This is a genomic window from Streptomyces sp. NPDC048507, from assembly GCF_043199995.1.
Lineage (GTDB): Bacteria > Actinomycetota > Actinomycetes > Streptomycetales > Streptomycetaceae > Streptomyces.
Genome location: NZ_JBICWZ010000001.1, coordinates 920,521 through 974,731 on the forward strand (window position 1 = coordinate 920,521; position 54,211 = coordinate 974,731).

57 protein-coding genes (2 of these 57 running past the window's edge) are annotated in these 54,211 nt (G+C 74.5%); 36 read left to right on the top strand and 21 right to left on the bottom strand.

What is annotated here, in order from left to right:
* Window positions 1-52, bottom strand: the start of a protein-coding gene (locus ACGFXC_RS04200) for a class I SAM-dependent methyltransferase (RefSeq protein ID WP_393709251.1). 737 nt of this gene lie to the left of the window's left edge; the window shows 52 of its 789 coding nt (coding positions 1-52); its start codon is at window positions 50-52; its stop codon lies beyond the left edge, outside the window.
* A 165-nt stretch (window positions 53-217) separates the two neighbouring features.
* Here ACGFXC_RS04200 and ACGFXC_RS04205 point away from each other — a divergent pair, with 165 nt between their 5' ends.
* Window positions 218-829: a nucleoside/nucleotide kinase family protein gene (locus tag ACGFXC_RS04205; protein WP_393709252.1), complete on the top strand. Its 612-nt coding sequence runs from the start codon at window positions 218-220 to the stop codon at window positions 827-829.
* 65 nt (window positions 830-894) lie between these two features.
* On the opposite strand, the gene ACGFXC_RS04210 is transcribed toward ACGFXC_RS04205, so the two are convergent.
* Entirely contained in the window at window positions 895-1,416 is a 522-nt protein-coding gene (locus tag ACGFXC_RS04210) for a DUF4232 domain-containing protein (RefSeq protein ID WP_393709253.1), read from the bottom strand.
* Window positions 1,417-1,569: 153 nt separating this feature from the next.
* Here ACGFXC_RS04210 and ACGFXC_RS04215 point away from each other — a divergent pair, with 153 nt between their 5' ends.
* The gene (locus tag ACGFXC_RS04215; RefSeq protein WP_393709255.1) at window positions 1,570-1,932 is read left to right on the top strand and encodes an STAS domain-containing protein; all 363 of its coding nucleotides are present in this window, start codon (window positions 1,570-1,572) and stop codon (window positions 1,930-1,932) included.
* 25 nt (window positions 1,933-1,957) lie between these two features.
* On the opposite strand, the gene ACGFXC_RS04220 is transcribed toward ACGFXC_RS04215, so the two are convergent.
* Window positions 1,958-2,548, bottom strand: coding sequence for a TetR family transcriptional regulator (locus tag ACGFXC_RS04220; protein WP_393709256.1), 591 nt, complete (start codon window positions 2,546-2,548; stop codon window positions 1,958-1,960).
* Window positions 2,549-2,661: 113 nt separating this feature from the next.
* On the opposite strand from ACGFXC_RS04220, the gene ACGFXC_RS04225 reads away from it, so the two are divergent.
* Window positions 2,662-3,645, top strand: coding sequence for an aldo/keto reductase (locus ACGFXC_RS04225; RefSeq protein ID WP_393709257.1), 984 nt, complete (start codon window positions 2,662-2,664; stop codon window positions 3,643-3,645).
* A 27-nt stretch (window positions 3,646-3,672) separates the two neighbouring features.
* On the opposite strand, the gene ACGFXC_RS04230 is transcribed toward ACGFXC_RS04225, so the two are convergent.
* Window positions 3,673-4,401: a ribonuclease H gene (locus ACGFXC_RS04230; protein WP_393709259.1), complete on the bottom strand. Its 729-nt coding sequence runs from the start codon at window positions 4,399-4,401 to the stop codon at window positions 3,673-3,675.
* Window positions 4,402-4,527: 126 nt separating this feature from the next.
* Between ACGFXC_RS04230 and ACGFXC_RS04235 the strand changes: the two genes are divergently transcribed.
* Entirely contained in the window at window positions 4,528-4,734 is a 207-nt protein-coding gene (locus ACGFXC_RS04235) for a hypothetical protein (protein WP_393709260.1), read from the top strand.
* Between the two features lie 70 nt (window positions 4,735-4,804).
* Window positions 4,805-5,194, top strand: coding sequence for a VOC family protein (locus tag ACGFXC_RS04240; protein WP_393709262.1), 390 nt, complete (start codon window positions 4,805-4,807; stop codon window positions 5,192-5,194).
* A gap of 46 nt (window positions 5,195-5,240) precedes the next feature.
* Here ACGFXC_RS04240 and ACGFXC_RS04245 read toward each other — a convergent pair whose 3' ends face one another.
* A complete protein-coding gene (locus ACGFXC_RS04245) occupies window positions 5,241-5,495 on the bottom strand; it encodes a hypothetical protein (RefSeq protein WP_393709264.1) in 255 nt (84 codons plus the stop codon).
* A gap of 174 nt (window positions 5,496-5,669) precedes the next feature.
* On the opposite strand from ACGFXC_RS04245, the gene ACGFXC_RS04250 reads away from it, so the two are divergent.
* Entirely contained in the window at window positions 5,670-6,086 is a 417-nt protein-coding gene (locus ACGFXC_RS04250; protein WP_393709266.1) for a ribonuclease domain-containing protein, read from the top strand.
* A gap of 25 nt (window positions 6,087-6,111) precedes the next feature.
* On the opposite strand, the gene ACGFXC_RS04255 is transcribed toward ACGFXC_RS04250, so the two are convergent.
* A complete protein-coding gene (locus ACGFXC_RS04255; RefSeq protein WP_393709267.1) occupies window positions 6,112-6,483 on the bottom strand; it encodes a VOC family protein in 372 nt (123 codons plus the stop codon).
* Window positions 6,484-6,850: 367 nt separating this feature from the next.
* Between ACGFXC_RS04255 and ACGFXC_RS04260 the strand changes: the two genes are divergently transcribed.
* The 6 genes from ACGFXC_RS04260 (at window position 6,851) to ACGFXC_RS04285 (ending at window position 13,666) form a co-directional block, all read left to right on the top strand.
* A complete protein-coding gene (locus ACGFXC_RS04260; RefSeq protein ID WP_393709269.1) occupies window positions 6,851-7,897 on the top strand; it encodes a LacI family DNA-binding transcriptional regulator in 1,047 nt (348 codons plus the stop codon).
* Between the two features lie 204 nt (window positions 7,898-8,101).
* On the top strand, window positions 8,102-9,412 hold the full coding sequence (locus ACGFXC_RS04265) for an extracellular solute-binding protein (RefSeq protein WP_393709271.1): 1,311 nt from the start codon (window positions 8,102-8,104) through the stop codon (window positions 9,410-9,412).
* A 99-nt stretch (window positions 9,413-9,511) separates the two neighbouring features.
* A complete protein-coding gene (locus tag ACGFXC_RS04270; RefSeq protein ID WP_393709272.1) occupies window positions 9,512-10,474 on the top strand; it encodes a carbohydrate ABC transporter permease in 963 nt (320 codons plus the stop codon).
* On the top strand, window positions 10,471-11,388 hold the full coding sequence (locus ACGFXC_RS04275; protein ID WP_393709274.1) for a carbohydrate ABC transporter permease: 918 nt from the start codon (window positions 10,471-10,473) through the stop codon (window positions 11,386-11,388). Before ACGFXC_RS04270 ends, ACGFXC_RS04275 begins: the two co-directional genes overlap by 4 nt.
* Before the next feature lie 78 nt (window positions 11,389-11,466).
* Window positions 11,467-12,891: a GH1 family beta-glucosidase gene (locus ACGFXC_RS04280; protein WP_393709276.1), complete on the top strand. Its 1,425-nt coding sequence runs from the start codon at window positions 11,467-11,469 to the stop codon at window positions 12,889-12,891.
* 109 nt (window positions 12,892-13,000) lie between these two features.
* Window positions 13,001-13,666, top strand: coding sequence for a peptidoglycan recognition family protein (locus ACGFXC_RS04285; RefSeq protein ID WP_393709278.1), 666 nt, complete (start codon window positions 13,001-13,003; stop codon window positions 13,664-13,666).
* Window positions 13,667-13,674: 8 nt separating this feature from the next.
* Here ACGFXC_RS04285 and ACGFXC_RS04290 read toward each other — a convergent pair whose 3' ends face one another.
* On the bottom strand, window positions 13,675-14,388 hold the full coding sequence (locus tag ACGFXC_RS04290; RefSeq protein WP_393709280.1) for a hypothetical protein: 714 nt from the start codon (window positions 14,386-14,388) through the stop codon (window positions 13,675-13,677).
* A 125-nt stretch (window positions 14,389-14,513) separates the two neighbouring features.
* Entirely contained in the window at window positions 14,514-16,376 is a 1,863-nt protein-coding gene (locus tag ACGFXC_RS04295; RefSeq protein WP_393709281.1) for a M1 family aminopeptidase, read from the bottom strand.
* A gap of 357 nt (window positions 16,377-16,733) precedes the next feature.
* On the opposite strand from ACGFXC_RS04295, the gene ACGFXC_RS04300 reads away from it, so the two are divergent.
* Complete coding sequence (locus ACGFXC_RS04300) at window positions 16,734-17,210, top strand: hypothetical protein (protein WP_393709282.1); 477 nt, start codon at window positions 16,734-16,736, stop codon at window positions 17,208-17,210.
* Between the two features lie 420 nt (window positions 17,211-17,630).
* Here the strand turns inward: ACGFXC_RS04300 and ACGFXC_RS04305 are convergent, their stop codons facing one another.
* Window positions 17,631-18,386, bottom strand: coding sequence for a MerR family transcriptional regulator (locus tag ACGFXC_RS04305; RefSeq protein ID WP_393709283.1), 756 nt, complete (start codon window positions 18,384-18,386; stop codon window positions 17,631-17,633).
* A 61-nt stretch (window positions 18,387-18,447) separates the two neighbouring features.
* Between ACGFXC_RS04305 and ACGFXC_RS04310 the strand changes: the two genes are divergently transcribed.
* The 3 genes from ACGFXC_RS04310 (at window position 18,448) to bla (ending at window position 20,972) form a co-directional block, all read left to right on the top strand.
* Window positions 18,448-18,909, top strand: a complete 462-nt coding sequence (locus ACGFXC_RS04310; protein ID WP_393709611.1) for a DUF6194 family protein — start codon at window positions 18,448-18,450, stop codon at window positions 18,907-18,909.
* Window positions 18,910-19,020: 111 nt separating this feature from the next.
* Window positions 19,021-19,884 carry a S1 family peptidase gene (locus tag ACGFXC_RS04315; protein ID WP_393709284.1) on the top strand — a complete coding sequence of 288 codons (864 nt, stop codon included), beginning with the start codon at window positions 19,021-19,023 and terminating at the stop codon, window positions 19,882-19,884.
* Window positions 19,885-20,045: 161 nt separating this feature from the next.
* Window positions 20,046-20,972, top strand: coding sequence for a class A beta-lactamase (gene bla, locus ACGFXC_RS04320; protein ID WP_393709286.1), 927 nt, complete (start codon window positions 20,046-20,048; stop codon window positions 20,970-20,972).
* A 149-nt stretch (window positions 20,973-21,121) separates the two neighbouring features.
* On the opposite strand, the gene ACGFXC_RS04325 is transcribed toward bla, so the two are convergent.
* The 3 genes from ACGFXC_RS04325 to ACGFXC_RS04335 all read right to left on the bottom strand — a co-directional run bounded on the left by ACGFXC_RS04325 (window position 21,122) and on the right by ACGFXC_RS04335 (window position 22,398).
* On the bottom strand, window positions 21,122-21,490 hold the full coding sequence (locus ACGFXC_RS04325) for a DUF4180 domain-containing protein (RefSeq protein WP_393709288.1): 369 nt from the start codon (window positions 21,488-21,490) through the stop codon (window positions 21,122-21,124).
* 41 nt (window positions 21,491-21,531) lie between these two features.
* On the bottom strand, window positions 21,532-21,975 hold the full coding sequence (locus tag ACGFXC_RS04330; protein WP_393709290.1) for a helix-turn-helix domain-containing protein: 444 nt from the start codon (window positions 21,973-21,975) through the stop codon (window positions 21,532-21,534).
* Window positions 21,976-22,065: 90 nt separating this feature from the next.
* Window positions 22,066-22,398 carry a MazG-like family protein gene (locus ACGFXC_RS04335; RefSeq protein WP_393709292.1) on the bottom strand — a complete coding sequence of 111 codons (333 nt, stop codon included), beginning with the start codon at window positions 22,396-22,398 and terminating at the stop codon, window positions 22,066-22,068.
* 467 nt (window positions 22,399-22,865) lie between these two features.
* On the opposite strand from ACGFXC_RS04335, the gene ACGFXC_RS04340 reads away from it, so the two are divergent.
* Window positions 22,866-23,339 (top strand): hypothetical protein, encoded by a 474-nt coding sequence (locus ACGFXC_RS04340; RefSeq protein WP_393709294.1) that lies wholly within the window; start codon window positions 22,866-22,868, stop codon window positions 23,337-23,339.
* A gap of 29 nt (window positions 23,340-23,368) precedes the next feature.
* On the opposite strand, the gene ACGFXC_RS04345 is transcribed toward ACGFXC_RS04340, so the two are convergent.
* Window positions 23,369-24,202 carry a class I SAM-dependent methyltransferase gene (locus ACGFXC_RS04345; RefSeq protein WP_393709295.1) on the bottom strand — a complete coding sequence of 278 codons (834 nt, stop codon included), beginning with the start codon at window positions 24,200-24,202 and terminating at the stop codon, window positions 23,369-23,371.
* 200 nt (window positions 24,203-24,402) lie between these two features.
* Here ACGFXC_RS04345 and ACGFXC_RS04350 point away from each other — a divergent pair, with 200 nt between their 5' ends.
* Genes ACGFXC_RS04350 through ACGFXC_RS04365 form a run of 4 tightly spaced genes read left to right on the top strand, consistent with a single transcriptional unit; the run spans window position 24,403 to window position 27,303 of the window.
* Window positions 24,403-24,909 (top strand): hypothetical protein, encoded by a 507-nt coding sequence (locus tag ACGFXC_RS04350; RefSeq protein WP_393709297.1) that lies wholly within the window; start codon window positions 24,403-24,405, stop codon window positions 24,907-24,909.
* An 8-nt stretch (window positions 24,910-24,917) separates the two neighbouring features.
* On the top strand, window positions 24,918-26,249 hold the full coding sequence (locus ACGFXC_RS04355; protein ID WP_393709299.1) for a hypothetical protein: 1,332 nt from the start codon (window positions 24,918-24,920) through the stop codon (window positions 26,247-26,249).
* Window positions 26,250-26,296: 47 nt separating this feature from the next.
* Window positions 26,297-26,788, top strand: coding sequence for a hypothetical protein (locus ACGFXC_RS04360; RefSeq protein ID WP_393709301.1), 492 nt, complete (start codon window positions 26,297-26,299; stop codon window positions 26,786-26,788).
* A gap of 2 nt (window positions 26,789-26,790) precedes the next feature.
* Window positions 26,791-27,303 (top strand): hypothetical protein, encoded by a 513-nt coding sequence (locus ACGFXC_RS04365; RefSeq protein WP_393709303.1) that lies wholly within the window; start codon window positions 26,791-26,793, stop codon window positions 27,301-27,303.
* 16 nt (window positions 27,304-27,319) lie between these two features.
* On the opposite strand, the gene thpR is transcribed toward ACGFXC_RS04365, so the two are convergent.
* A complete protein-coding gene (gene thpR / locus ACGFXC_RS04370) occupies window positions 27,320-27,940 on the bottom strand; it encodes an RNA 2',3'-cyclic phosphodiesterase (RefSeq protein WP_393709305.1) in 621 nt (206 codons plus the stop codon).
* Window positions 27,941-28,168: 228 nt separating this feature from the next.
* On the opposite strand from thpR, the gene ACGFXC_RS04375 reads away from it, so the two are divergent.
* Both ACGFXC_RS04375 and ACGFXC_RS04380 read left to right on the top strand, forming a co-directional pair.
* The gene (locus tag ACGFXC_RS04375) at window positions 28,169-31,708 is read left to right on the top strand and encodes a molybdopterin-dependent oxidoreductase (RefSeq protein ID WP_393709307.1); all 3,540 of its coding nucleotides are present in this window, start codon (window positions 28,169-28,171) and stop codon (window positions 31,706-31,708) included.
* Between the two features lie 135 nt (window positions 31,709-31,843).
* Window positions 31,844-32,446, top strand: coding sequence for a DUF4352 domain-containing protein (locus tag ACGFXC_RS04380; protein WP_393709309.1), 603 nt, complete (start codon window positions 31,844-31,846; stop codon window positions 32,444-32,446).
* Between the two features lie 103 nt (window positions 32,447-32,549).
* Here the strand turns inward: ACGFXC_RS04380 and ACGFXC_RS04385 are convergent, their stop codons facing one another.
* Entirely contained in the window at window positions 32,550-32,765 is a 216-nt protein-coding gene (locus ACGFXC_RS04385) for a hypothetical protein (RefSeq protein WP_393709310.1), read from the bottom strand.
* 226 nt (window positions 32,766-32,991) lie between these two features.
* On the opposite strand from ACGFXC_RS04385, the gene ACGFXC_RS04390 reads away from it, so the two are divergent.
* From ACGFXC_RS04390 to ACGFXC_RS04410, 5 genes are all read left to right on the top strand, one after another.
* On the top strand, window positions 32,992-33,630 hold the full coding sequence (locus tag ACGFXC_RS04390) for a helix-turn-helix domain-containing protein (protein ID WP_393709312.1): 639 nt from the start codon (window positions 32,992-32,994) through the stop codon (window positions 33,628-33,630).
* 107 nt (window positions 33,631-33,737) lie between these two features.
* Window positions 33,738-34,331 carry a toxin-antitoxin system, toxin component gene (locus tag ACGFXC_RS04395; RefSeq protein WP_393709314.1) on the top strand — a complete coding sequence of 198 codons (594 nt, stop codon included), beginning with the start codon at window positions 33,738-33,740 and terminating at the stop codon, window positions 34,329-34,331.
* Between the two features lie 11 nt (window positions 34,332-34,342).
* Window positions 34,343-35,596: an MAB_1171c family putative transporter gene (locus ACGFXC_RS04400; protein WP_393709316.1), complete on the top strand. Its 1,254-nt coding sequence runs from the start codon at window positions 34,343-34,345 to the stop codon at window positions 35,594-35,596.
* Window positions 35,597-35,612: 16 nt separating this feature from the next.
* A complete protein-coding gene (locus ACGFXC_RS04405; RefSeq protein WP_393709318.1) occupies window positions 35,613-36,920 on the top strand; it encodes an MAB_1171c family putative transporter in 1,308 nt (435 codons plus the stop codon).
* A gap of 87 nt (window positions 36,921-37,007) precedes the next feature.
* Complete coding sequence (locus tag ACGFXC_RS04410; protein ID WP_393709319.1) at window positions 37,008-38,450, top strand: NAD(P)/FAD-dependent oxidoreductase; 1,443 nt, start codon at window positions 37,008-37,010, stop codon at window positions 38,448-38,450.
* 6 nt (window positions 38,451-38,456) lie between these two features.
* On the opposite strand, the gene ACGFXC_RS04415 is transcribed toward ACGFXC_RS04410, so the two are convergent.
* On the bottom strand, window positions 38,457-38,999 hold the full coding sequence (locus tag ACGFXC_RS04415) for a hypothetical protein (protein WP_393709321.1): 543 nt from the start codon (window positions 38,997-38,999) through the stop codon (window positions 38,457-38,459).
* A 167-nt stretch (window positions 39,000-39,166) separates the two neighbouring features.
* On the opposite strand from ACGFXC_RS04415, the gene ACGFXC_RS04420 reads away from it, so the two are divergent.
* A complete protein-coding gene (locus ACGFXC_RS04420; protein WP_393709323.1) occupies window positions 39,167-41,197 on the top strand; it encodes a PE-PGRS family protein in 2,031 nt (676 codons plus the stop codon).
* Window positions 41,198-41,258: 61 nt separating this feature from the next.
* Complete coding sequence (locus ACGFXC_RS04425) at window positions 41,259-42,263, top strand: aldo/keto reductase (RefSeq protein WP_393709325.1); 1,005 nt, start codon at window positions 41,259-41,261, stop codon at window positions 42,261-42,263.
* Between the two features lie 49 nt (window positions 42,264-42,312).
* On the opposite strand, the gene ACGFXC_RS04430 is transcribed toward ACGFXC_RS04425, so the two are convergent.
* Complete coding sequence (locus ACGFXC_RS04430) at window positions 42,313-43,038, bottom strand: intradiol ring-cleavage dioxygenase (protein WP_393709327.1); 726 nt, start codon at window positions 43,036-43,038, stop codon at window positions 42,313-42,315.
* 287 nt (window positions 43,039-43,325) lie between these two features.
* Here ACGFXC_RS04430 and ACGFXC_RS04435 point away from each other — a divergent pair, with 287 nt between their 5' ends.
* Together ACGFXC_RS04435 and ACGFXC_RS04440 are read left to right on the top strand one after the other, a co-directional pair.
* Window positions 43,326-44,360 carry an MsnO8 family LLM class oxidoreductase gene (locus tag ACGFXC_RS04435; protein WP_393709329.1) on the top strand — a complete coding sequence of 345 codons (1,035 nt, stop codon included), beginning with the start codon at window positions 43,326-43,328 and terminating at the stop codon, window positions 44,358-44,360.
* A gap of 9 nt (window positions 44,361-44,369) precedes the next feature.
* Window positions 44,370-45,026, top strand: a complete 657-nt coding sequence (locus ACGFXC_RS04440) for a maleylpyruvate isomerase N-terminal domain-containing protein (protein ID WP_393709331.1) — start codon at window positions 44,370-44,372, stop codon at window positions 45,024-45,026.
* On the opposite strand, the gene ACGFXC_RS04445 is transcribed toward ACGFXC_RS04440, so the two are convergent.
* Window positions 45,016-45,465, bottom strand: coding sequence for a carboxymuconolactone decarboxylase family protein (locus tag ACGFXC_RS04445; RefSeq protein ID WP_393709333.1), 450 nt, complete (start codon window positions 45,463-45,465; stop codon window positions 45,016-45,018). The genes ACGFXC_RS04440 and ACGFXC_RS04445 overlap by 11 nt on opposite strands.
* Window positions 45,462-46,133, bottom strand: coding sequence for a class II aldolase/adducin family protein (locus ACGFXC_RS04450; protein ID WP_393709335.1), 672 nt, complete (start codon window positions 46,131-46,133; stop codon window positions 45,462-45,464). Before ACGFXC_RS04450 ends, ACGFXC_RS04445 begins: the two co-directional genes overlap by 4 nt.
* 151 nt (window positions 46,134-46,284) lie before the next feature.
* Between ACGFXC_RS04450 and ACGFXC_RS04455 the strand changes: the two genes are divergently transcribed.
* The 3 genes from ACGFXC_RS04455 (at window position 46,285) to ACGFXC_RS04465 (ending at window position 49,058) form a co-directional block, all read left to right on the top strand.
* The gene (locus tag ACGFXC_RS04455; protein WP_393709613.1) at window positions 46,285-46,680 is read left to right on the top strand and encodes a MerR family transcriptional regulator; all 396 of its coding nucleotides are present in this window, start codon (window positions 46,285-46,287) and stop codon (window positions 46,678-46,680) included.
* A 116-nt stretch (window positions 46,681-46,796) separates the two neighbouring features.
* A complete protein-coding gene (locus tag ACGFXC_RS04460; RefSeq protein WP_393709336.1) occupies window positions 46,797-47,645 on the top strand; it encodes an aldo/keto reductase in 849 nt (282 codons plus the stop codon).
* Between the two features lie 291 nt (window positions 47,646-47,936).
* On the top strand, window positions 47,937-49,058 hold the full coding sequence (locus ACGFXC_RS04465) for a hypothetical protein (RefSeq protein WP_393709337.1): 1,122 nt from the start codon (window positions 47,937-47,939) through the stop codon (window positions 49,056-49,058).
* Between the two features lie 93 nt (window positions 49,059-49,151).
* On the opposite strand, the gene ACGFXC_RS04470 is transcribed toward ACGFXC_RS04465, so the two are convergent.
* The gene (locus tag ACGFXC_RS04470) at window positions 49,152-50,459 is read right to left on the bottom strand and encodes an MFS transporter (protein ID WP_393709339.1); all 1,308 of its coding nucleotides are present in this window, start codon (window positions 50,457-50,459) and stop codon (window positions 49,152-49,154) included.
* Complete coding sequence (locus ACGFXC_RS04475; RefSeq protein ID WP_393709341.1) at window positions 50,456-53,014, bottom strand: ATP-grasp domain-containing protein; 2,559 nt, start codon at window positions 53,012-53,014, stop codon at window positions 50,456-50,458. Before ACGFXC_RS04475 ends, ACGFXC_RS04470 begins: the two co-directional genes overlap by 4 nt.
* 725 nt (window positions 53,015-53,739) lie before the next feature.
* On the opposite strand from ACGFXC_RS04475, the gene ACGFXC_RS04480 reads away from it, so the two are divergent.
* A protein-coding gene (locus ACGFXC_RS04480) for a hypothetical protein (RefSeq protein ID WP_393709343.1) crosses the window boundary here: on the top strand, window positions 53,740-54,211 show its 5' portion. 53 nt of this gene lie beyond the right edge of the window; the window shows 472 of its 525 coding nt (coding positions 1-472); it begins with the start codon at window positions 53,740-53,742; its stop codon lies beyond the right edge, outside the window.

Here is a 54,211-nt window from a genome sequence, read left to right on the forward strand (position 1 = left end):
CCCGGCTCCACCGGCCCATGAACGGTTCGTACGCCTCGCCCGTGCCCCACATCGAGTCCGTCGCCTCCGCCCGGCCGCGGCGCGGCGCCCGCCCGCACCGTCTCCACCATTCCACCGCGCCCGGGCCGCCCCCGCACGCGTGGGCCGGGGCGGCCGGGAAGCTCCGTGACGGGAGGGGGTGCCGGATCCCGCCGGGGCGGGATGGCACCATACGGGGATGGAGTGGGCGGATCTGGAAGACCGGGCCCGGGCCCTGGCCACTGCGGGCGGACGAAGCGTCCTGGGCATCGCGGGACCGCCGGGCGCGGGCAAGTCGACCCTGGCGGAGCACCTGGCACGCGCCCTGGGCCCCGAACTGGCCGTCGTCGTCCCGATGGACGGTTTCCACCTGGCGCAGGCCGAACTGGTCCGGCTCGGGCGGGCGGACCGCAAGGGCGCCCCCGACACCTTCGACGCCGCCGGCTACCTGGCGCTCCTGCGCCGCCTGCGCGCCGCGGGCCCCGGGACGGTCTACGCGCCCGCCTTCGACCGCTCGCTGGAGGAGCCCGTCGCCGGAAGCATCGCGGTGGCTTCCGCGGTGCCGCTCGTCATCACCGAGGGCAACTACCTGCTGTACGGGGCGGGGGAGTGGGCCGCTGTGCGCCCCCTGCTGGACGAGGCCTGGTACCTGGCCCCCGACGACGCCCTGCGGGTACGCCGTCTGGTGGCCCGGCACGTCGGTCACGGCCGGACCGGGGCGGAGGCGGCCCGGTGGGTGGCACGCTCCGACGAGGCCAACGCGCGCGCCGTCGCTCCGGGCCGCGACCTCGCGGACCTGGTGGTGGAATGAGCCGCGCCACCACCGCCGCAGCCCTCACGGCCCCGGCATCCCCTTCGAACCCGGCGTCCGCCGCGTCAGTGGAACGCGGTCGCGCGGACGGTGCCGCCGCAGAGCGCGAACTCGCCGCCGTCGTCCGGCGCCAGCTGGACCCCGCCGCCGCTGCCGGCGACGCCGACGACGATCGAGGGCGCGACGACCGGATCGCCGCCGGAGGCGCAGTAGCCGTCCGCCTCGCCGAGGACGGGGGTGAAGGTCAGCTGGGTCGTGGCCCGGCCGCCCGGGGGCAACTGCACGGCGCGCGCCTGCCCCTGGCGGACGACGGTCAGGGCCTTGCCGCTGCCCGGCGCACCCGAACCGGCGACGGCCACGGTCGGGAAGGACTTCATCACGCACGGCCCGGGACCCTCGTTCATGACGGTCACCCGGACCTGGGTGGCTCCGACGCGCTGGGCTCCGCCCGGCACGAGCCTGCTGCCGGTGCAGGCGGGAGCGGGAGCCCGGGGTGCCGGGTCCGCCGCTTCGGCGAGGCCGGCCGACAGGCTCGCGGTGAGCAGGGCCGCCGCGAGCAGCGCGAGGGAACTGCGAGTGGCCTTCATGAGTGCTCCTCCCCCGACCGGGGGGCGCCGCCAGGATCCGGCCACCCCGTTCGGTGTCGGTTCGATCCCGTTCCACTATCCCACCGCACACCTGACCGGGCCCCCGGGCCGGACCCGGCCCCCTGACGAATCGGAGCGATCATGGAGGAACACATGGATGCGGACCGGGCGCCGACCCGCGTCGAGGTGCTGTCGTGGGAGGGGGCGCGGGTCGTCGTGATGACGGGCGAGTTCGACATCGACCACCTCGGCGGGCTGCGCGAGGCTCTCGACCCGATGGCTCCGGAGGTGAGCCGTTACGTCCTGGACGTCACGGGGGTCACCTTCACCGACTCGACGGCGCTGAGCCTGATGCTCCAGCCCGCGCTGACCCGGCCGGTGGTCCTGGCCGGGGAGCTGCCCCGGCACCTGAAGAGGCTCCTCGAACTGACCGGCGCGCACCGGGTGTTCACCTTGGCCCCCTCAGTGGAGCAGGGCCGCGTGATGCCGGTGCCGCCGCGTCCGGGCCGGGCCTGAACCCGGCCTCTGGCCGGGCCCGGGATCAGGCGCCCGCGGCCGGCGGCGGGGCGACGAGGCGCCGTACGGACTCCACGACGGCCGCGCGGTGCCGGGCCAGCGCTTCCGGCGGCCAGCCGGCGCCGTCCGGGCCCGCGGCCGGTCCGCCGACCGCACCGAACCAGGCCTGCGAGAGGCCCATGACCAGGGTGAGGATGTCGGCGGGGGCGAGCGCCGGGTCGACGAGCCCCGCCCGCTGGGCCCGCTCCAGCACCTCGGTCTTGGCCCGGTAGGACGCCGCCTCCGCCTCCGAGGAGCCGGGCCGCTCCAGCTGCTTCCACTGGACGAGCCGCATCAGTGACGGCCGGGCGACGAGGTGGTCGAAGACCGAGCCCGCGTACGCGGGGAGGTCCTCGGCGTCGAAGGGCACGGATTCCGAGCCCGTCTCCAGTGCCCGCTGGAGCACGACGTCGAAGAGCTGCTCCTTGTTGCCGTAGTAGACGTAGATCAGCCGCTTGTTCGCCTGCGCGGCCTCGGCGATGCGGTCGACCCGCGCCCCGGCGATGCCGTACGCGGCGAACTCGGAGAAGGCCGCGTCGAGCAGGCGGGCCTTCGTTGCGGTGGAGTCACGTGCCATGGCCCCAGCCTAGCAAGTAACTATCTGGTTATTGACATGCGGGGCGGAGGTGGCTCATGGTTGACCTATCCAGTTAGTTACTTTCTTCTTCACCCGTACCGAGGAGCATCACCATGGAGATCCGCGCACTGGGCGGACAGGGCCTGACCGTCGGCGCCGAAGGGCTCGGCCTGATGGGCATGAGCGCCCACTACGGCGTCACCGACGACACCGAGTCCCTCGCCACCATCGACCGGGCGCTGGAGCTGGGCGTCACCCTCCTCGACACCGCCGAGGGCTACGGTCCCTTCGCCAACGAGCGGCTGCTCGGCCGCGCTCTCGCGGGGCGGCGCGACGCGGCCGTGGTCGCCACCAAGACCGGCGTCGAATTCACCGACGAGGGCGTCTTGCGCGGCCACAATGCCAGTCCCGAGTACATCCGGCGGGCCGCCGACCGCTCCCTGCGCCACCTCGGCACCGACCACATCGACCTGTACTACCTGCACCGGATCGACCCGGCGGTACCGGTCGAGGAGAGCGTCGGCGCCCTCGCCGAGCTGGTGAGCGCGGGCAAGGTCCGCCACATCGGCCTGTGCGAGGTGGCGGCCGGCACCATCCGCCGGGCCCACGCCGTCCACCCGCTGGCCGCCGTGCAGACCGAGTACAGCCTCTTCGAGCGGGGCATCGAGCACGACGGGGTCCTGGCGGCCCTGCGGGAGCTGGGCATCGGGCTCGTCGCCTACTCCCCGCTCGGCCGGGGCTTCCTCTCCGGGGCCGTGACCAGCCCCGACGACTTCGCGCCGGACGACTTCCGGCGTACGGACCCCCGTTTCCAGGGCGAGAACTTCGCCCGCAACCTGGCCGTGGTCGCGGAGGTCCGCCGGCTCGCCGAAGCCAAGGGAGTCACTCCCTCGCAGCTCGCCCTGGCCTGGACGCTGCGCCAGGGCGCGGTGCCCATCCCCGGCACCAAGCGGCGGTCCTACCTGGAGGAGAACGTCGCGGCCACGGCGGTGACGGTCACCGACGCCGACCTGGCCGCCATCGACGCGGTGGCCCCGCACGGGGTGGTCTCGGGAGACCGCTACGCCCCCGAGCTGATGGCCTCGCTCGGCGGCTGACGGCCCCGGCGGCGGCCCCGGCCCGGCTCAGTCCTCGGCGGTGGCGCAGTCCGGGTGGCCCCACCGAGCGGCCAGCTTGACGATGGTCTCGCCCGCCGCGTACGGCTTCCCGCAGGGGCAGCTGCCGGGGAACTTCGCCTTGACGGAGGCCCGCCCCCGGGCGGAGCCGGCCGCCGCGCGCCCGGCCGGCGCGCCCTTCGCCGCACCGCCGCCGCCGCCGGCCTTGCGGGGGGCGCCGGAGCGGGCCGGGGTGCTGCGCGCGGGAGCGGGCACCGGCAGCTCGGCCTGGCCGAGGGCGGTGCCGGCGGCCTGCTGGGTGAGCGCGGCGTCACTGGCGGCCTGGTCGGCGATGGCGTTGAGGTGGTCGCCGTCCTCGCGGTGGGCCGGAACGTAGCGGAACTCCACGTCCCGGCCGCCGAGCAGCTCGTCGATGCGCTCGACGAGCTCCCGGTTGGCCACCGGCTTCCCGGCGGCCGTCTTCCAGCCGTTGCGCTTCCACGCGGGCAGCCACTGCGTCACGGCCTTCATGGCGTACTGGGAATCCATCCGCACCTCTACGGCGGTCCCGGGCGCGAGCGCCTCCAGGAGCCGCTCCAGTGCGGTGAGTTCGCCCACGTTGTTGGTGGCGCGGCCCAGCGGCCCGGCCTCCCAGCGCTGGGCGCGGCCCTGGGGGTCGGCGATGACCCACGCCCATCCGGCGGGCCCGGGATTACCCTTCGCCGCCCCGTCGCAGGCGGCAATGATGCGATCAGACATGCCCTGATCATGCCCCACCGGGGCGGCGGCTCCGGCCCCGGTGCGGTGAAGCGGTGCACAGGGGTTTGTTCACCCCACGTGTTTACGGCGGCGAAATTCGGTGACACGAAGTAATGAGACGAAATCGTGACACGTCATCAGGACCGGACGAAAGGCAGGAACATGAACCTGGCCACCCTCCTCATCCTCGCTGTTGTCGTCGTGGTCATCGCCCTGATCGTCGCCGCTCCGGCCGTGCCGGTCCGGCGCAACCCCTCCGTGCGGCGCACCGGCACCCGCCTGACGACCGTGCCCGCCCCGCGCGGCGGCGGCCGCCACCGCTCCGAGCACTGAGGCCCCCGGCGCCCCCGGGTACGGGTGTTCGGCCGGGCATGCGGGGGCGCGGGAGGGGTACGAGCGAGCCATGACCGTCAAGAAGACAAGCGTTCTCGTACTGGACTGCGCCGAGCCCCACGAGCTGGCGCTGTTCTACGCCCGGCTCCTCGGGGCCGACGCCCAGGCCGGCCACGAGCCGGACCTGGTGGAGGTCGTCGGCGGGGCGGGGGTCCACCTCGCCATCCGCAAGGACCACGGCTACGCGCCGCCGAGCTGGCCCCGCCCGGAGGACTCCCAGCAGGCGCACCTGCGGATCCTCGTCGACATCGCCGACCTGGACGAGGCCGAGCGCGAAGCGGTGTCGCTCGGCGCGGTCCCCGTGGACCCCGACGCCGGAGCCGGAGCGCGCGAGGTCCGTGTCTTCAGCGACCCGGCCGGCCACTCCTTCAGCATCGCGGCGACCGGCTGGTCCGTCTGACCCGCGCGACGGCGCCCCCCCCGGACCCGCGGTGCCGGGCCCGGGGTCAGGGCAGGCCGGGCGGGGGAGGCCCGGTCTCGGCCTCGTACTGGTGCGGGCCGTCGCCCTGCCACTCGATCACCCCCGGCCCGCCGAGGAGCACCTCGTCCGGGTCGGGCACCTCGATGCGCCGCAGGAACTCCGTCACGTCGGCGTCCGAGCGGGCGATGCCGAGGACCGTCTCGTGGCCCTGGACGCGGATCGTCACCCGGCGGCCCCCCGACGGCGAGATCCGGTGTACGACGATCGGTGCGTGCTCCATGCCCCCAGCCTGCCCGAGCCGCGCCGCACCGGCATCCCGGGCGCCCCTGAGGTTGCGGGGGCGTTAAGGGGCGGCGGAGCCCGCGTTCCGGCGGATGCCGCCACGGTGAACAGGCAGGGAAATCAGGGCAGTTGACATTGACGGACCGATCTCTACGCGCGTCATCATGACGGCATGACCCTCCCCCCGCGCATCTTCGCCCTCGTCGGCGCCGCCGCCGTCGCCGCCACGCTGCTGGCCGGCCCCTCCGCTTCCGCGAGCCCCGCCGCCGCGCCCACGTCCACGTCCGCCGTCGCGGTGCGGGCGGTGGGCAGCGTCTGTTACTCCGCCCTGCCCGCCCAGGCGCACGACACCCTCGCCCTCATCGACCGCGGCGGCCCGTTCCCGTACCCGCAGGACGGCACCGTCTTCCAGAACCGCGAGCGGCTGCTGCCCGGTCAGAGCACGGGCTACTACCACGAGTACACGGTCGTCACCCCGGGCGCGCCGACGCGCGGCGCGCGCCGGATCATCACCGGCCGCCAGGTCCGGGAGGACTACTACACCGCCGACCACTACGCCTCGTTCCGGCGGGTCGTCTTCGGCTGCTGACCGGGGCGACCCGCCGGCCCGGCGGTCAGCCCTGGAGCACGGACAGGATGTTGCCCGCCGGGTCGGTGAACCACGCGATCTGCGGGCCCCCCTCGTCGCGCACGACGCCCTTGTCGTCGTGCGCGAACCCGGGGTAGCGCTCGAAGCGGACCCCGCGCCGGGTCAGTTCGTCGACCGCCGCGTCGATGTCCTCGACCGGGAAGTTCAGCAGGGTGAACCCGGCCGGGGCGTGGTCCTCCTTCGGGTACAGCAGGACCTCGTTGCCGCCCGCGATGTGCAGGGTGAGCAGGCCGTTCTCTTCGCTGACCCGCAGGCCCAGCGTCTCGCCGTAGAACTCCTCGGCCCGCCGGATGTCGTCCACGGCGAAACCGCTGAACGCCTTGGTGTCGGTGAACACGCGCCCGTCCTCTCCTCGTCCGCCGCGCCGCCCCTGCGGCCGGCCGCTACGAGTGTCGGCCCCGCGGACGCCGGTCCCCGGCTCCGAACCGGCCCGGGCCCCGGATTCCCCCGCCCGGCGCAGCGCGGGTGGGGGTCGACGTGATGGTGCCCCCGTGGCCGGGCCGGGGCCGGGTGCGGGGCGGAATCGGGCCGGCCTTCCAGGACGCCGCGACCAAGGCCTGAGCGATCGTCAATTGCCGCTCATGCGACCGTGATCCGCGAACGCGTCGGCACGGGAGCGCGCTCTCCCGGCGTACGGATCACCGGATATCCTTCAGATCCGACGCAGCCGCTCCGCGGCCGACCGCGACAGACGAGGAGCCCCCGTGCCTGAGCGTCCCACCGGACACCGCCCCACCCTGGAAGCCGTGGCCGCGCGCGCCGGTGTGTCCCGGGCGACGGTCTCCCGGGTGGTCAACGGCGGGGCCGGGGTGCGCCAGCCCGTGGCGGAGAAGGTGCGCGAAGCCGTGGCCGAACTGGGCTACGTACCCAATCCCGCGGCCCGGACCCTCGTCACCCGGCGCACCGGCGCGGTGGCGGTCATCATCGCCGAGCCGGAGATCCGCATCTTCTCCGACCCCTTCTTCTCCCAGCAGATCCGCGGCATCAGCAAGGAGCTGACGGAGAACGACACCCAGCTGGTGCTGCTGCTCGTGGAGGGTCCTGACGACTACGACCGGATCGCCCGCTACCTGTCGGGCGGCCACGTCGACGGCGCGCTCGCCTTCTCCCTGCACACCGACGACCCGTTGCCCGCCATCGCGGGCAGGATCGGTCTGCCCACCGTGTACGGCGGCCGCCCGGCCTGGACGCCCGCCCCCGGCGGGGCGGCCGGAGTGACGTACGTCGACGCCGACAACCGGGGCGGGGCGGCGCAGGCCGTGCGCCACCTGATAGCCGACGGCCGCACCCGCGTCGCGCACATCGCCGGTCCGGACGACCAGACCTCGGCGACGGACCGTCTCGACGGCTACCGCGACGCCCTGCCCGCGACCGGACCGGCGATGGTGGCTGACGGTGACTTCACCGTGGAGGGCGGGGCGCGGGCCATGGCGCGGCTGCTGGAACACCACCCGGACCTCGACGCCGTGTTCGCCGCCAACGACCAGATGGCCGTCGGAGCGCTGCGCGTCCTGCGCGAGCGGGGGCGCAGCGTGCCCGAGGACGTCGCCGTCGTCGGCTTCGACGACATGCCGTCCGTGGCCGAACGGGCGGACCCGCCGCTGACCACCGTGCACCAGGACATCGAGGGCATGGGCCGGATGATGGCCCGGCTGCTGCTGAACGATCTGGACCGCGAACGCACCGCCGCCCCCTGCGCCCCGGCCGCGCTGATCACGCCCACCCGGCTGGTGCGCCGCGCCTCGGCCTGAGGCGGCGGCGCCCCCCGCGCGCGGCGCGCCCCGCCGCGCGCAGAGGCGTCCCGCGCGCGCCAACTCCGCCTCTGGCAGGAGCCGTTACGCGTTCAGGTCTTGACGGGACGATCCGGCCGGGGCACGCTCCAGACCCAACGCCTGAGAGCGCTCTCAACGTGCTCGACCCACCCGTTCCACGCCGAAGCCAAGGGGAGACCACCCATGCCCACAGCCCGAGCCGCCACCGCCCTGCGCGCCGCACTCCGCCTCGGCGCGGCCGCCCTCGCCGGGACGCTGCTGGCCGCCTGCGGATCCGGGACGCCAGAGGGCTCCGCGGACGGCGCGGGGGGCAAGGTCACGGTGACCGTCGACCTGTTCGGCTCCTTCGGCTACAAGGAGGCCGGACTCTACGCGGAGTACGAGAAGCTGCACCCCGGCATCACCGTCAAGCAGACGGACACCGAGGACGAGCAGGACTACTGGAAGTCCCTGCAGACCCGGCTCGCGGGCGGCGGCGGCCTCGCCGACGTCCAGGGCATCGAAGTGGGCCGGATAGCCGCCGTCACCCAGCAGCAGTCCGGCAAGTTCGAGGACCTCGCCGCCTACGGGGCGGGCGCGCTCAAGAGTTCCTTCACCGCGTCCAAGTGGGCGGGCGCGGCCACCGCCGACGGCAAGGTGCTGGGCCTGGGCACCGACACGGGACCGGAGGCCATGTGCTACCGCCGGGACCTGTTCGAGAAGGCCGGACTGCCCACCGGGCGTGACGAGCTCGCGGCGAAGTGGTCCACCTGGGACGGCTACCTGGAACTGGGCCGTCAGTACAAGGAGAAGGCTCCCGCGAAGAGCGGGTGGCTGGACAGCGTCGGCAGCCTCTACGCCGTCATGATCGGGCAGCAGAAGGAGCGTTACTACGACGCCTCCGGCAAGCTCGTCTACGACGCGAATCCGGCGGTCGAGAACGCCTGGAACACCGCCGTGCGCGCGTCCCAGGAGGGGTTGAGCGCCAAGCTCGACCAGTGGTCCCCGCCGTGGAACCAGGCCTTCGCCGCCGGCTCCTTCGCCACCCTGCCGTGTCCCGCGTGGATGCTCGGCTACATCAAGGGCCAGGCCGGGGACGCGGGCCGCGGCAAGTGGGACGTCGCCCGGCTGCCCGGCGGCGCGGGGAACTGGGGCGGCTCCTACCTGGCGATCCCGCGCGCGGCCAAGCACAAGAAGGAGGCCTACGCGCTGATCCAGTGGCTCACCGCGCCCGAGCAGCAGGCCCGGCTCTTCGAGAAGCAGGGCTCGTTCCCGTCCGCGACCGCGGCCATCGCCCGGGTGGCCGACGTCAAGGACCCGTACTTCTCGGACGCGCCCATCGGCGCCCTCTTCGGCGACGCCGCCAAGGCCGCTCCCGTCCAGGTGCTCGGAGTCGCCGACAAGACGATCGCCGACCAGATCACCAACGCGCTGAGCGAGGTCGAGCGCAAGGGCACGGCGCCGGACACGGCGTGGGAGACGGCGAGGAAGGGCGTGCGCAACGCCACCGGCTGACCACCCCACCGCACACCGCACACCGCACACCGCGGACCGCGGACCGGCGCCACGCAGCGCCCCCGCCCCTCAGCCGTCGCCCCCGAAGGGCCCCGCCGCATGACCCTCCTCAGCACCGCGCCCACCCCGCCGCCGCCCGCGCCCCCGGCCCCCCGCGCCTCCGCGGCCCGCCGGGCCCGGCGCGCCCTCGGCCCGTACGCCTACGTGGCCCCCTTCTTCGCCCTCTTCGCCGCCTTCGGGCTCTTCCCGCTGCTCTACACGGCCTTCGTCTCCCTCTACCGCGTCGAGCTCCAGACCCCCGGCGAGATGCAGTGGCGGGGGCTGGACAACTACGCCGCCCTCTTCACCGACACCTACTTCTGGACCTCGCTGCGCAACACCTTCACCATCGGCGTCCTGTCCACCGTCCCGCAGCTCGCCATGGCCCTCGGCCTGGCCCACCTCCTCAACTACCGGATGCGGGCCCGGACCTTCTTCCGTACCGCCGTACTGCTGCCGTACGCCACCTCGGTCGCCGCCGCCACCCTCGTCTTCGCCCAGCTCTTCGGCCGTGACTTCGGCGTCGCCAACTACCTCCTCGGGCTCGCGGGGATCGCTCCGGTGGACTGGCAGACCGGCACCGTCGCCTCCCAGCTCGCGGTCTCCTCGATCGTCGTATGGCGCTGGACCGGCTACAACGCCCTCATCTACCTGGCCGGCATGCAGACCATCCCCGCCGAGCTCTACGAGGCCGCCGAGCTCGACGGAGCCTCCCGCTGGCGGCAGTTCCTGCACGTCACGCTGCCCGGCCTGCGCCCCACCATCCTCTTCACCACCGTCGTGTCCACCATCGGGGCCACCCAGCTCTTCGGCGAACCGCTGCTCTTCGAGGGCTCCGTATCGGGCGGCATCTCGCACCAGTACCAGACCCTCGGCCTCTACATGTACGAGCAGGGCTGGGGCTTCTTCCACCTCGGCCGGGCCGCCGCCACCGCCTGGGTGACCTTCCTGCTGATCCTCGCGCTGGTCGGGGCCAACGCCCTGTACGCGCGCCGCCGCTCCCGCCAGGAGGCCGCCCGATGACCGCCCTCGCCGCCCCGCCGCACGAGCCGGCGAGCGGCCCGCCCACCGCCCCCGTACGCGGCCGCCGGGGCGGCCGGGACCGGGGGACGGGCGCGGGCTCCCGGCACGGCGGACGGCTCGTGTACGCCGTGCTCACCCTCGCCGTCCTCGTCTCGGCGTTCCCGTTCTACTGGACGATCGTCGCCGCGAGCCGCTCCAACGCCGACCTCGCCCGCACCCCGCCCTCCCTGCTGCCCGGCCCGAACCTGATGCACAACTTCCAGCAGGTCGTCGAAGAGGCCGACATCGGCAAGGCCCTGCTCAACTCCCTGATCGTGGCCGGCTCGATCACCGTCGGCACCGTGCTGTGCTCCACGCTCGCCGGGTTCGCCTTCGCCAAACTCCGCTTCCGCGGCCGCGGCCTGCTGCTCGCCGTCACCGTCTCGACCATGATGATCCCGCCCCAGCTCGCGGTGATCCCGCTGTTCATGCTGATCGCCCGGCTCCAGTGGGTCAACCAGCTCCAGGCCGTCGTGCTGCCGGGCCTCGTATCGGCCTTCGGCGTCTTCTTCATGCGCCAGATCCTGATCCAGTCCCTGCCCGACGAGCTCATCGAGGCCGCCCGCGTCGACGGGGCCTCCACCGCCCGGATCTTCTGGTCCGTCGTCGTACCGATCGCGCGGCCCGGCATGGCCGTGCTCGGCCTGCTGACCTTCATGACCGCCTGGAACGACTTCTTCTGGCCCGTCATCGCGCTGTCCTCGCAGGAGCCGACCGTTCAGGTCGCGCTGCGCCAGCTCGGCGGCGGCTACGTGCACGACCAGTCCGTGATCATGGCGGGCGCCCTGCTCGGCAGCCTTCCCGTGCTGCTGGTCTTCGGCCTCCTCGGCCGTCAGATCGTCGGCGGGATCATGCAGGGCGCCGTCAAGGGCTGACCCGCCGCCCGCCCGTCGCCCCGGCGCGCCGGTCGCGCCGGAACCCACGTCCCTCCACTCCAAGGGAGTCCTCCACAGATGACCGCCGTCGACGCACGCACCGGGACGACGACGCCGCTGCGTTTCCCCGCCGGGTTCCGCTGGGGCACGGCCACCGCCGCCTACCAGATCGAGGGCGCCGCCGCCGAGGACGGCCGTACGCCGTCCATCTGGGACACCTTCAGCCACACCCCGGGCCGGATCCGGGACGGCGACACCGGGGACGTCGCCGCCGACCACTACCACCGCATGCGCGAGGACGTGGCCCTGATGAAGCGCCTCGGCGTCAGCGACTACCGCTTCTCCGTGGCCTGGCCCCGCGTCCAGCCCACCGGCCGCGGCCCGGCCCACCAGAAGGGGCTGGACTTCTACCGCCGGCTCACCGACGAACTGCTCGCGGCCGGGATCCGGCCGGTCGCCACCCTCTACCACTGGGACCTGCCCCAGGAACTGGAGGACGCGGGCGGCTGGCCGCAGCGCGAGAGCGCCGACCGCTTCGCCCGGTACGCGCAGCTCACGGCCGAGGTGCTCGGCGACCGCGTGGCGACCTGGACCACCCTCAACGAACCCTGGTGCGCGGCCTTCCTCGGCTACGCCTCGGGGGAGCACGCCCCGGGCCGCACCGAGCCCGCCGCCGCCCTGCGCGCCGCGCACCACCTCAACCTCGCCCACGGACGCGCCGTACAGGCGCTGCGGGCCGCGCTGCCGCCGTCGGCCGAAGTCTCCCTGACCCTCAACCTGCACGCGGTCCGCCCCCTGACACCGTCGGACGCCGACCGGGACGCGGCCCGCCGGATCGACGCGCTCGGCAACCGGCTCTTCCTCGACCCCGTGTTCCACGGACGGCTCCCGCAGGACCTGGTCCGCGACACCGAGTCGCTCACCGACTGGTCCTTCGTCCGGGACGGCGACCTGCGCACGGCCGCCGAGCCCATCGATTTCCTCGGCGTGAACTACTACGCCCCGACCGTCGTCGCGGCCGGCACCTGCCCGGCGCCGTCGCCCTGGCCGGGTGCCGAGGAGCACGTCCGTTTCCCCCGGCTGCCCGGCCCGCGGACCGCGATGGACTGGCCCGTCGACGCCGAGGGGCTGTACGAGCTGCTGACCGGGCTGCGCGACCGGCTGCCGAGGGTCCCGCTGCTGGTGACCGAGAACGGGGCCGCGTACGAGGACCGAGTGGACCCGCGGGGCCGCGTCCGCGATCCGGAGCGGATCTCCTACCTCCGGGCCCACCTGGCCGCCGTGCACCGGGCGATGGCGCGGGGGGCCGACGTCCGGGGGTACTTCCTCTGGTCCCTGCTGGACAACTTCGAATGGGCGTACGGGTACGCCAAGCGGTTCGGTGTCGTGCACGTCGACTTCGAGACCCAGCGCAGGACTCCGAAGGACAGTGCCCGCTGGTACGCGGACGTCATCGCGCGCGGCGGCCTGACCGGCTCCGGCGCGCCGGAAACCGACGCCTGAGCGTGCGTACGGCCGGCCCCGGGGCTCCCCGGGGCCGGGGCGGCCGGGCGTTCCCTCCGGGCCGTCCGTTCGTTGGGGGCGTATGAGGAAAAACGATGGGGCGCGGCCGGTGCCCGCAGCCCGGGGCACCTTCGGCCGCCGGTCCCTCCTCGGGGCCGCGCTCGGGCTGGGGCCGATGGCCTGGGCCTCGGGGGGACGCGCCGTCGCGGCGGCCCCCGGACGCCCGGAGATCTTCGGCTGCGGGCAATGGGGCGCCCGCCCGCCCGCCGGGCCGGTCACCGTCCTGGACGCACCGCCCCGGCGGATCGTGGTGCACCACACGGCCACCGCCAACGTCGACGACTTCTCCCCGGAGCACGCCTTCGCGCTCGCCCGGGCGGTCCAGGCCCACCACATGGACGGCCGGGGGTGGATCGACACCGGCCAGCACTTCACCGTGAGCCGCGGCGGCCACACCACCGAGGGCCGGCACCGCAGCCTCGACGAACTGGCCGGGGGCCGGCGGCAGGTGCGCGCCTCCCACTGCGTCGGCCAGAACGACGTGGCCGTCGGCATCGAGGTCGAGGGCACCTACACCCGTACGGACCCGCCCGCCGGTCAGTACGAGGCCCTGGCCGGTCTGTGCGCCCACGTCTGCGACCAGTACGGGCTGGACCCGTACGGGATCGACGGACACCGCGACCACAACGCCACGGCCTGCCCCGGTGACCGGCTCTACGCCCTGCTGCCGCGCCTGCGCGAGGACGTCGCCGCCCGCTGCCGGCGGGGCTGGTAGCGGGGGGCTCAGGACACCGCGTACCACTGGCTGGCCCAGCCGGTGTTGATGGTGCTGGTGGACTGTTCGGCCAGGTTCAGCCGGTCCGGCAGGGAGTTCTGTCCCGTCAGGACGGTGCTGTAGCGCAGGTTCGGCGGGGTCAGTCCGGCGTTGACCGAGATCCCGGCTCCGGTGGCCTTCAGGGTGAGCCCGTTCGTGGCCCATTCGCCGTTGAGCAGGAGCGCGATGAAGTACGTCCCGGGGGCGGCGGTGAACGGCCGGGCCAGGGGCAGCGGCTTGGCCACGGCCTCGGTCATCAGCTGGGGGGAGACGTCCGCGGTGGACGCGAGCCGGGTGCCGTCCGCGCCGTACACGCCGAGGTAGCAGTTGGACAGACGGGCGGCGGGGTCGATTCCGGCCAGGCCCAGCCAGATGCTGGACCAGGTGATCCGCTCGCGCAGCACGAGCCGCACCAGGGTGACCCGCCCGCCGACCCCCGCCGAGGACTGGGCGGTGACGTGGCCCGCGTCGTTCGGATCGCCCGTCCAGGCCAGGAGGTTCTGGTCCTGGGGGCGCGGGCCCTGGAAGCCGGACCCGTCGGTCGGCGCGGTCGGGGCGGCGGGGGCGGGGGAGCTCGCGGCGCCGTGCGGGGCCGGGTCGGGCGAGGTGCAGCCGGCCAGGAGGAGCAGGGCCGTGAGGGCGGCGGCCGGGCCGGCCCAGGCGGTGGTGGTGCGCGTGCGCATGGTGGTCCCCCGTGAGGTGCGTGTGTGACGGGGTCATGTTCACACGGCCCGTACGGGTGATCGCCACCGGTCCGCCGCGGCGCCGCCCGGGGGCGGTGCGCACGGCGGCGGACCGGTGCGGGACGTCAGCCGTCGATGCGGTGCTGGGTCCAGAAGGAGGTCAGGTCCGTGGCCGTCGCGGCCTGGGCGGCCGCCTTGAACTCGGCCGTGGTCGAGACCCCGTACCAGTGGGACGTGGCGTAGTCCTTGAGGAGTTTGGCCATGGCGGTGTCACCGAGCACGCGCCGCAGGTCGTGCAGGGCGCACTTGCCGTAGCCGTAGACGACGGTGGAGTAGCGGGAGGAGTGGGTGTCCCAGTACGCCATCGGGTTGGTGATCTTCTCCGCGGCCGAGGCCCACGAGACGCTGTTCCAGCAGCTCGCGCCGGTCTTGTTCTGCGCCAGGTCGGTGGCGTAGTCCGTGAACGCCTCGTCCAGCCAGGGGCTGTTGTACTCGTCGTCGCCGACGATGCCGTACCACCACTGGTGGGCGATCTCGTGGGTGAGCGCGGTGGTGCTGACGAGGTCGAGGACGAAGCCGGGGTACTCCATCCCGCCGAACCAGTAGTTGTTGTCGATCACCGCGTCCAGTTCGCCGTACGGGTAGGCGCCGAACCGGGCCGAGTGGGCGTCGACCGCGGACTTGGCCGTGCTGAGCATGGACTGGGCGTCGGAGGAGCTGATGCCCGAGACCGAGTAGATGTTGACCGGGGTGCCGGCCGCCGAGGTGCCGGAGATCTTGGTGAACGGTCCCGCCGCCCAGGCGAAGTCACGGACCTTGGTGGCGGTGGCGGTCGTCAGGGTGCGCCCGCTGGTGCCGGGGGTGTCGACGGAGGCACCGGTGGCCGGTACGAGCAGGGTGCTCGGGTGGTCGAGGGTCACCTTGAAGTCGGAGGCCAGGGAGTAGAAGGACTCCCCGTTGTTCGTGTACGGGTCCAGGTGCCAGCCCGAGCCGTCCCTGACGGCGAGCACGGGCAGCGCGTTGCCGAGCATGCTGAAGGCCCCGTCGTAGCCGAACCGGTCGGCGCCGCTGGGCACGGTGATCCCCAGGTCGAAGCCGATGGTGGCGCTCTGTCCCTGGGTCAGCGGGGCCGGCAGGTCGATCTTGAGGGCGGTGCAGCCGACGGTGGGGGAGCCGGCGGTGCCTCCGGTGACGTTGCCGACCGCGATGGGCATGGCCGAGCAGGTGCCGTGGTAGTTGTCCCACAGCCGCAGGTACACCTCGCCCAGCGCGGTGGCGGAGGCGTTGGTGAAGGTGGCGCTCTCGTGGCCCGTCCAGACGGTTCCGCTGGCATTGCTGCTCAGGCTGACCGTGTAGGCGGGGGAGGCCGGGGTGCGGGTGGTGTCCCCGGGCGGGGTCGTGCCGCCGGAGGCGTCGAGGGCGACGTCGTCGACGACGAAGTTCGTCTTGAGGCTGGAGTCCTCGGTGCCGGTGAAGGCCACGGCCACGGTCTGGCCGGCGAACGCGGACACGTCGAAGGACTTCTGGACGTAGCCGGTGTTCTTGTCGAGGTTCGAGTACGTCGCCAGCGTCGTCGAGCCGATCTTCGCCGTCAGCTTGTCGTACTTGGTGGAGGTGGTCGTCTCGGCGGTGTCGACGTGCAGCCAGAACGTGAGCGTCGCGGAGCTGCATCCGGCCGGAACCGTGACGCTCTGGGACAGGGTGTCGGTGTGCGTGCTGCCGACTCCGTCCAGCCAGGCGAAGTGGGTCCCGCCGTGGGCGCTCTGCCCGGCGCGGTCGGTGATGACGCTGGTCTGCGACTGGGTCCAGGGCGAGGTGCCGCCCTCGAAACCGCCGTTGGCGACGACCTGGGCCGGCGTGCAGGCCGCGGCGGCCCGGGAGGCCGCCGCCGGTGCGGCGGTGGCCTGGACGGCGGGCAGTACGGCGGTGGCCAGCGCGGCGACGGCGCACACGGTCGCGGCGAGGGCCTTGTGGGGGGTGGATCTCACGCGTAACTCCTTCGGGGCGGCCGGGGTTTCCGGCCTGCTCGGCGGCGGCCCGGCCGGCCAGGGTGCGCCGAGGGCAGCCGTGGGCTGGGCGCATCGCTCGCGCGATGGCGGAGGTGAGAGGTCCGCCCGCCGCTCTGGGGTCAGGGCGGCACGGCTGCGGGGAAGCCTTCCGGATTTGTCGGGAGCATGCCATCAAGGGTGGGTAAAGTGTTCGCCCCGCATGCGGAGGCGGACGCTCCGCGCGCCGTGGCCGCCGGGCGCTGCCGCTGGTCCGGCCCGTCGGCGCCCCAGCGGGTGCGGCCTGCGGCCGAGTGGGGGAAGCTGGGGACGGTGAACGCACGACGGAGGAGAGGTCCGGTGGACGCTTCAGGAGAGGGCCGGCGCCCCCGCGGGGCCCGGCGCGGGATGCGGGTGGCGGGCCTGCTGGTCACGGCGGCGGCCCTGGTCGCGGCGGCCGTTCCGGCCTCGGCACGCACCCCGGCCGACCCGCCGTCCCGTCCGGTGGTCGTCGTCGACTGCTTTTCGAAGGCGCAGGTGCGCCCGGAGGAGTACCTGCTGGCCTGTGGGGACGGCAACAACCGGCTCGTGGACCTGCGCTGGAAGAGCTGGGGGCCGCACAAGGCCACGGCCACCGGCACCGACATGGTCAACGACTGCCGCCCGAACTGCGCGGCGGGCCGGTTCCACCCCTACCCGGTGACGGTCACGCTGAGCGCGCCGCAGACCTGGCCCGCCACGCCCGACCTGCGCCGCTTCACCACGATCCGGCTCCTCTACACCCACGCCGCGCCCGAGCCCGTCGCGAAGGACGTGACGTACCCGCTCGTCTACTGACGGCCCCGCCGCGACACCGCCGGAGGACACCACGAAGCCCCGGGATTCGACCGTCCCGGGGCTTCGTGCACTTCGCTGACCGCCCCGTTCAACGAGCGCCGGGCGGCGGGGTCACGCCGGGGAGCCCGCGAGCCTGCTCACGATGACCGCCGCGGCCGCCGCGGCGGTCATCAGGGCGCGGCGCACGGGGCGGCGGACGGAGGCGAGGGGGGAGGTGGCCATGGGGAGGGGTCCGTTCGGCGTTGCGTGCCCGTCCGGCGCGCGGGGCGCGGTACGGGGCGTGGTCGACAGGGGGTGCGGAGCCGGGCGGCCGCCCGGCACGCTCGGTCCGATCCTGATCCCGGCCGGTGAACGGGCCGTGCACCGCCGGTGTACGGCCCGACCGGTTCGGGTGGCGATCCCGACCGCCGTGCGGGGCCTTCAGCCGACCCCGGGTTCCCCGGCGGCGGTGACGACCACCGCGAGGTCGGTGCCCGCGTGCAGGAGCGCCACCGTCCGGGCGGCGATCTGCTCCAGCCGCCGCCCCAGGACCTGCTCCGTCCGCGTCAGGCCGCCCGGCCCGGCCAGGGAGCCCATCACCTCCCGGACCGCGGGGACGCCGTACCCGCAGCTCCGCAGGGCCGCGACGATCCGGGCCGCCGCGACGGCGGGGGGCCCGTAGCGGCGTGCGCGCAACGAGGTGACGCGCTCCGGGTGGACGAGTCCCTCCTGCTCCCAGAACCGCAGGGCCGACGCCCGGACGCCCAGCGCCCCGGCCAGCTCGGTGATCGTCATCGCGTCGCCGTCGTCCCGGTCCCGGTCGCCGTCGCCGTCGCCGTCGGCCGGGCGGGCTCCGGGCTCGGCCCGGATCGCGTGCACCGCCGCCAGGGCGCGCAGGGCCTCCTCCCGCTCCCGGGCCAGGCGGACGTGGACCCCGCCGACCGCCGCGGCCGCCTCGGCGAGGGTCCCGCCGCGCAGTCCGGCCAGCATCCGGCGGGCCCCCACGGGTCCGGCGGCCGCCGCGAGCCCCCGGTAGGCGCGCAGCGCGTGCACGTGCACGGCGGTGTAGGACCGGTAGCCGTTGGCGGAGCGGGCGGCGGGCGGGATGACTCCGAGCCGTTCCAGGTCGCGCACCTGCTGTACCGAGTAGCCCGACTCCCCGGCCACCTCGACGGTGCGCATCGTCCGCTCGTCCATCGGCGCCAACCCCACACAAGCACTTGAAGGTGATCCTCGAACCATGAGTACGGACACGAGTATGGAACAGATCGTCGCGACCGTGCGGGCCTTCGCCGGCGCGCACGTCAACCGCCCCGAACCGGGGGACGGGTCGCCCGAGGCGGCCTGGGGGGACGTGTTCTTCTTCTACGCCCCCGACGGGCACCCGCCGCGCAACGCGCAGCCCTACGCGACGATCGTCACCAAGGACCATCCCGGCGACGCGGCGGGCGACCTCGACCCGCCGGGCCGCTGGCGCGTCAGCATCCACGTCGGCCGTGCGGCGTTCCGCGAGCTCACGGGCGAGGAGCCGGACGCGCTGGTCCGGCCCCGCGACCACGCGGCCGCCGACGCCGTGGCCCCGCACCCGGTGTACGGGCCGTACGGCTGGATCGCGGTGGTCAATCCGGCCGCGCGGACGGCGGACACCGTGCTCGGGCTCCTGCGGGCGGCACACGACGCCGCCCGCGGCCGGTTCGAGCGCCGCCACGGGACCGCGTAGAGGTGGCCGCCCCTGCGGGGTAGGGCACAAGCTGATGTGGGGTACACGCGCCGCGAACCGGCCCGCCCGGCCGGGGCCCGCGTACCGCCCGTCTTCCCGAAGGGGACCTCCATGTCAGCTCGGACCTCCAGGACCGCCGCCCACGCCCGTACCCGTACGCGTACCCGTACGGGGCTCAGGGGGCGGGTGGCGGCGCTCGGCGCGGTCACCGTCCTGTGCGCGGCCGCGACGAGCACCGGCGCCGCCCAGGCCATCGTGGGCGGGAGCGACTCCAGCGAGCCGTACCCGTTCATGGTGTCGATCCCGATGGCCTTCCCCGACGGGACGAAGACGGTCGACGGCGTGTGCGGCGGCGCGCTGATCGCGCCCGAGTGGGTGGTGACCGCCGCGCACTGCGCGCAGGACGGACCGTTCGCGCACCCGGCCGGGACGGTCCGGATCGGGAGCGAGGACCGGCATTCCGGCGGTTCGGTGCGCAGGATCGTCGGGAAGGCCGTTCATCCCGGTTACGACGGGCAGGACGGCCGTTCGCACGACGACATCGCGCTGCTCCGGCTGGACCGCCCGGCCCCGCAGCGGCCGATCGCCCTCGCCGACCGCGCGCCCCGGGTCGGCGCCGCCACCCGCGTGCTCGGCTTCGGCACCGTCGTGGACGCGCGGGACGTCCAGGAGTGGATGTTCTCCGAGCGCCTCCAGGAGCTGGACACCCGTGTCGCCGCGACCGGCGACTGCCTGGGTGTCAAGGCCCCGGGGGAGCTGTGCACCACCAGCCGCGTCCCCGGTGCGATGGCGTGCAACGGAGACTCCGGCGGTCCGCAGATCCAGCGGATCGGGGGCCGCTGGGAGCTCGTCGGGGCCACGGCGGGCGACGGGGACTACGACGTCGACCCGGAATGCGGGGGCGGGCCCGGAGTCTGGACCTCGGTGTCGGCCTACAAGGACTGGATCAACGGCACGACGGCCGCGCACGGCTGACGGCGCGCCGGTGAACCGGCCCGGGGCGGGAACTGCCGTGACGCCCGGAACGTCCTGATGCCAGAGGGAAGCAGAAGTGCGCCCCGCGAAGACCGAAGAGACCGGAAGAACGCCGAAGAACGCCGAAGAACACCGAAGAACACCGAAGGGGAGACCGGATCGTGTGGACCGCAGGAAGTCGTCCGAGCCGCCGCGCCGTACTGACCGCCGGAATGGGGGCGGGGGCCGTGCTGGCCGGGGTCCCGTGGAGCGCGTCGGCCGCGGCCCCGGCGGCGCCCGCCGATGACGCCGGGGTCGGCCGCCGGCTGCGCGCCCTGGAGCGGGAGCACGGAGCCCGCCTGGGCGTGTTCGCCCGGGACACGGGCAGCGGGCGGACCGTGCTCCACCGGGCGGACGAGCTCTTCCCGATGTGCTCGGTCTTCAAGACGGTCGCCGTGGCCGCCGTCCTGCGCGATCTCGACCGGGACGGGGAGGTCCTGGCCCGGCGCGTCTTCTACACGGAACAGGACGTGAAGGACTCGGGCTTCGGCCCCGTCACGGGCCTGCCCGAGAACCTGGCGGGCGGCCTGACGGTGGAGCAGCTGTGCGCGGCGGCGATCTGCCAGAGCGACAACGCGGCGGCCAACCTGCTGCTGCGGCAACTGGGCGGCCCGCAGGCCGTGACCCGGTTCTGCCGGTCCCTGGGGGACCGGTTCACCCGGCTCGACCGCTGGGAGCCCGAGCTGAACACGGCGGAGCCCGGCCGGGTGACGGACACCACCACGCCCCGGGCCATCGCCGGGACCTATGCCGCACTGGCCCTCGGGGACGCGCTCGCCCCCCGTGACCGGGAGCGGCTGACGGGGTGGCTGCTGGCCAACACGACCAGCACCGAGCGCTTCCGCAAGGGACTGCCCGCCGACTGGATCCTGGCCGACAAGACCGGCGGGGGTGACTACGGCACGAACAACGACGCCGGGATCACCTGGCCCCCGCACCGCCCGCCCCTCGTGATGACCGTCCTGACCACCCACGACCGCCCCGACGCCACCGCCGACAACCCGCTCGTGGCCGAGACCGCCGCGCTGCTGGCGGCCGCGCTGTCCTGATCCCGGCGGCCCGGCCCCGCCGGGCCGCCGTTCGTGGCATCTCCCGCAATCTCCCGCAATCTTGCGGAACCGATTCTGCGTCGGCTCGTTGAAGGGCTGGGTGCACCCGCCGCCCCGGGCCCTCCGTTCCCCGGGGCGGCTTCCGTGCCTCAGGGGCGCGCGAGCCGGGCGCGCAGGGCCTCCGCGTCCGGGAGGAACCAGAGCTGCGTGCCGCGGTTGCTCTCGCGGACGAAGTCCCGCAGGGAGTCACTGGCTTCGACGTGGTGCGAGATGTCTCCGACCACGGCCAGCCCCATCCGGTAGTTGACGAACTTCTGGACGATGTCCCCGGCCAGCCGGGTGCGCAGCCGGAAGAAGTCCTCCGAGAGACAGGCGGCCGGCAGCAGGACCCACTCCGCGCCCCGGTACCAGCCCTCGCCGATGAGGTCGGTCGCATCGCGCTCGTCGCGGACGGGCGCGCCGTCGGGCGGCCGGACGAGCACGGGCGTACCGGCGAGGGTCTCGATGGTGTCGGTCATGGGGGCCGGTTCCTTTCTCCGGAGGTGCGGGCGGGCGTGCGTCACAGGTCGTCGACCACCGCGTCGATGAGGCGCAGGAGTTCGGCCGTGGTGTCCAGGCCGCCCAGGACGATGATCTTGAGGGTGGCCCGCTCCGCGTCGTGGACGGTCTCGACGCGCAGCCGGTCGGATTCCCCGCGCCCCGGTACGTTGCCGTGCCGGCCGGTGGCGGCGGCCATGATCAGGTTGGTCAGGCGGCCCACGGCCCCGGGGTCGATCCCGTCGATCTGGACGATGCCGGACACCTCGGTGTGGCGCGCGCGGCGGGCGGGCGACGGGGCGGGGAGACCGGTGAAGGCCTCCAGGTCCTCGTGCGTGATCCGGTACTGCCGCCCGACGCGGGTGGCCTTCAGCCGCCCATCCCGTACGTAGCCCCGGACGGTCCGGACGTGCAGTCCGAGCTGGTCCGCCACCTGGTCCACCGAGTAGTAGAGCTGCCGTCCCACGCCGTTCCCCCGCACCATTCCGGTCGCCCGTCCCGCATTCTTACCCTTGACGTCCCTCAAAGTACCTCAAGTATGGGAGCCGAAGGAAGTTTAGGGAGTCTTCGGCAGGAAGTTCGCGGCCTTCAGGGCGAGCTGCCGGGCCAGGTACTCCTCGGCGTCGTCCGGACGCATCCGCGCGAGGGCGACCAGCCCGGTGATCACCGTGTCCGCCACCTCGGCCTGGACGTCGGCCCAGTCGTGGCTGAACCCCTTGCGCGGGTTGCTGCCGCGGACGCCGATGACGGCCTGGGCCGCCTCGCCGAATTCCTCACCGATCTTGAGGACTTGCAGGGTCCACTGTTCCTCCTGCGACAGGCCCCGTTCCTCGGCGCGTGCCTGGAAGGTCCTGGCGAGCTCCCCGATGACGTTCCACACGTTCTCCACGGTCGTTCCCCTTCTCCGACGGGCGTACGGGCGGGCGCGAGGTGCGCACCGGCACCCTCGATGGTCAACGAGGCGGGCGCGAAGCGGTGTTGCCGTCCGGGTGGCCGGAACCCGGGGGCGGTGCACGGGTGACCTCCGGTCGCGTCACGGCGCAGCTCCGTTGACAGTCCACCGGCCACGTGCGAAAACAGCAGTAGGCCTCCTCGGCCCACGTGCCCTCCCTCGACGTACGACTCCGTCCCGGTCTCCGCCTCGGTCCCGCTCGCCACCGCGCCGGGCCCGCCGGGCGTGCCGAGTGTGCCGCGTCCGATCCACCGCCCCGCACCTGGCGGCCGTACCGCCGTCCAGGGCACGTCAACCGCATTCCGTGAACGAACGGCTCCTCCATGACCTTGCTTCCCGCGTCGCGTGTCCCCGGACGGACCTGGACGGTCCGCCTGACGGGCCACTCGGACCACACCGTCTCCGTGACCTGCAGCACCGGGGCCTGCCGGATGCCGCCCCGCTCCAAGGACACCGCGGCCATGCGGCGCTTCGCCGCCGAGCACATCCGGGCGCACGGCCGGCTCGCCACCGTGCGCCCCAACGCCGCCTGCGCCTGCCGGGCCGCCGAGTGCGCCTTCCACGAGGACACCCGGGCGTCCTGTACCGGGGTGCCGCTGCTCATCCTCGTCCACAACCCCGCGGTGGGGCAGGTCTGGACGCTCGCCGAGGTCTGCCAGGCCTGTGCGTCCCTGATCCACCACATCACCATCCTGGGGCGCGCCCAGGGCCCGTCGGGCGCGCGCACCGGCCCGGCGGCTCCCGTGCAGCCGGCCGCCGCCGCACCGGTCGCCCCCCAACGCGTGGCCGTGGCGGGCGGCTTCTCGTCCCCCGAGGCCGCCCCCGAAGCCGTCGCACGCCGCCGCCCCCACCGGGGCGGGCCCCGTCGCGCCCGCTGACCGTCCGGGGCCGCCGACCGTCCGGGCCCCTACGGGCGGGTGGCGGTGACCAGGTAGTAGTCCAGGATCCGCTGCTCCCAGGCGGTCAGGAAGTTGCGCGGCCAGGTACCCGGCTCCCAGAGGCGGGAGAGCCAGCGGTCCCAGCCGGGCCAGACCTGCGCTCCGATCGAGCGGGCCCGGACGTCCACCAGGCCGTGGTCCGTCAGGGCGTCGGTCAGCCGGGCGACGGGCCGGGCGATGTCCAGGCCGCTGGCGAACGAATCGAGCAGCCCGGCCAGCCGTTCGGCGTGACCGGGGGCACCGTCGACGGTGAAGAAGCTCGCGACGGCCACCCGGCCGCCGGGCCGCAGCACCCGGGCGGCCTCCCGGGCGAAGGCGGACAGGTCCGGGAAGTGCTGGGCGGCCTCGACGCTGTACAGGCAGTCGAACTCCCCGTCGGCCAGGGGCAGGCCCTCGGCCGCGCCCAGCACGAACCGCAGCCGCTCCGGCCCCGCCGCCAGCAGCGCCGCGTTGGCCCCGCGGGCCCGTTCCAGCTGCTGGGGGTGGATGTCGACCCCGGTGACGGTCCGCGGCCCGTACTCCTCCAGGGCGAGCGCGCAGCCGAGCCCCAGACCGCAGCCGACCTCCACGGCCCGGCCGCCCCCGGGGGCGGCGGCGTCCAGCACCTGCCGGTAGAGGTCCTGTTCGCTGCGGATCCGGTCGGCCGGCGACAGCGGGTCCGCCAGGTCGACGGAGGCCCAGTACCCGAAGTTGATGAACCCGCCCGCGAAGACGGGAACGGCACTGAGATCGGCCGGACCGTACGTGTCCCACACCGCGGGCGGCACCGCCGGCACCGCCTCGCCCCGAGCGTCACCCGTCAACGTCCCGTCACCTCCTCGCACTCCGGTGACGGACGGCCCCGTACCGGTACCCCAGTGTGACGCGGCGGCGCCCCGTCGCGACAGAGCGCCGCCCCGGCGTCCGGCGCGCCACCGCCAGGCGGCTTCCGGGCCGGGGCGCCGGACTCGTGGCCGGTTGTCATGCATAGGATCGGTGGCCTGCCGACGGGGGAGAATTCGAAATGCCAGACGAATCCGGCCAACTGTGGGGCCGTGGGGACACGGCCTTGACGGACCAGCAGGTGGGCACACGGCTCAACGGGGCGCCCGGCCCGGGTCAGAGCCCGATGGGGCCGTACGCGCCGGGCAAGGGTCCCACGGGGCCCTTCGTCCCGGGATCGCCGGGATCCCCGGCATCGCCGGGCGGGGCCCCGGACTTCGCCTCCTCGCCCGCGGAGAAGAAGGCCGCCGCCACGACGATCGAGAACGAACTCCAGCCCGACACCAAGAAGGCCGCCGGACACGCCGACACCACCACCGAGACCGCCCGCAAGGGCTTCGACGGCTGGGAAACCGCCGCCGGACTGAAGACCGTCGCCGACACGTGGGACCAGCAGGTGAAGACCCTCATGGGGCGCCTGGCGGGCGAGAAGAGCGCACTGCGCGGGGCGAACTCCCTCATCACCGGCAACGACACCGGGCTGCGCAGCCAGTTCCTGACGTCCCCGTCGAAGCTGAACGGCCTGTAGGGGGAATCATGGCGCTGAAGTACCACGAGGTCATGAACACCGACCTGGGCCTGCTCGGCACGGCCGCCGCCAAGTGGGACTCCATGGCGGGCGAGCTGAAGAAGGTCGAGACCCGCTACGGCGAATCCGTCCAGAAGATCACCATGGGACCGGACTGGTCCGGCGTCAGCGCCGGTACCGCGCACACCAGTTTCAAGGCGACCCGCTACGAGTACACCGCCGCCCAGAGCCAGGCCAAGGCCATCGCCAGCCTGCTGCGCGACGCCCACGAGGGCTTCACCGACCTCAGGAAGAAGCTGGAGAGCGCCCGCGCCGACGCCGTCGCCGCCGGGATGACCGTCTCCGAACAGGGACACGTCGCCTTCGACTACGCACGGCTCACCCCGTCCGAGCGCAGCGCCTACCACCACGACCCCGACGGGCAGAAGGCGATCGGCGAGGCCGTCGGAGCGTGGCAGAAGCACCTCGACGACCGGGTGAGCGCCGTCAGCGAGCTCGACGTACACGTGCGGGCGGCGCTGAGCGCCGCCGTCGTCGACAGCAACCGCGACGCCCTCGGCAAGGGCGCCGACGAGACGCTGACCGGCTTCAACGCCCACCCCGAGGGCGACCTCGCGAAGGCCCCGAAGACCCTGCCCGGCGATCCGGGCACACCGGGGAAGAGCGACCCCACCACGGTGACCGGACCCGACGCGGGCTTCTCCGTCAGCGGAACCAAGTACGGCAAGGAAGGCTCCGTCAAGGCGTACGCGGACCTCTTCCACGCCACGGCCAAGGGATCGGTGACCGACGGACGCTGGACGCTCTCCGGCGTCGACGACATGTACGCCGGAGCCCGGGCCAGCGCCAACTGGGGCTTCACCGACCAGGGCGTCTCCGGCAAGGCCGAGGCCTCCGCGGGCATCAGGGCGCTGACCGAGGGCCGCGTCGAGTACGGTCAGATCGGCGGCTACGGACGGCTCGAAGGCTTCGCCGGAGGCGAGGCGTCCGTCAGCGCGAAGGCCACCAAGACCGAGGTCGGCGTCGGCGCGAAGGCCTTCGCCGGCGGCAAGATATCCGGCGCCACCGGCGTGGAGGCCGGTGGCATCGGCGTCGGTGTGACGGGCGAGGGCTGGGCGGGCGCGGGCGCGGAGGCCTCGTGGGGCGTCCGCAAGGACCCGGACACCGGCGCGTGGAAGATCGGCGGCAAGGCCGGACTCGCCCCGGGTCTCGGCGGCGCCGTCGGACTGGAGATCACCGTCGACCCGCACAAGGTCAGCGAGGCCGCCGGAGACGTCGCCGACTTCGTGGGCGACACCGCGGGCGACGTCAAGGACACCGTCGGCGGCTGGTTCGACTGACGGACCCGCCCCCGCACCCCGTACCCCTGCTGGAAGGAACACCCGACATGCCCACGGCACTGCCGGTACCGATCGAATTCCGTCTGCCCGAGGGCTGGCTCCCGGCCCGCGGCGACGTGGACCCCGGCGTGGCCTTCGCGGCGGTGCACCCGCACCCCGACTCCGGATTCGCCGCCAACATCACCATCGACGGCGGGTTCCCGCCCGAGGAGGCGAGCCTGGTCGAACTCGCCGACGAATCGGCGGAGCGGCTGCGCCAGGTCGCCGGCTCCGTCCGCCTCGTCCACCGGCGCGAGGCCGGGACCGCCGATTCGCCCGCGCTCACCCAGCGGCTCACCTTCAGCGCCGTCGCCGGGGGCGTCGCCCGCGACCTCGTCCAGTCCCAGGTCTACCTGGCGCTCGTCGACACCGCCGACCCGCACCGCAGGGCCGTGCTCCGGCTGGCCCTCACCGCCACCGCGGCCCAGCACGACGGCGTCCTGCCCGACTTCCAGGAGTTCGTGCGCAGCGTACGGCCCGACACCGGGGAAGGGGCCTAGCCATGGGCCGCCTCTGGGACGCGTACACGGGCACGAGGCGCCCGGACCCCGCCGTACGGGCGGTCACGACCACCGAACTGCGCGAGGTGCTGCTCGCCGTGGGCGCCGGGGACGTGCCGTTCACCGTCGGCGAGGCCGGGGGGCACGGGGCCGACCTGGTGGCGTCGTGGCAGGTGACGGAACCCCCGACGGGTTCCGGAGCGGCCCGCCGGCAGGTCGAGCGCACCTTCCGGATCTGGCTGCGGCTGGTCCCCGGGGAGCGCGAGGTGCGCGCGGCGGACGAACAGTGGGCCGTGACGCGGGCCGGCGCCCCGCCCGGCCGGACCGTGCAGCGCGAACACGGCCGCGGTCCCATCCGGCGGGTGCACAAGGAGTGGTCCTACGAGCGCGGTCCCGACGGAACCCGGCAGAAGGTGGTCTCCTTCGACCTGCACGTCACCCGGGACATGAAGAACCCGCTCCGCGACGCCGTCCTCGCCGCCGGCTGGACCTGGCACGGGGTGCGCAAGTGCTGACGCGGGCGGCCCGTGCTCAGGCCCCGCCGGTGAACGGCCAGGCTTCGATGTCCCGGTAGTGGATCGGCCCCGGTCCGCGCCCCACGTTGCTGCCGACCAGGTGCAGCCGCTCCGCCTCCCAGGGCCGCCCCGTGAACCCGGCCAGCCCGGCGGCCGCCTCCACCGCACAGGAGGGGGTGTCCCGACGGGACCGGGCCAGGGTCAGATGGGGCCGCAGCGGCCGCCCCTGGAAGACGACCCCGCACTCCCCGACCAGGGTCCGCACCGCGTCGGCCAGCCCGTGCAGCCCCGCGAGGTCCCCGTCGATCCCGCTCCACAGCACCCGCTCGTCGAAGTGGCCGCCGCCGCGCAGCGCCAGGGACAACGGGCGCCGCCCGGCCGCGAGTCGCGCCAGCGGCGGCCGCAGCAGCGCGACGGTGGACACCGGCAGCTCCCCGAGGAACGCCAGCGTGATGTGCCAGTCCTCGATCCGGTTCCACCGCATGCGCGGATGCGCCTCGTACGCGGGACGCAGCTCCTCGGCCAGCTCGTCCTTCGCCGCGTCGGGCGGAGCGAGGGCGATGAACAGCCGGACGGTCGGGCTCTGCGGCGGCCCGGCCACCGGGGACGTCCTGTCGTGCTCGGGTGCTTCAGTCATCTTCTGTTCCGTACGTGCCGTGCTGCCGTCCAGCGCGGGGCGGGGCGGGCGCCGGTAGCGCGATCGACCGCAGGAGTCTACCGGCCCCCCGCCACGGCCGGACGGCAGCGGGCCCCGGGCCCTTGGTCCCCGGGGTCGGGGCGAACGGCCCGCGGAGTGGCCCGCCGGACGGGTGTGCAATGGAACGAGAGGCCGGCGAAGGGGCCGGGCCCGTGGCGGAGGGTCGTCGTGAAGGTCGTGGTGAAGGAAGAGAAGCGCGGATTCTGCACCCTGTGCAAGTCCCGCTGCGGTGCGGTCTACACCATCGAGGACGGCCGGCTCACCGGCGTCCGCCCCGATCCCGACCACCCCACCGGCGCGGCGATGTGTCCCAAGGGGCGCTCCGCCCCGGAGATCGCGCACAGCACCCGACGGCTCACCACCCCGCTGCGCCGGACGAACCCCAAGACGGACCCCGACCCCGGCTGGGTGCCGGTCTCGTGGGACGAGGCCATGGACGAGATCGCCGCCCGCCTCGGAGCCATCGCCGCCGCCGACGGGCCCGAGGCGGTCGCGTTCGCCGTCGCCACCCCCTCGGGCACGATGGTCTCGGACGCCACCGAGTGGATCGAACGCCTCGTACGGCTCTTCGGCAGCCCGAACACCGTCTACAGCGCCGAAATCTGCAACTGGCACAAGGACTCCGCCCACGCCTTCACCTTCGGCACCCCGCTGCCCCCGCCCGACTACGCCGCCGCCGGCCTCGCCCTGTTGTGGGGCTTCAACCCGGCCAAGACCTGGCTGGCCCAGTCCACCGCCATCGCCACCGCCCAGAGCCGCGGCATGAAGCTGGCCGTCGTCGACCCGCGCCGCTCCACCAGCGCCCTGCGCGCCGACCGCTGGCTGCGGGTGCGCCCCGGCACCGACGCCGCGCTCGCCCTGGGCCTCGCCCACCTGCTCATCGAGGACGACGGGTACGACGACGCGTTCGTCCGGGCCTGGACCAACGGGCCGCTCCTCGTCCGCGCCGACACCGGCCGCTTCCTGCGCGCCCGGGACCTGCCCGGGCAGGACCCGGCCGGCCCGGGCTTCGCCGTCTTCGACGAGGAGCGCGGCCGGGCCGAGGCGTACGACACCGCCCGCGCGGCCCGCCGCCCCGAACGCTTCGCCCTGCGCGGAGTCCGGCCGATCACGCTCCGGGACGGTTCCGTCATCGGCTGCGAGCCCGCCTTCGCGCACTACGCGCGGGCCTGCGCCGCCTGGCCGCCCGCCCGGGTCGCGGCCACGACCTGGATCCCCGAGCGGGAGGTCCGGGCGCTGGCCGCGGAGATCGCCGCCGCCCCGTCGGTGACGTACTACGGCTGGACCGGCGTCGGGCAGAGCGCCAACGCCACCCAGACCGAGCGCGCCCTGGCCACCCTCTACGCGCTGACCGGTTCGTACGACGCGCCGGGCGGCAACCGGGTCGCCCCCGCCCCGCCCTACCGCGCCGCGTCCAGCCCACATCTGATCGCCCCCGGGCAGCGGGCCAAGGCCCTCGGCCTCGACCGGCACCCGCTCGGCCCGCCCGCGTCCGGCTACGTCAACGCGGGCGACCTGTGCACCGCCGTGGAGACCGGACGCCCGTACCCGGTCCGGGCGCTGATCGGCTTCGGCTCCAACCTGGTCGTCGCCCAGCCCGGCTCCGACCGCACCGCGCGGGCCCTGCGCACCCTCGACTTCCAGGTCCACCTCGACCTGTTCCACAACCCGACCTCCGCCAGCGCCGACATCGTCCTGCCCGTGAACAGCGCGTACGAGCACGAGGCCCTGCGGTTCGGCTTCGAGGCCGGCCACCGGGCGCAGGAGCAGGTACAGCTGCGCCCGCGCATGGTGGAGCCGCAGGGGGAGTCCCGCAGCGACACCGAGGTCGTCTTCGACCTGGCCCGCCGCCTCGGGCTGGGCGCGGAGTTCTTCGACGGGGACATCGAGGCGGCCTGGAACTGGCAGCTCGAACCCCTGGGCCTGACCACGGAGGAACTGCGCGCCCACCCCGGCGGGATCCGCGTCCCGCGCCCCGACACCCCGCGCGGCTACGCGGCCCCGGCCGCTCCGGCGGCGCCGCCCGCGCCGGCCGCACCCTGCGGGTCGGCCGCTGCGGCCGCCGTCCCGACCGGAGCCGCCGGAGCCGCCGGAGCCGCCGGGTCCGTCTCCGGGGACGGGTCCGTCTCCGGGGACGGGTCCGTCTCCGGGGACGGGCCCGTGGCCGGGTTCGCCACGCCCACCCGCCGCGTCGAGCTCTACTCGCAGCGACTCCTGGAACACGGCTACCCGCCCGTCCCCGAGCACCGTGACCCCGCCCCCACCACCCCCGCCTTCCCCCTCGTCCTGACCTGCGCCAAGCACGGGTACTACCTCCACAGCCAGCACCGCTCCGTGTCCTCGCTGCGCCGCCGCGCAGCCGACCCGGCGGTCGACCTCCACCCCGCCACCGCCGCGGCCCGCGGCATCGCCGAGGGACAGTGGACCGAGGTCAGCACCCCGCTCGGATCCATCCGCCTGCGCGCCCGCTTCGACGCCTCCCTCCACCCCGGCGTCGTCGTCGGCGAGTACGGCTGGTGGCAGGACGCCCCGGACCTGGCCCTGCCCGGCGCCGACCCGACGGGCCCCGGCGGGAGCAACTTCAACCGGCTCGTGGGACACACGGTCACCGACCCGCTCAGCGGCTCGGCGCCGCTGCGCGCCGCCGCCTGCGAGATCCGCCCCGCCCCCGCCGACGGGGCCTGGCCGGGCACCCGCCCCTTCACCGTCACCGCCCTCGACGAGGCCGGCCCCGCGGTGCTCGCCGTGCGCGTGGAACCCTGTGACGGCGGGCCCCTGCCCGACCACCGCCCCGGTCAGCACGTGAGCGTGCGGGCCGAGGGGCCGGACGGCGGCCCCCGGGACGCCGCCGGGGCACGCTGCTACTCCCTGACCGGCCCCGCCGTCGAACCCGGCCGCACCGGCTACCGGTTCGCCGTGCGCCACGTCCCCGGCGGAAGCTTCTCCACCCTCGTCCACGAGGGGCTGCGGGTCGGCGACCGGCTTCACCTCGGGACCCCCTCCGGGGTGTTCGCCGTACCCACCCACACCGGCCGGCCGGTGGTCCTCCTCGCGGGCGGCATCGGCGTCACCCCCTTCCTCGGGTACCTGGAGACCCTCGCCCGCACCGGCGGCACCGTCCCCGAGGTCGTCCTGCACCACGGCAACGCCAGTGCGGCCGACCACCCCTTCCGCGAGCGGCTGCGGGAGCTGGCCGCCCGGATTCCCGCGCTGCGCGTCATCGGCCACCACACCGACCCGGCCGGCCGCGCCCACGGCCGGACCGGCCGGATCACGGCCGCCGACATCGACGCGGACCTCATCGGCCGCCGCGCCCGCTTCTACCTCTGCGGCCCCGAGCCGATGCTGCGTTCCCTCACCGAAGGCCTCGTGGAGCGCGGCGTACCCCGCTTCGAGATCTTCAGCGAGAAGTTCCGCGCCGCACCCCGCGAGCCGGACCTCCCCGACGACGCCGCCTTCACGGTCCGCTTCGCCCGCTCCGGACGCGAAGTCACCTGGCGCAAGGACGACGGCACCCTCCTCGCCCTCGGCGAGGCCGCGGGCGTCGCGATGCCCAGCGGCTGCCGGGTGGGCCAGTGCGAGAGCTGCGCCCGCACCCTCCTCGAAGGGCGGGTGACCCATCTGGTCACCCCGTCCGACGACCTTCCCGACACGGACGTACTGACCTGCCAGTCCGTGCCCGCCTGCGATCTCGTCCTCGACGCCTGACCGGCGCCGGGGGCCGCGCCGTCTCCCGTCTCCCCCTATCCGGGTGATCGAACTGGCGGGCGGCGCGGTGTACGGCCTTCTCGTGCAGGCTGGCAGCTCCACGGGCGCCGGCCCCCGAGCACCGAAGGAACCACCATGAGCAACCCGTACCCCGGCCAGTACCCGCCCCCGCCCTACGGACACCCCGTCCCCCCTCAGCCCCCGAAGAAGAACAGCGTCGGCAAGATCATCGGAATCGGTTGCGGCGGCCTGGTCGGCCTCTCGGTCCTCCTCGCGGCCTGTGGCGCGCTCATGGCGGGCGGCGACGCGGTCAAGGACGGCGAGGCCAAGGGCCGGAAGGCGGCCGCGGCGCCGCCCGCCGCGGACCCCGCCGGGCCCGACCCGCTCCCGGCTCCGGTGAAGGCCGCCGCGCCGGAGGTGGAACTGACCGCCTCGACGGCGGAGTTCAGGCCCACCCTCCTTTCCGAGGGCCGTGACTTCACGTCCGTCCGGGTCACGGTGACGAACAACGGTGACGAGGAAGTGAGCGTGAACGTGCTCTACTTCGAGGTCACCGCGCAGGACGGGACGCGCAGGAGCGCCGAACTGGCCGCGGCCGAGGACCAGATCGACACCGTCCAGCTCGCCAGGGGCGAGAAGGTCACCGGCACCGTCACCGTGAAGGGCAAGCTGGCGGCGAAGACCGTCCACTTCAAGAACGGCCTGCTCGGCAAGACGTACAGCGCCCCCGTCAGGTAGGGCGGGCCGGAGACTTCCCGGGAGGCCCGGTCCTACGGCCCGGTCTCCTTCCTCCGGCGCTCCGGCTGCGCACACGGGCACATCGAGCGCTTCCTGCCCGCGCTCAGTCGCGCCGGAGCGGCGGCGGGTCGACGGGCGCGGCCAGCCGGGTGCTGAGCCTGAACCGCAGTTCGCCCGCCGCCCTCCTGACCACCTCGGGGCGAACGCCGTCGTCGAGCTCGCCGAGCAGGATCATCAGGGCCCGGGCCTCGTCGGCGCTGATCAGCTTCAGGCGGGGCTCGGTCACCCCGTCGAGGAACACGTCCAGCATCTCGTCCATGGGGAGCACAACGCGGCAGGGCGCCCCGACGTCACGACACCGCGCGGCCCCGCGCTCCCGCCGGCCGGTCCGCCCCCGGGACCCGGGGAAGAAATCTGCCACGGCGGTGGCAGATCGGCCGGGGAACTGCTGCTGATCTGCCACAACTGTGGCAGGGTCAGGTGTGGGCCCGGTGTGTGGGCCGGGTGTCCGTTCGGTGTGGTCCGTGCTGCTGGGAGTGTGACCGGTGACAGAAGCCTTATCCGTGCCCCCCGCCGTCCTGGACCGGATCGCCGACCTCGGCGCCCGGCTCGGGCGCGGCCGGCAGGAGGTGCTGGACCCCCGGGCGCTGAGCCTGGCCTCCGGCGTCCCCCTCGACGTGGTCCGGGAGCTGCTCCGGGGCCGGCCTGCCGGGGAGCCGGACATCCACCGCCGCTTCCGCCAGCGCCTCGACCTCCTGCACGACGCGCACCGCAAGGACAACGGCCGCAAGTACTCGCACGGCGAGATCGCCGCGCAGAGCGGCATCTCCCGCCAGCAGGTCCAGGCGCTGCTCGGCGGCGACCGGCGGCCCACGATGGACCACTGCTCGCGGCTGGAGAAGTTCTTCCGCCGCCCGGCCGGGTTCCTGCAGTCCGAGGACGCGGACGCGCTGGCGGGCGCGCTGGCCGAGGTCGAACAGGCGCTGCTGCGGGAATGGACGGCGCGCGACGCCGCCGCGTCCCTGTACGCCCGGCACGGCGTCGACGGAATCGCCCTGCGCGCGGCATTGCTGTCCGAGGGCGACCGTACGAGGCTGCTCCAGTGGCTCGACGCGTACATGACCGAGCGGTCGGCCGGAGAAAGCCCGGCGCGGGCTCCGGACATGGCCGCCGGTCCGCGCTGAGGGCCGCGGCGGGAGCGGGCGGCGGCACGGGGCGGCACGGGCGGCGGGCGATACCAGCGGGGTCAGGGCAGGCAGGACAGGGCAGAGCGGGGCCAGGGGAGAACGGCGTGTTCAAGCAGCGGGAGATCCGGCAGTCGGTAGGCGCCCTCGTGGGCGCGGTCAGCCACCTCGAGGCCCCGGTGCCGGGCGAGGAGATGTGCCGCGCGCTCTGCGAGGCGATGGGGGAGCGCCGCGCCCGGAAGATCGAGTTCCGTACCACCTCCTTCCCCCCGGGGACCGCCAGCGGGCTCGCCCTCGACCTCGGCGAGCGGGACCTCGTCGTGGTGGAAAAGCGGACCGTGCCCCTCCATCAGCTGATCATCACGGGCCACGAGCTGCGGCACCTGGAACTGGGCCACTGCCACCAGCGCGTCGCCGAGCGCTCGCTGGCCGCCCGGCTCCTGCGCCACGACGCCGACTTACAGCACGTCGTCGAGTCGGTGCTCGCCGTCGCGGGCCGTCAGAGTCCCGAACTCGTCGGTGAGGACGGCACGGCCGCCAGGAGCCACGCACGGCAGGAACAGGCCGCGGAACGCTACGGTCTGGAACTGGCCCACGCCGTACGGCACCTGCTGTCCGCCGGCGCCCCCCAGCTGCTCGACCGGGAGACGACCTCCGGCCGCATAGAGGTGGCCCTCGGCCACCTCGGTGAGCGTGGCTGACCGTGTTCGACGTGAACTCCTGCCTCCCCGTGGCACTGGGCGTCCTGGTCGGCCTGCTCAGGCTGCCCGCCCTGCTGCGCAACCCCCGTGACCCGCTGCTGCGGTCGGTGGGGGCGCTGCTGCTGACCGCCGTCGGGGTGTTCGTCTTCGCCGCCGTCCCGATGATCGCCAAGGTCAACGAGGTCACCGGCGTGCCGAACTTCGCGGCGCCCCTCGTCTACTCCCTGCTCACCGCCTGCGCCGGTTCGGGCCTCGTCCTGGTCATCAACTGGCGCGGCGGCCGGCCCGGACACATCCGGCGGGCGAAGCGCTGGTGCATCGGCGCCTACTGCGCCGTCTGCGCGGCGCTCTTCGCCCTGTTCGCCCTCGGCAGCGCCCCCGTGGAGCGGCTGCGGGACTTCGACACCTACTACTCCGGCAGCGCGTACCTCCGCGAGATGATCGTGCTCTACCTCCTGGTCCACACCGTCTCGGCGCTGCTGATGTCGTTCCTGTGCTGGCGCTGGCTGCGCGAGGTGACCGGTGAACTGCGCGTGGGCCTGGCCCTCATCGTGGTGGGCTACTCCCTCTCCGTCTGCTTCGACGTGTGCAAGTTCACCGCCATCGGTGCCCGTTGGGCGGGCCTGGACTGGGACTACCTCAGCACCGACCTGGCCCGCCCGTTCGGCACGGCCAGCGCCCCTTTCATCGCGTTCGGCTTCGGCCTGCCGCTCGTCGTCCAGCGTTTCCGGGGGCCCTGGCGGGAGTGGGTCCACTACCGCCAACTGGGCCCGCTGTCACGGCTGGTGGGCGGCCTGTCGGACGGCGCTCCCGCCGTCAGCGTGCCGCTGCTCGCCCCGGTGGGCGTACGCCGTCTCCAGCGCGAGTCCGCCATCCACGACGGACTGCTCACCCTCAACCCCTACTTCGACCTCGGCCTGCGCGCCCGCGTCCACGCCGCCGCGCTGGCCGCGGCCGGCCAGGCCGGCTCCGGCAGCGGCTCCGGCAGTGGCGGCGGCCGGGGTGCAGGAGGCGAGGGGGCCGCGGCCCTCGCGGACGCCGCCATGATCGTGGCCGCGGTCGAGGCGCTCCACGCGGATCCGGAGCGACGGGTCATCGCCGAGTCCCGGGTCCTCCAGGAGGGCACGAGCGAACACCACGAGCTGGTCCGCATCTCCCGCTCGCTGCCCACGGCCCGGCCGCCCCGGCCCCGATGGAAAACCCTGCCGAAGGCCCGTACGCACCCCGTGACGAGGCCGCTGCCCGCCGAGCGGGAGCACGCGTGATGGCCTGGAGACGCTCATGAGAGACATCTACTACTACCTCCCGGCCGCCGTGCTGCTGGTCGCCTTCGCCCTGCGCCTGCCCGGGTTCGTCCGGCACTGGCACGACCCGCTCGTCCGCTCGGTCGCCGTCGTGCTCCCCCTGGGCGCCGTCGTGTTCTTCTTCGCGGCCCCGGCGACCATCTCCCGGGTGAACCAGTTCACGGGCATCACCAACTTCTCCGCACCGCTCGTCTACATCATCCTCACGGCCGGGAGCGCGGGCCTCATCAACCTGACCATCATGTGGCGGGGAGGTCCCGAGGAGCGCCGCCGCGCCGCCACGCGATGGTGCGTCGGCGTGTACGGGGCGGTCATCGCCGCGCTGGTCACCCTGTTCGCCCTCGGCCACGCGTCCGACGAACGGCTGCGGGACTTCGACACCTACTACGCCACCGCCGCGTACCTGCGCGAGATGATCGTCCTCTACCTCCTCGCCCATGCGCTCGCCACCCTGGTGCTGGCCGTGCTGTGCTGGCGCTGGGCCCGCGAGGTCGCGGGCCTGCTGCGCGTCGGCCTGCTCCTCATCGTGACCGGTTCGCTGTTCAGCCTGGGGTACGCCGTCCTCAAGCTCGTCGCCGTCGGCGCCCGCTGGACCGGCCTCGACTGGGACTGGACCAGCACCACCTTCGCCCCGACGCTGGCCTCCCTGGCCACGCTGTGCCAGTGCGTCGGCTTCGCCCTGCCCTCGGTCAGCCAGGCGCTGGCCCGTGGGTGGCGCCAGTGGACCCAGTACCGCAGGCTCGGACCGCTGTGGCGGACCGCCCGCGCGATCACCCCGTACGAACTGGTCCCCATACCGTGGTGGTCCTCGCTGAGCCGCCGGCACCTCAGGCGGGTCTGCGACATCCGGGACGGCCTGCGGCTGCTGTCGCCCTACCTGGACCGTGACGGGGCGTCCGGCGGACCGGCTTTCGTGACCGGACCAGGAGCGCTCAAGCCGGAGGCGGAACGGCACGCCGCGCTGGTGATCGCGGCGTTCCGCGGCGCGCCCTCGACGGCGCACGGCGGGCTCGAAGCCCTGCTGGAGGGCGCCGACGAGGAGCTCGTCCGGCTCTCCGACGCCCTGCGCGCCACGGCGGCCCGCGCGCGGACCGGTGTGCCGCAGCCGGCCCAGGCACCGCCCCGGGCGGCCCTGCGCACGCAGATCCCGGCGCCGTGCGACCGGTGCGACGCGGGCGCGCCCTGCGATTCCCGGACCCCGCACGTCCTGCCGCGGACCGTTCCGCGCGCCGCCGGGCGCGCCCGCCCCGCCGAAACGGCCCCCGCCGACGGCCGCGCGACCTGAGCACGCCCCCGCGCACCCCCACCCCCCCGTCCCCCTTCCCCGCATCCACACACGGCCGCCGGCCGGCGGCCCCTGGAGAACGACCACATGAGTGACCCGAGCACCACCACCCCCACCCCCGGCGCGGTCCGCAGAAGGGCCGTCGTCATCGGCGGCAGCCTCGCCGGGATGCTGGCGGCGGCCGCGCTGCGCGACGCGGTCGACGAGGTGGTGGTCGTCGAGCGGGACGAACTGCCGCAGGGTCCGGCCGACCGCAAGGGCCTGCCCCAGGCGCACCACGCCCACATGTTCTGGAGCGGCGGCGTCCGTGCCGCCGAAGCCCTCCTGCCCGGCGTCACCGACCGCTGGCTCGCCGCCGGCGCCAACCGCATTCCCGTACCCAGCCACATGGTCGCCCTCAGCGCACAGGGCTGGTTCCGCCGCTGGGGCGCCGAGACGCACTTCGTGATCGGCTGCGGCCGGCCGCTCCTGGACTCCGTCGTACGGGACCTCGTTCGGGAGGGCGGGGGAGTGCGGTTCCTGCCGCACACCGCCGTCGAGGGACTCACGGGAATGGCCTCCCGCGTCACCGGGGTGCGCCTGCGGACGGCGGACGGCCGGACGCGGTGCCTGGAGGCGGACTTCGTCGTCGACGCGAGCGGACGCGGCTCCCGCGCCCCCCGCCACCTGGCGGAGCTCGGGGTGCCCGCGGTGCCCGAGCGGTCCCTGGACCTCGGCCTCGTGTACGCGACGCGCGTCTTCCGGGCCCCGCCGGAGGCCGCCGGCTTCCCCGTCATCAGCGTGCAGTCCGACCCGAGGAGCGGGAGCGCGGGACAGAGCGCCAGCATCCTCCCGGTGGAGGACGGCCGGTGGATCGTCACCGAGACGGGGACGCGGGCGGGGGAGCCGACGGCGGAACCGGGCGACTTCGCGCCCTTCGCGCGCGGGCTGCGCCACCCCCTGGTCGGCGACGTCATCTCCCACCTCGAACCCCTGACGGGCGTGACGGTCAGCCGCAGCACGCGCAACACCCGCCGCTACTTCGAGCGGGCCAGGGCCTGGCCGGAACGTTTCGTGGTGCTGGGCGACGCCCTCGCCGCCTTCAACCCCCTGTACGGGCACGGTATGTCCGTCGCCGCCCAGTGCGCGCTCGTCCTGCGCGACCTGGTCCGGCTCCGGGGCGTCGGCTCGCCCCGCCTCTCCCGCCGCGTCCAGCGGGCCGTGGCCGCGCCGGTGGCCGCGGCGTGGGACCTGGCCGTCGGACAGGACGTCTTCTACCCGGAGGTCCGCGGCGGCGCCCCGAGCCTCCGCGACCGGATCCTCGCCCGGTACGTGGACCGCCTGGTCGCCACCAGCTGCGGCAGCCTCGCCATGGTCCGGGACCTCACCGACGTCACCTCCCTCCAGGCCCCGCTCACGACCCTGGTCAGGCCCCGCGTCCTGCTGGGCGCCGTACGCGGCCCCCTGCTCCCGGCCCTGGACGCCCCGCAGCTCACCACCCGCGAACGCACCCTGCTGCGCGCGGACCACCCGCTCCCGTCGGCCCGCTGAGGTTCCTCAGGCGGTGGCGCCGGGCTGCGGGGTGGTGTCGATGACGGCCCACAGGCGGCGGCCGTCCCCGGCGCTGTCGGTGCCGCAGCCGGTCACCGTCCCCATCGCCGCGACGTCACCGAGCACACCGTCCGGACACCCCGCGGACGCGGGGGCGGTGCGGTGGCCGAGGACCAGGGCGAGCACCTGGCCGTCCCGGTCGCCGAGGTGCACGCTGACCCGCTTTCCGCCGCCGCCCGCCGCGCTGTCGACGAACAGCCGTACGGCCGTGGCCAGATCGCCGTCGTCGGCGACCGGCAGCCGCCAGGCGCGCACGGTCGCCACCGCCTGCCGGGCCGCCTTCGCGGCCGCCCACCGGTCGGCCGGGAAGGTCAGCGCCGCCGTCCTGCGGTCGCGGACCACCAGCCGGGGCGGCTTGCGCAGGTCCACGGCCGCGCCCTTCCCCGGCTGCGGTCGCGGCGCTTCCACGGGCCGTTTCGGGGGCGGCGGGGTCCTCGGGGGGTGGGTCGGCGGCACCTGGGGCCCCTTGGCGTCCGTGATCCCGGTCATGACCGGACAGGTTACGCCCCGGATCGGGTGCGTGACAGCCGGTCAGCGGAGCGCGGCGGCCCGCCGTGCACCCTCACGGCGGACGGGGAAGTCGCGGGAACCCGCCCCACCCGACCTGACCAGCGGGTTCCGGGAGAGGATGGCGGGACGCACGAGAGGGAGGGGGCGTGGTGGACGTGAGTGACGACCGGCTGCGGGATCAACAGGGCTACGAGGAACTGCTCGCCGTCATGGGGCTGGAGCCCGTGGGGACGTGGCGGCTGCCCGGCGTACGGGAGGCGGCCACGGCCCGCCGGCTGCTGGCGGCGGCGGCCGCGGAGCGCGAACCGGCCCCGGGGCCGGGCGCCGCCCCGCCCCCCGCGCCCGCACCGCCCGAGGCGGCGGCCGCGCTGGTCCTCGCCGGGGGACGGGAGTTCCTGCTGGCCTTCGAGGGGCCCCACGCGCCGCGCGGCTGCCGGGGCAGGGCCTGGCACCGGGTCCGGATACCGGCGGCCGACCCGGTCGCGGCCCTGGCCGCCCTCTTCCGCGCGGCGGACCCGGACCCGCGGGGCCTGCTCCTCGCCACCACGGACGGCGAAACCGTCGCCCGCGCGGCGTCCGGTCCCGGAGCCCCGGGGCTGCTGGTCGTCAGCGGGACGAGCGCGCGGATCGAGGCGGCGGCCCGGGCCGCGGCGCGGGAGAGCGAGGAGGAGAACGCGGCCGTCTGGGACGGCTTCCTCGCGTCCCTGACCGACATCGGCCCGGACGCCCGGCTCCGCGGCGCCTGGGCCGAAGGCCTCGTCGTGAATCCGGCCGCCCCCGAGCCCCTGCGCCGGGCCCTGGCGCGCGCCGAACCCTCGCTCATGTGGCTGCTCCCCCCGGACGCCCTGGTGGAGGCCGTTCTGGCGCACCCCGACCCGAGGGCCAGGATCCGGGCCGTCGAAATGCGGCCGTCCCTCCTCGCGGACGACTGGGACCGGCTGTTCCGCGCCGCGGGCACCGCACGCGAACGCAGCCTCCTGGCCATGATCGCCGCCGACGGCGGGGCCGTGCTGGCGGAGCGGACCTGCGCCCTGCTGGCCGCCGACCCGTCCGCCCGGGTCCGGGCCGAGGCCGCGCGGCTGGCGGGCCTGGCGGTCCGGCACAGCGTCGCCCTGGTCCAGGACCCGGACGCCGGGGTCCGGGCGGGGGCCTGCCGGCGCGCCTGGCCCGCGCTCCCGCCCGAGCGCCGTCGGGCCCTGCTCACCGACGAGGCCCCCGCGGTGCGGGCCCGGGCCCGGCTCGCCCAGTACCAGGAGGTACCGCTCTCCCTGGCGCAGTACGCGGGAGACGAGCCGGACGCTGAGGCCGTGGAAACCTGCCTCCTCGGCCCCGACCTGGTCGAACACCTGCTGGCCGGCGGCGACTGCGGCCTGCGCCGGGCCCTCGCCGCCAACCCCCGCCTCGACCCGCGCAGCGTGGCCCGGCTCGCCCGGGACCCCGACGACGGGGTGCGGCGCGCGGTGGCCGTCCGCGCCGACCTCACCGAGGAACAGCGGGCCGCGATCCGGGTGGACGTCGACCCGTCCGTCATCTCCCACGCCCTGCCCTGGGTCGTGGAGCGCCACGAGGACCCGGAGGCCATGCGGATGCTCGCGGCCTCCGCGCACCCGCTCGTGCGCCGGAGCGTGGCCCGGGCCCGGCGGCTCCCCCCGGACGTGGTCCAGCGGCTGGCCTGGGACCCCGACCGGGTCGTGCAGCTGTTCCTCGCGGAGTCCTGCGACGACGCCCCGGCGGAGATGCTGTTGCGGGTGTGGACCTGGTGGACCGGCAGCCTGTCGTCCCCCGGACGCCCCCGTACCCACCCCAACTTCCCCCGCGAGGGCCTCCTGCGGTACGCGGACGACCCGCACGGCCGGATGCGGCGACTCGCGCTCGACGACCCGCGGTCCGGCGCCGCACTCGTCGCCCGCTTCGCCCGCGACCGCGACCCGGAGGTCCGGCAGCGGGCCGCGGAGGACCCCCGCCTGCCCGTCGCCGAGGCGGCGCTGCTGGCCGAGGACCCGAGCGACTCCGTCCGTACGACGGTCCTGCTCTCCGCCCGCCTCCCCGCCCGCCTCCTCGTCGACCGCCTCCGCGCCCCGGACACGGCCGCCACCGCCGCCCGCAACCCCGGCCTCCCGCCCCGCGTCATGGCGGCGCTGGCGCTCCACCGCACGGGCGAGCCGGGGTGCCGTTGACATGGAGCGCACTCCAGCACCTAGCGTCCCGATCACACGAACCGATCGAGGAGGCCGCAGCATGACCGACATCTCCCGCACGTCCCCCCTGCCCGTCCGGCACCTGGGCGACCTTGCCGTTTCCGCGCAGGGCCTGGGCTGCATGGGCATGAGCCACGGCTACGGAGACTCCGATGACGCGCAGTCGGTCTCGACCCTCCACCGGGCCCTCGACCTCGGGGTGACGCTCCTCGACACCGCCGACTTCTACGGCGCCGGGCACAACGAGGAGCTGATCGGGCGGGCCGTTGCCGGGCGCCGCGACCAGGTGGTGCTGGCCACCAAGTTCGGCTTCGCCAACCGGCTCGGCGAGCCGACCCTGGTCCGGGGCGACGCCGCCTACGTCCGCCGGGCGTGCGAGGCGTCGCTGCGCAGGCTCGGAGTCGACCACATCGACCTCTACTACCAGCACCGCGTCGACCCCAAGGTGCCGATCGAGGAGACCGTCGGTGCGATGGCCGAACTGGTGCGGGCCGGCAAGGTCCGCCACCTCGGCCTCTCGGAGGCCGGGGCGAGCACCGTCCGGCGGGCGCACGCGGTGCATCCGATCGCGGCGTTGCAGAGCGAGTGGTCGCTGTGGACCCGGGACCTGGAGGCGGAGATCGCCCCGGTCTGCCGTGAACTCGGCATAGGCCTCGTCCCGTTCTCCCCGCTCGGGCGCGGCTTCCTGACGGGCCGGTACCGCTCGGTGGAGGGCCTGGCCGCGAGCGACGTGCGGCGCGGCCAGCCGCGCTTCGCCGACGGCAACCTGGAACGGAACCTGGCGATCGTCGCGAAGCTGGAGGAACGGGCGGCGGCGAAGGGGGTCACCGCCGGCCAGCTCGCCCTGGCCTGGCTCCAGCACCGGGGCGAGGACGTCGTGCCGATCCCCGGCACCCGCCGCCCGCGCCACCTGGAGGAGAACCTCGCCGCCCTGACCGTCGAGCTGTCCGCGCAGGACCTCGCCGCCATCGAGGCCGCCGCCCCGGCCGCGCACGTCGCGGGGACCCGCTACGACGCGACGAGCCTGGCCCACGTCAACAACTGACCGCCCGCCGGACCCGGCCCGGACCGCGGCCCCGGCCCCGGTCCGCTCGTCAGGCGATGCCGATGACGAACGAGGCCCGGTAGCCGGCGCCGTCGGGCACCGGGTCCAGGGTCAGCCGGGCGCCCTTCGCCGCGAAGCGGTCGTCGCGGGTGTTGGGGTGGGCGGGGGCCTTGCGCCGGGAGTACGGCTGGCGCGCGTAGATCGTTTTCAGCAGTTCTTCGGGCAGGAACAGCTGCGAGGAGACCTCGGCGCGCCGGCCCGTGCGCACCTTGAAGTGCACGTGCGGGGCGATGTGCGCGTACCAGCCCGGCACGATGGTCCGGAAGGACACGCGGCCCTGCCCGTCGGTGGTCTGGGTGCCGCGCAGGTAGGTGGCCCCGTCCTGCGAATAGAGGCCCGAGGCGTCGGCGTGCCAGATGTCCACGGCCGCCTCCGCCAGCGGCGCGCACCCCTTCGACGCCCGTACGACGTGCAGGTCCAGCCGCAGCGGCACCCCGACCCGGTCCTCGGTGACGTCGGAGCGGTGCCGGCTCTTCGGCGTGTAGTACGGACCCTCCCCGGTTTCGGCGGCCAGGACGCAGCCCGGTGACGGGCCGGAGGGCCCGGGCGTCCCCGCCCGTCCGGCCGGAGCCCGGCCTGCCGCCTCCGGGCCGCCGCCCGTCCGCGCGCAGGCCGACGCCAGCGCGGCGACGGCGGTGGTCGGGACGGCCAGCAGCAGCGTGCGCCGCCGGGAGTCCGTGGGGGAGGGGCGGTCGGGGCGGTCGGCGCCGGTCATGGCCAGCCTTTCACGGGGAGCGGGGCGGGAGCGGGGCGGAGCGGGGCCGGGGCGGGGCCACCGGTGCCCACCGGTGCCCACCGGTGCCCACCGGTGCCCACCGTGGCGCAGCCGGCCCCCCGTCCGCCCGGACACGCCGCCGCCCCGCACCGGATACCTCCCCCCGGCCGAGGCGCGGGGCGCCGAACGGGGGCGAACGCGGGAGGAACGGCGGCCGTGCCCGCGCTCCGTGGCGCGAAAGCGATCGCGGCCCCGTCCCCCCGACGCGTGGTCCCTATGCTGGCCGCATGCTCGACATACCTCTTTCAGTACTCGAAGTCGCGATGGTCCAGACGGACACCCGGGCCGCGGACACCCTGCGGGACACCACCGCCTTCGCCCAGGAAGCGGAACGGCTGGGCTACCACCGGATCTGGTACGCCGAGCACCACCACTCGCCCGCGATCGGCGCCTTCCCCCCGGTCGTGCTGACCGCCCACGCCGCGGCCTCGACCTCGTCGGTCCGTCTCGGATCGGGCGGCGTACTGGCCCCCAACCACGTCCCCCTCATGCTGGCGGAGCAGTTCGGGACGCTGGCCGCGCTGCACCCCGACCGCATCGACCTGGGCATCGGCCGCGGTCCCGGGACCTTCGACGAGGCCACGGCACGCGCGCTGCGCCGCGGAGCCGGACCGGTCACCGACGCCGAGTACGAGGCCGACGTGTCCGCGATCCTGTCCTTCCTCGTGGACGAGGTCGCGCTCGGTCCGCTGCCGGAGCCGTGGCTGCTGGCCTCCAGCCCGGCCGGCGCCGGGCTCGCCGCGGCGCTCGGTCTGCCGGTCGCCGTCGCCCACCACATCCGCCCGGACCACACCCGTGCCGTCCTGGAGCGCTACCGGGCGGACTTCACCCCCTCCCGCTGGTGCGAGCGGCCCCGGGTGCTGCTGTGCGTGGAGACGGTGTGCGCGCGGACGGAGCGGGAGGCGGCCCGGAGCATCGGGCCGATGGACGTCGTCAAGGCCGGGCTCCTCAAGGGCCGGAGCGAGGCCCCCTTCCCGACCCCCGCCGAGGCGGCCGCCCACGCCTTCACGGCCGACGAACGGCAGGCGCTGGCGGCCTTCCGGGCCCAGCAGGCCGTCGGAACGCCCGAGACCGTCGTGCACCGGCTGGCGCGGCTCGTCCGCGAGACCGGAGCGGACGAACTGATGCTGACCACGCCCGTCTACGACCTCGGCGCCCGTCTGCTCTCCCACCGCCTCGTCATGGAGCACCTCGGCAAGGAGCACCTCGGCAAGGAGAAGGAGGAGGAGTACGCGGAGCAGCCGTCCGCGGCCGACTGCTAGTTTGCGGTCGTGGACCTGTTCTCCCGTTCCTGGTCGGCCTTGCGCGCGGCGGTCGCCGCGCTCCCGGACGAGGACTTCGCACGGCCCTCGGGCTGTGCCGGATGGCTCGTCCGGGACCTGGTGTGCCATCTGGTCATCGACGCCCAGGACGTCCTGATCACCCTCGTCACCCCCGCCGACGCGGAACCGACCCGTGACGCGGTGACGTACTGGAACGTCTCGGCGGCCCCGCCGTCCGGCGACGACCCGCTCGACGCACTGATCGTCCGGCTGGCCGCCGCGTACGAGGACCCGGCGCTGCTGAGGTTCCACCTCGACGACGTCGGCTCCGCCGCCGGCCGCGCGGCCGCGCTCGCCGACCCGCAGCGCCGCGTCGCCACGCAGGACATGGTCCTCACCACCGGCGACTACCTCGGCGCGTACGTCCTGGAGTGGACGCTCCACCACCTCGACCTGGTCGCCCACCTCCCCGGCGCCGCCGGACCGCCCGCCGAGGGGCTCGCCCGGTCCCGGCGGATGCTGGAGACGATGGCCGCAACCGTCTTCCCGCCGTCGTTCTCCGACGCGGACGCCCTGCTGACCGGTACCGGACGGCGCGCCCCGACGGCCGGGGAGAAGGCCCGGCTGGGCCCGCTCGCCCCCCGGCTCCCCTTCGTCATCGGCTGACGGCCGTCCGGCCACCTCCGTCCGCCGCCTGCGCCACGAGCTCGGCGACGATCTCCGTGCCGAGTGCGTAGGCCGGCACGCCCGAGGTGATCAGCGCGGTCTCGGCGACCCCGATGAGGTCGGTCACGGTGGCCCCCGCGTGCAGCGCACCCCGGGCGTGCAGGCGGGCCGGATGGTCCCGGCCGAGGGAGAGGAGCTGCCCGAAGTGGACGAGCTGCTGCACCCGGGCGCCCAGCGGACTGTCGGTCAGCACGATGTGGCGCAGCGCCGCGAGCGCCTCCTCGGTGGCGAGCCGGTCGAAGGCCCCCGCCAGGCGCAGCCGCTCCTCGACACCGCGGGGGACGTGTCCGAGCGTGGCCCGGTAGCGGTCGCGCACGGCCTCCGCGCGCGGGGCCGTGGCCGTGGCGGTGGCCGGATCCGGGGTGGTGTCGTCCGTCATGACGCGACCCGCGCGATCGAGGCGCGCACGGCTTCCAGGGCGCCGTCCGGGAAGTCCACGGCCCCGCCGATCGCCGCGGCGGCGATCTCCGCCTCGGCGCTCTCCTCGATCGCCACCACCAGGTGGGCCGTGGCCGCCGAGTCCGGGCCGAACACCAGCAGGCCGTGATTGGCCAGCAGGGCGGCCGCGGTCGTCGGGCGCCGCTCCAGGACGCCGGCGATCCCGCGCACCGATACGTCGGACCCGCGCGGCCCCCACGGCACCACCGGGACCTCCTCGGCCTGCCCGAAGCGGAGCATCGGCTCGGTCCGGCAAGGCAGCGGCCGGTGGGCCACGGCGAAGGCCGTCGCGGCGGGCGAGTGCGTGTGGATGATCGCGCCCACGTCGGGGCGGGCGCGGTACACCGTGCTGTGCATGGCGATGATCTCGGCGCTGACGGAGCGCAGCTCGCCCCGCAGGACCCGGCCGTCGAGACCGACGGTCGCCAGGTCGCCGGGCCGCAGCCCGCGCACGAAGCCCGGCGTCAGCAGGAGCCGCCCGCCGTCCAGCCGGGCGCTCAGGTTGGCGTGCCCCGAGTGCGCCATCACCCCCGCCGCGAAGAGCAGCTCGGCGGCTCCGACGATCTCCTCGGCCCGCTCGTTCTCGTCCACCCGGTGTGCTCCGGTCATCGTGCCATCTCCCGCTCGGTTGCCGGCGACCGCTCGTCGGGCGCCGTCCACGTGCGGACCACTCTTCAACTTGAACTAAGGTTCAAGTCAAGTGCGGTGGAGGAGGCCAGTGCGAGAGGTGCGGGAGGTGCGAGAGGTGCGGGACGTGCTCATGACCATCGGCCGGCTGGCCGAGACGACCGGAGTGCCGGCTTCGGCCATCCGCTACTGGGAACGGCACGGCCTGCTGCCCCGGCCCGAACGCCAGGGCGGCCAGCGGCGCTACCCGGCGCAGGCGGCCCAGCGGATCGTGATGCTGCGCAAGTGCCAGCAGGCGGGACTGACCCTGGCCGAGATCCGCGAGTTCCAGCAGGAACGCTCGCGCAGGGCCGCGATGATCCGGGACAAGGTCGCCGAGATCGAACAGCGCATGGTCGACCTCGACCACGCGCACCAGTTGCTGACCCACGCCCTCCAGTGCGGGGAGGAGGACATCGTGGCGTGTCCGAAGTTCCGCGAGCAGATGGCTTCGTGGAGCGCGCCGGCCGCCGGGGGCGGCCCGGCCTGATCCCGGCGTGCCCGCATGGAGCACCGGCCGGGAGCCGTCGGCGCCGGGCGGGTATGTGTGCACGGGCCCGCGCCCCGCGGGCGCCACGTGCCGCGCACCCGGAAGAAGGAGCCCCCATGGAGACCGTCACCCTGAACAACGGTGTCGAGATGCCGGTCCTCGGCTTCGGCGTGTACCAGATCCCGCCCGCGCAGACCGAGCGGGCCGTCGCGGACGCCCTCGCCGCCGGGTACCGCTCCCTCGACACGGCGGCCGCGTACGGGAACGAGGAGGCCGTCGGACGTGCGATCCGCGGCAGCGGCATCCCGCGCGAGGAGCTCTTCGTCACCACCAAGCTCTGGATCTCCGACGCCGGGGAGGACAGGGCCGGGCGGGCCTTCGAGACCTCCCTGCGCAAGCTCGGCCTGGACCACCTCGACCTGTACCTGATCCACCAGCCGTACGGGGACGTGTACGGCTCCTGGCGCGCCATGGAGGGGCTCCAGCGCGAGGGCCGCGTCCGGGCCATCGGGGTCTCCAACTTCCACGGGGACCGGCTGGTGGACCTGATGGACCACAACGAGGTCGCCCCGGCCGTCAACCAGATCGAGACCCACCCCTTCCACCAGCGCACCGCCGATCAGGAGCTCATGCGCGGGCGCGGGGTGCAGATCGAGTCGTGGGGCCCCTTCGCGGAGGGCCGGGGCGACCTCTTCACCCACCCGGTGCTGACGCGGATCGCCGCCGCGCACGAGAAGTCCGTGGCGCAGGTCGTCCTGCGCTGGCTGGTGCAGCGGGGAGTGGTCGTGATTCCCAAGTCGGTCCGGCCGGAGCGGATGGCGGAGAACCTGGACGTCTTCGGCTTCCGGCTCACGGACGATCAGATGGACGCCGTGGCCGCCCTGGACACCGGGGCCTCGCTGTTCTTCGACCACCGCGACCCGGAGATGGTCAGCCGACTCGGAAACGTCACCCTGAATGTATGATTTCTACGTATTTGTATGAGTTGCCACGACAAGTGGTGACGCCGGCAACGGCCGGTCGTCGCCGTGACGCAGGAGGCGGCGCGTGCAGCTCGATGAATCCCAGAGGGCCTGGGCGGCGATCATCGGTGTCATCGCCGTCATCCTCGCCAACATCGGGGCGATCGTCCTGATGAACACCGTGGGGCGGTGATCCCCGGCTCCCCGCCCCGACCCCACCCGCGGCTGCCATGTCCCTGACCAGCCGGGTTATGTTGTGCGTTCCATCGGGGGACGACACAACGGAGCACAGGCATGACGCACGACAACGGGCCGCAGGTGTACGGGGGCGGCTGGAGCGGGGCCCCGCAGTGGGGCGGCATGGCGCCGCCGGCGCCGCAGCCGGGGGTGATCCCGCTGCGGCCGCTGACCCTCGGGGACGTACTCGGCGGAGCGTTCCGGACCCTGCGCGGCCACTGGAGGGCGGTCCTCGGGGTCGTGCTCGCCGTACAGGCCTTCGTGCTGCCGGTGATGGCCCTCGTCGTGGGCATCGCCTTCGCGGCCGTCCGCCAGCACGTCGATCCGGTCTTCGACCCGCCCTACGGCGAGGACCCGGCGGCCGAGCACGTCGTGCCGCTGCTCGTCGCCGCCGGGACGGCGTTCGTCCTGCTCCTCGTCATCGGCATGCTGGGCACGGCCGTGGTCTGCGCGCTCTGCCCGGCCGTCCTCAAGGAGGCCGTGACGGGCCGTCCCACCCGCTTCCGCCCGATGTGGCGCGCCTCGCTGCGGCGGACGCCCGCGGTGGCCGGTGCGGTCTTCCTCGGGGCCCTGGCCGCCGCCGCGCCGATGATCGTCGTCATGGCGGTGTGGGTGCCGCTGATGGCCGTCACGGACTCCCGGGACGGCGCGTTCGGGCTCTTCGCGCTCCTGCTCGTGCTGCTCCTGCTCGCCCTGCCGCTGTCGGTCTGGCTCCACCTCCGCTTCGGCCTCGCTGCGGCCGTCGTGGTCCTGGAAGACGCGGGTCCGCTCACCGCGCTGCGCCGCTCGGCCGCGCTCGTCCGGGGCGACTGGTGGCGGATCTGCGGCATCACCCTCGTCGGCGCCCTGATCGGGGGAACGGTTGCCTGGGTGATCCAGCTGCCCTTCCAGCTCGTCGGTACGTTCGCGGTGATCCCGGTCATGATCGCGATGCCGCAGGACGGCAGCGGGCCGTCGGGCGCTCTGATCGCCGGCCTCGTCATCGCCTTCCTCATCACGGCCGTCGGCGGGGTTGCCGGACAGGTCTTCCAGATCGGCTTCGGCCAGCTGGTCAGCGGCCTGCTGTACGTGGACCAGCGGATCCGCCGGGAGGGCCTCGCCGGGGCGATCCTCGCGGACCTGGCCCGGACACCGGCACCCGCCCCGGCCGGCTCCGCGCCGGCCGCGCCGCCGCAGTAGTGCCGAACGCCCCCGCCCGGGCCGCGACGACGCGGTCCGGGCGGGGGCGTTCGCGGGCGGGGGAGCCGGGCCCCCGGTGGCGGGCCGCCGCGGTCAGGTACGGGCCGCCGCCGCCGTACCGGGCTCCGTCACGGGCAGCGGCGCGGAGGCGGGAACCGCCCCGGACGCCGGCTCGTCCCGTCCCGGACGCGGCTGCGGGTGGACCGCCTCCGGCGGGAGCTTCGGCTCCAGGCGCAGGACGCCCAGGGCCGAAACCGTCGCGCCGACGGCCAGCACCAGCCACATCGCCGTGGGCGACAGGGTCAGCAGCGCCGTCAGGACGGCCGGGGCCAGCGCGCTGGGCACCGCCCACGACAGCTGGTACACCGCGAGGTGACGGCCCCGCGTCTCCTCCGGCGCGGCCTGCGCGCACAGCGCCGAGGCGGTGGCGCCGTGCATCAGCTCGCCCGCCGTGAACAGCGCCGTCGCGACGAAGACCCCGATCAGGATCACCGACTTGTTGCCCACCGCCGCGAGGACCGCGAACGCCACGAACGAGGACGCGAAGACCACCGCGCCCAGCGCCACGGCGCGCGTGCGGCGGAAGGCGACCAGCGCCCGCGTGACCGGGATCTGCAACAGCGCGATCCCGACGGTGTTGACCGCGTACAGGACGCCCACCAGCGAGGTCGACGCCCCCAGGTCCTGGGTCACGTACGCCGGTATGCCGACCGCGAGCACCGTGTAGCCGAAGGCCGTCGGCACATTGAGCAGGGTCAGGCCGAGGAACGGCCGGTTGCGCGCCACCAGCCGGTAACCGCCCTTGCGGGAGACCCGGGTGGCCGGACCGGTCGCCTTCGGGATCGGGATCGAGCCGAAGCACACCGCGGCGAGCACGTAACCGGCGGCCGCGCAGAGCACGATCACGTAGTAGAACGCGTCGCTGCCGAGGGCCAGCACCGCACCCGCGAGGAGACCGCCCACGCCCAGACCGGCGTTGCGCAGGCTGCGCTGCGCGGCGAGCAGCTTGTCCCGCTCCGTCCCCTTGACGAACTCCGCGATGAACGACTGGATCGCGGGCGGGTACGAGGTGTCGCCGAGCGCGACCAGCAGGATCACGGCGAACATCGTGCCGCCGTTGTCCACCAGCGGGTACGTGCAGAAGCCCGCGGCCCGCAGCAGGTACCCGCCGGTGACGACCGCGCGGGCCCCGAACCGGTCGATCAGGACGCCCGCCGCCGGGTTGCTGACCAGGCCGATCACGGCCGCCGCCGTCATCAGGGTGCCGACCTGGGTCAGCGGGAGCCCGGTGACGTGATGGAAGTACAGCAGCGACAAGGGCAGGTACATGCCGGCACCGGTGGCGTCGACCACCATCCCCAGCATGTACCGCGTCTTCGCCGACAGGCGGACCTTGGTCATGGCGCGTCCCCGATCTCACTGCGTTCGCGGACCCACTCCCCGAGCGCGCGCAGTCGCCGTTCGCACTCCGCGCGGTCCGGCGCGGTGCCCACCGCGGCGGCGAGGAAGTCGGAGGAACCCGAGGCCGGGGCGATGACCTGGCCCACCTCGGCGTACAGCCAGAACCCGGCGAGCCACGGCTCCTCGGGCAGCGGCGGCAGCGCGCGCACCAGCCCCGGCTGCTTCATCATCAACGCCTGACCCGCCATGCACCGCGGCGCGGGCAGTCCCGACGCGTCGTCCCGCTCCCGCACGCCCTCGGGCGCCGCGTGAGCGGCGTCCACGCGCACGGCGTACTCGCCGAGGTGCACGCCGAACAGGGCGTCGAAGACCTCGCGGATCTTGGCACCGCCCGGACGGCAGGCGCTCTCGCACAGCACCAGACGGTCGTCCGGGGTGTGGAAGACCTCCATGTGGAAGGAGTAGTCGCGCAGCCGGGAGGCCTCGGGGGACAGGGCGGCGAGGACCTCGTCGGCCAGGCCGAGCAGCCGCGGCGTGAGCGGGTCGTCCACGTCCAGGGTGAGGTCGATGCGCGGACCCGCGTCGGAGCCGAAGGAGGCCAGGTCGTACTGGTACTGCGAGGGCCAGGCCAGCGCCACGCGCCCGTCGACCACCAGACCGTCGACGTGGCACATGCGGCCCGGCACGAAGTCCTCCAGGAGGACGTCGTCCCGCTCGCCCGCGCCGTACACCTCCGTCAGGCACTCCTCGAAGGAGTCCGCGTCGTGCAGGATGCGCAGGCCCACGGAGTTGAAGCCGTGGCGGTGCTTGAACACCACCGGGAAGTCCTGCTCGGCGACGAAGGCGCGGGCCTGGTCGGCGGTCGCCGCCTGCGCCCAGGCGGCGATCTCGATGCCCGCCTCCTGCGCGCGCTCCTTCATCAGGACCTTGTCGCGGAACGGCATCACGTCGTCGTGCCACGCGCCGGGCAGGCCGAACCGCTCGCGCAGCCGCGCGGCCAGCAGCATGTCCGCCTCGTGCAGCGCGCTCACGCCCGTGATGCCGTGCTCGGTGATGAGCTCGACGGCGCGGGCCTCGACCTCGTCCGCGTCGAAGTCGTCGAAGATCTCCAGGCGGGTGTAGTCGAGGGGACCGTCGGGAACCTTCTCGCCCGCCAGCTCGATCTTGCCGCGGTCGGCCAGCACGACGATGTCGCCGGTGTGCTCGGGCAGCCAGGCCCGGTAGGGGAACGGCCCCAGCGGGTTGCGGTGCAGGATCAGCAGGTTCGCGGGCGGCTCGACCTCGGCCGGCTCCGCCAGCACGGTGGTGCCGTCGGGACGGGCGAGGGTGACGCGTATGTGCTCGCGTATCACCTCCGCGCCGCGGCGTATCGCCGCGGTGGCGTCGCCCGCCGCGACGGCGATCAGGCCGAGCCGGTCCCAGTTGTCCTTGAGCGCCCGTACGTCGTCGCCGGGCCGGGCGCTGACGCGGACGTCGATGACGCCCTCCGCGGCGCGCGCCTCCTCGACCCCGGCGACGGACTCCACGCGGGTGCCCGGCGCGCCGACCAGGGTGCGCACGCAGGCGCCCCCGCGCGGCTGCGGCCGGTCGGGCAGTTCCTCGGCCAGGCCGAAGGGGTGGGCGAGGGCGAGCGTGCTCAGGTCCACCCCGAACGCGCTCTGCACCAGCTCCGGGATGGCGTCGCCGCCGATCCGGTTGTGGCCCTCGATCACGCGCGGGCCCTTGGCGGTCAGGCGCACCTCGGTGTGGCACACCCCGTCGCGCAGGCCCATGACGTCGAGGAAGCCGCCCACGGCCTCCCGTACCGCGTCCTCGTCCGCGGCGGACAGCCGGGCCGGGACGGCGTGGCCCAGCTCGGCGAAGTGGCCGTCGGAGGTGAACTTCTCCGTGATCGTGACGACCACGTGGCGGCCCGCGAAGCTGAAGGACTCGACGCTGAACTCGGGGCCGTCCAGGAACTCCTCCATCAGGAAGTCCCGCAGGACGAACAGGGAGGACACCCGGTCGGTCCGCGTGCCCGAGAGCCGGCTCACCTCGTCCCAGACGCGGTCGGTGTCCGCCGGACCCTCCACCCGCTGCACGCCGATGCTCGCGGTGGCGTCGACGGGCTTGACGATGAAGGGGAAGCCGTACGACGCCCCGAAGGCGTCCAGGTCCTCACGGGTGCGCAGGGACCGGGCGCCCACCGCGTGCTCGGGGTCGTGCTCGGCGACGTACCGCCGCATCGCGGCCTTGTCCCGGATCCGGGCGGTGACCTCGTAGCCGGTGCCCCCGAGGCCGAACAGGTCGTTGATCCGGCCCGCGGCTTCCAGCCCCGGCTCGGTCAGGGAGGTGGCCGCGGCGAAGCCGGGGCTCTCGTGCCAGGCCCGCACCAGGGGCTCGACCAGGGTCCAGTCCGTGTAGTCCACGACCTCGACGGCTGCCACGAGCCGGTTCTGCTCCTCGCTCACCTTGGTCGGGTGCTGGAGCAACAGCACGCTCAGGCCCAGGTCGTGGGCCTTCCGCACGGTCTCGTCGGTCGCACCGACGAGCACCAGCGTGCGCTCGGGGTTCATTCGCTCTCATCTCCCCCTGCGTCAGCAGGGAACTCGTGCTCGTACGGGGTGGTGGGCGGGAAGCGTTCGGATGGGTGGCCGCGAGGACGCGGGGCGGGCGCGGGGCTCCGTGAGCGCGCCCGACGGGCCCTGCCGGCGGGGGAGTGGGAGGCGGCCTTGCGTGCGGACGCCCGCGCGTCGGTGCCGGAGGGGAGCGCGGGGCGTGCGGGGCGCGCGGGGCGCGCGGATCCGGCGGTGAACACCGCCGGACGGGCGAGGGGGGCCGCGACGGCGCGGGCGGTGCGGGGCTGCTTCACGTACTTCCCCCCTCACGTGCCGGTCGTGCCATCGGTGTTCGAAACGTAGCCATACGTCCTCGCCCGCCGTTGGTGTCCCGCTGGGACCTCGCTGGAGTCCCGCTCGCCAGGCGCCGACGCCGCCGTCAACCACCGCCCAAAGTAGGCCTGTTGGCCGAAAGGGGCGGTTCCGCGCGCCGCCCCCGCGGGGCGGTGCGGCGGCCTCGAACGTCGGGTGTGCGCCAAACGGGCGGGGCGCCGCCCGTAGGAGGGTGTGCGCCTGTCCCATGCCTCCGGTACGGTCCGTGTGCTGCCCGTATACGTGGTGTGATCTTCCTTCACGGGTTCCCCGCAAGGCCGCCACGGGACGAACACTTCCGGCCGATCCGCGTCCGCGGCGTGGCGGCGGGGGCAGACGACGTACGCGTGTTCGCCCTAGCCTCCGGGGCCATGAGATCACCTCTGACGGGCCGCCTGGGCCTCGCCGCCGTCCTCGCCTTCGTCCTCGCCGTGTTCGGCCTCGCCCCCGCCGCGAGCGCCGACCCGGCGCCGGCCGCGCTGACGTTCAGCACGAGCAGTGCCACGACCACTCCGGGTGGCACGGTGCAGCTGTCGATGACGCTCACCAACAACAAGAGCTACGACGTCTGGTTCATCTACCAGACGATCGACCCCACCTGGCTGACCAACCAGCGCCCCGACCTCAAGTACAGCTTCACCGGGTGTTCCGTGGCCACCGCCTCCGGCCCGGCCTCCTGCTCCGGCACCGGTCCGGCCAACCTCGGCGGCAACTACGGCGCCACCATCCCGCCCGGCCAGAGCCGCACCGTGACGCTGACCCTCCAGGTCGCCGCCGACTCCGGCTGCAACGGCAACATCGGCTTCTACAGCTACTACTACGCCGAGTTCAGCGACAGCAGCA

Bases quoted from the DNA above. Each gene is read 5' to 3' on its own strand.
- ACGFXC_RS04205 (WP_393709252.1), top strand. From the start codon at position 218: ATGGAGTGGGCGGATCTGGAAGACCGGGCCCGGGCCCTGGCCACTGCG.
- ACGFXC_RS04210 (WP_393709253.1), bottom strand. From the start codon at position 1,416: ATGAAGGCCACTCGCAGTTCCCTCGCGCTGCTCGCGGCGGCCCTGCTC.
- ACGFXC_RS04215 (WP_393709255.1), top strand. From the start codon at position 1,570: ATGGATGCGGACCGGGCGCCGACCCGCGTCGAGGTGCTGTCGTGGGAG.
- ACGFXC_RS04220 (WP_393709256.1), bottom strand. From the start codon at position 2,548: ATGGCACGTGACTCCACCGCAACGAAGGCCCGCCTGCTCGACGCGGCC.
- ACGFXC_RS04225 (WP_393709257.1), top strand. From the start codon at position 2,662: ATGGAGATCCGCGCACTGGGCGGACAGGGCCTGACCGTCGGCGCCGAA.
- ACGFXC_RS04230 (WP_393709259.1), bottom strand. From the start codon at position 4,401: ATGTCTGATCGCATCATTGCCGCCTGCGACGGGGCGGCGAAGGGTAAT.
- ACGFXC_RS04240 (WP_393709262.1), top strand. From the start codon at position 4,805: ATGACCGTCAAGAAGACAAGCGTTCTCGTACTGGACTGCGCCGAGCCC.
- ACGFXC_RS04245 (WP_393709264.1), bottom strand. From the start codon at position 5,495: ATGGAGCACGCACCGATCGTCGTACACCGGATCTCGCCGTCGGGGGGC.
- ACGFXC_RS04250 (WP_393709266.1), top strand. From the start codon at position 5,670: ATGACCCTCCCCCCGCGCATCTTCGCCCTCGTCGGCGCCGCCGCCGTC.
- ACGFXC_RS04265 (WP_393709271.1), top strand. From the start codon at position 8,102: ATGCCCACAGCCCGAGCCGCCACCGCCCTGCGCGCCGCACTCCGCCTC.
- ACGFXC_RS04270 (WP_393709272.1), top strand. From the start codon at position 9,512: ATGACCCTCCTCAGCACCGCGCCCACCCCGCCGCCGCCCGCGCCCCCG.
- ACGFXC_RS04275 (WP_393709274.1), top strand. From the start codon at position 10,471: ATGACCGCCCTCGCCGCCCCGCCGCACGAGCCGGCGAGCGGCCCGCCC.
- ACGFXC_RS04280 (WP_393709276.1), top strand. From the start codon at position 11,467: ATGACCGCCGTCGACGCACGCACCGGGACGACGACGCCGCTGCGTTTC.
- ACGFXC_RS04290 (WP_393709280.1), bottom strand. From the start codon at position 14,388: ATGCGCACGCGCACCACCACCGCCTGGGCCGGCCCGGCCGCCGCCCTC.
- ACGFXC_RS04305 (WP_393709283.1), bottom strand. From the start codon at position 18,386: ATGGACGAGCGGACGATGCGCACCGTCGAGGTGGCCGGGGAGTCGGGC.
- ACGFXC_RS04310 (WP_393709611.1), top strand. From the start codon at position 18,448: ATGGAACAGATCGTCGCGACCGTGCGGGCCTTCGCCGGCGCGCACGTC.
- ACGFXC_RS04315 (WP_393709284.1), top strand. From the start codon at position 19,021: ATGTCAGCTCGGACCTCCAGGACCGCCGCCCACGCCCGTACCCGTACG.
- ACGFXC_RS04325 (WP_393709288.1), bottom strand. From the start codon at position 21,490: ATGACCGACACCATCGAGACCCTCGCCGGTACGCCCGTGCTCGTCCGG.
- ACGFXC_RS04350 (WP_393709297.1), top strand. From the start codon at position 24,403: ATGCCAGACGAATCCGGCCAACTGTGGGGCCGTGGGGACACGGCCTTG.
- ACGFXC_RS04355 (WP_393709299.1), top strand. From the start codon at position 24,918: ATGGCGCTGAAGTACCACGAGGTCATGAACACCGACCTGGGCCTGCTC.
- ACGFXC_RS04360 (WP_393709301.1), top strand. From the start codon at position 26,297: ATGCCCACGGCACTGCCGGTACCGATCGAATTCCGTCTGCCCGAGGGC.
- ACGFXC_RS04365 (WP_393709303.1), top strand. From the start codon at position 26,791: ATGGGCCGCCTCTGGGACGCGTACACGGGCACGAGGCGCCCGGACCCC.
- thpR (WP_393709305.1), bottom strand. From the start codon at position 27,940: ATGACTGAAGCACCCGAGCACGACAGGACGTCCCCGGTGGCCGGGCCG.
- ACGFXC_RS04380 (WP_393709309.1), top strand. From the start codon at position 31,844: ATGAGCAACCCGTACCCCGGCCAGTACCCGCCCCCGCCCTACGGACAC.
- ACGFXC_RS04385 (WP_393709310.1), bottom strand. From the start codon at position 32,765: ATGGACGAGATGCTGGACGTGTTCCTCGACGGGGTGACCGAGCCCCGC.
- ACGFXC_RS04405 (WP_393709318.1), top strand. From the start codon at position 35,613: ATGAGAGACATCTACTACTACCTCCCGGCCGCCGTGCTGCTGGTCGCC.
- ACGFXC_RS04410 (WP_393709319.1), top strand. From the start codon at position 37,008: ATGAGTGACCCGAGCACCACCACCCCCACCCCCGGCGCGGTCCGCAGA.
- ACGFXC_RS04415 (WP_393709321.1), bottom strand. From the start codon at position 38,999: ATGACCGGGATCACGGACGCCAAGGGGCCCCAGGTGCCGCCGACCCAC.
- ACGFXC_RS04425 (WP_393709325.1), top strand. From the start codon at position 41,259: ATGACCGACATCTCCCGCACGTCCCCCCTGCCCGTCCGGCACCTGGGC.
- ACGFXC_RS04430 (WP_393709327.1), bottom strand. From the start codon at position 43,038: ATGACCGGCGCCGACCGCCCCGACCGCCCCTCCCCCACGGACTCCCGG.
- ACGFXC_RS04435 (WP_393709329.1), top strand. From the start codon at position 43,326: ATGCTCGACATACCTCTTTCAGTACTCGAAGTCGCGATGGTCCAGACG.
- ACGFXC_RS04445 (WP_393709333.1), bottom strand. From the start codon at position 45,465: ATGACGGACGACACCACCCCGGATCCGGCCACCGCCACGGCCACGGCC.
- ACGFXC_RS04450 (WP_393709335.1), bottom strand. From the start codon at position 46,133: ATGACCGGAGCACACCGGGTGGACGAGAACGAGCGGGCCGAGGAGATC.
- ACGFXC_RS04455 (WP_393709613.1), top strand. From the start codon at position 46,285: ATGACCATCGGCCGGCTGGCCGAGACGACCGGAGTGCCGGCTTCGGCC.
- ACGFXC_RS04460 (WP_393709336.1), top strand. From the start codon at position 46,797: ATGGAGACCGTCACCCTGAACAACGGTGTCGAGATGCCGGTCCTCGGC.
- ACGFXC_RS04465 (WP_393709337.1), top strand. From the start codon at position 47,937: ATGACGCACGACAACGGGCCGCAGGTGTACGGGGGCGGCTGGAGCGGG.
- ACGFXC_RS04470 (WP_393709339.1), bottom strand. From the start codon at position 50,459: ATGACCAAGGTCCGCCTGTCGGCGAAGACGCGGTACATGCTGGGGATG.
- ACGFXC_RS04475 (WP_393709341.1), bottom strand. From the start codon at position 53,014: ATGAACCCCGAGCGCACGCTGGTGCTCGTCGGTGCGACCGACGAGACC.